The 45,167-nt window shown below is 69.7% G+C and carries 43 protein-coding genes; 27 read left to right on the forward strand and 16 right to left on the reverse strand.

Going from position 1 to position 45,167, the window contains the following annotated elements:
- Nucleotides 1-27: 27 nt before the first annotated feature.
- The 11 genes from BT98_RS24850 to BT98_RS0117190 all read left to right on the forward strand — a co-directional run bounded on the left by BT98_RS24850 (nucleotide 28) and on the right by BT98_RS0117190 (nucleotide 13,994).
- Complete coding sequence (locus BT98_RS24850; RefSeq protein WP_115359415.1) at nucleotides 28-324, forward strand: zincin-like metallopeptidase domain-containing protein; 297 nt, start codon at nucleotides 28-30, stop codon at nucleotides 322-324.
- A complete protein-coding gene (locus BT98_RS0117145) occupies nucleotides 321-1,334 on the forward strand; it encodes a phosphoadenosine phosphosulfate reductase domain-containing protein (protein ID WP_027297311.1) in 1,014 nt (337 codons plus the stop codon). Before BT98_RS24850 ends, BT98_RS0117145 begins: the two co-directional genes overlap by 4 nt.
- A 69-nt stretch (nucleotides 1,335-1,403) precedes the next feature.
- Nucleotides 1,404-2,018: a DUF6927 domain-containing protein gene (locus BT98_RS26250; protein WP_051544301.1), complete on the forward strand. Its 615-nt coding sequence runs from the start codon at nucleotides 1,404-1,406 to the stop codon at nucleotides 2,016-2,018.
- Between the two features lie 139 nt (nucleotides 2,019-2,157).
- Nucleotides 2,158-2,481: a hypothetical protein gene (locus BT98_RS0117155; protein ID WP_115359416.1), complete on the forward strand. Its 324-nt coding sequence runs from the start codon at nucleotides 2,158-2,160 to the stop codon at nucleotides 2,479-2,481.
- Nucleotides 2,482-2,711: 230 nt separating this feature from the next.
- Complete coding sequence (locus BT98_RS0117160; RefSeq protein WP_027297313.1) at nucleotides 2,712-2,978, forward strand: hypothetical protein; 267 nt, start codon at nucleotides 2,712-2,714, stop codon at nucleotides 2,976-2,978.
- A 131-nt stretch (nucleotides 2,979-3,109) separates the two neighbouring features.
- Nucleotides 3,110-8,191, forward strand: a complete 5,082-nt coding sequence (locus BT98_RS0117165; RefSeq protein ID WP_027297314.1) for a DEAD/DEAH box helicase family protein — start codon at nucleotides 3,110-3,112, stop codon at nucleotides 8,189-8,191.
- Nucleotides 8,192-8,479: 288 nt separating this feature from the next.
- A complete protein-coding gene (locus tag BT98_RS24860) occupies nucleotides 8,480-10,246 on the forward strand; it encodes a ParB N-terminal domain-containing protein (RefSeq protein WP_051544303.1) in 1,767 nt (588 codons plus the stop codon).
- Nucleotides 10,247-10,310: 64 nt separating this feature from the next.
- Nucleotides 10,311-10,601: a hypothetical protein gene (locus BT98_RS0117175; protein WP_027297315.1), complete on the forward strand. Its 291-nt coding sequence runs from the start codon at nucleotides 10,311-10,313 to the stop codon at nucleotides 10,599-10,601.
- Between the two features lie 181 nt (nucleotides 10,602-10,782).
- Nucleotides 10,783-10,977 carry a hypothetical protein gene (locus tag BT98_RS0117180; protein WP_027297316.1) on the forward strand — a complete coding sequence of 65 codons (195 nt, stop codon included), beginning with the start codon at nucleotides 10,783-10,785 and terminating at the stop codon, nucleotides 10,975-10,977.
- Between the two features lie 396 nt (nucleotides 10,978-11,373).
- On the forward strand, nucleotides 11,374-12,063 hold the full coding sequence (locus tag BT98_RS0117185; protein WP_027297317.1) for a hypothetical protein: 690 nt from the start codon (nucleotides 11,374-11,376) through the stop codon (nucleotides 12,061-12,063).
- Nucleotides 12,064-12,185: 122 nt separating this feature from the next.
- Nucleotides 12,186-13,994: a DNA cytosine methyltransferase gene (locus tag BT98_RS0117190; RefSeq protein WP_027297318.1), complete on the forward strand. Its 1,809-nt coding sequence runs from the start codon at nucleotides 12,186-12,188 to the stop codon at nucleotides 13,992-13,994.
- A gap of 22 nt (nucleotides 13,995-14,016) precedes the next feature.
- Here BT98_RS0117190 and BT98_RS0117195 read toward each other — a convergent pair whose 3' ends face one another.
- A complete protein-coding gene (locus BT98_RS0117195; RefSeq protein ID WP_027297319.1) occupies nucleotides 14,017-14,568 on the reverse strand; it encodes a hypothetical protein in 552 nt (183 codons plus the stop codon).
- A gap of 125 nt (nucleotides 14,569-14,693) precedes the next feature.
- Between BT98_RS0117195 and BT98_RS0117200 the strand changes: the two genes are divergently transcribed.
- Entirely contained in the window at nucleotides 14,694-15,188 is a 495-nt protein-coding gene (locus BT98_RS0117200) for a hypothetical protein (protein ID WP_139323431.1), read from the forward strand.
- On the opposite strand, the gene BT98_RS24865 is transcribed toward BT98_RS0117200, so the two are convergent.
- The 3 genes from BT98_RS24865 to BT98_RS28560 all read right to left on the reverse strand — a co-directional run bounded on the left by BT98_RS24865 (nucleotide 15,170) and on the right by BT98_RS28560 (nucleotide 19,326).
- On the reverse strand, nucleotides 15,170-15,907 hold the full coding sequence (locus BT98_RS24865) for an ImuA family protein (RefSeq protein WP_051544305.1): 738 nt from the start codon (nucleotides 15,905-15,907) through the stop codon (nucleotides 15,170-15,172). The genes BT98_RS0117200 and BT98_RS24865 overlap by 19 nt on opposite strands.
- Before the next feature lie 167 nt (nucleotides 15,908-16,074).
- Nucleotides 16,075-18,726 (reverse strand): UvrD-helicase domain-containing protein, encoded by a 2,652-nt coding sequence (locus tag BT98_RS0117210; RefSeq protein WP_027297322.1) that lies wholly within the window; start codon nucleotides 18,724-18,726, stop codon nucleotides 16,075-16,077.
- Between the two features lie 87 nt (nucleotides 18,727-18,813).
- Nucleotides 18,814-19,326 (reverse strand): DUF6471 domain-containing protein, encoded by a 513-nt coding sequence (locus tag BT98_RS28560; RefSeq protein ID WP_323874294.1) that lies wholly within the window; start codon nucleotides 19,324-19,326, stop codon nucleotides 18,814-18,816.
- Between BT98_RS28560 and BT98_RS24875 the strand changes: the two genes are divergently transcribed.
- The 6 genes from BT98_RS24875 (at nucleotide 19,216) to BT98_RS0117245 (ending at nucleotide 21,966) form a co-directional block, all read left to right on the forward strand.
- Nucleotides 19,216-19,731, forward strand: coding sequence for a hypothetical protein (locus BT98_RS24875; protein WP_051544307.1), 516 nt, complete (start codon nucleotides 19,216-19,218; stop codon nucleotides 19,729-19,731). The two genes, BT98_RS28560 and BT98_RS24875, sit on opposite strands and share 111 nt — an antisense overlap.
- A 399-nt stretch (nucleotides 19,732-20,130) precedes the next feature.
- A complete protein-coding gene (gene ssb / locus BT98_RS0117225; protein WP_027297323.1) occupies nucleotides 20,131-20,625 on the forward strand; it encodes a single-stranded DNA-binding protein in 495 nt (164 codons plus the stop codon).
- A 108-nt stretch (nucleotides 20,626-20,733) separates the two neighbouring features.
- A complete protein-coding gene (locus tag BT98_RS27320; RefSeq protein ID WP_027297324.1) occupies nucleotides 20,734-21,012 on the forward strand; it encodes a hypothetical protein in 279 nt (92 codons plus the stop codon).
- Nucleotides 21,013-21,023: 11 nt separating this feature from the next.
- On the forward strand, nucleotides 21,024-21,284 hold the full coding sequence (locus BT98_RS0117235) for a hypothetical protein (protein WP_027297325.1): 261 nt from the start codon (nucleotides 21,024-21,026) through the stop codon (nucleotides 21,282-21,284).
- Nucleotides 21,284-21,670 (forward strand): hypothetical protein, encoded by a 387-nt coding sequence (locus BT98_RS0117240; protein ID WP_027297326.1) that lies wholly within the window; start codon nucleotides 21,284-21,286, stop codon nucleotides 21,668-21,670. Before BT98_RS0117235 ends, BT98_RS0117240 begins: the two co-directional genes overlap by 1 nt.
- A 47-nt stretch (nucleotides 21,671-21,717) precedes the next feature.
- Complete coding sequence (locus BT98_RS0117245; RefSeq protein ID WP_027297327.1) at nucleotides 21,718-21,966, forward strand: hypothetical protein; 249 nt, start codon at nucleotides 21,718-21,720, stop codon at nucleotides 21,964-21,966.
- Here the strand turns inward: BT98_RS0117245 and BT98_RS0117250 are convergent.
- Nucleotides 21,963-22,544 carry a hypothetical protein gene (locus tag BT98_RS0117250; RefSeq protein WP_027297328.1) on the reverse strand — a complete coding sequence of 194 codons (582 nt, stop codon included), beginning with the start codon at nucleotides 22,542-22,544 and terminating at the stop codon, nucleotides 21,963-21,965. The genes BT98_RS0117245 and BT98_RS0117250 overlap by 4 nt on opposite strands.
- Nucleotides 22,545-22,759: 215 nt before the next feature.
- Between BT98_RS0117250 and BT98_RS0117255 the strand changes: the two genes are divergently transcribed.
- The 3 genes from BT98_RS0117255 (at nucleotide 22,760) to BT98_RS24885 (ending at nucleotide 25,061) form a co-directional block, all read left to right on the forward strand.
- Entirely contained in the window at nucleotides 22,760-23,368 is a 609-nt protein-coding gene (locus tag BT98_RS0117255; protein WP_027297329.1) for a Uma2 family endonuclease, read from the forward strand.
- 10 nt (nucleotides 23,369-23,378) lie between these two features.
- Nucleotides 23,379-23,621, forward strand: a complete 243-nt coding sequence (locus BT98_RS24880; protein ID WP_037251361.1) for a hypothetical protein — start codon at nucleotides 23,379-23,381, stop codon at nucleotides 23,619-23,621.
- A gap of 756 nt (nucleotides 23,622-24,377) precedes the next feature.
- Nucleotides 24,378-25,061, forward strand: a complete 684-nt coding sequence (locus BT98_RS24885) for a hypothetical protein (RefSeq protein ID WP_051544308.1) — start codon at nucleotides 24,378-24,380, stop codon at nucleotides 25,059-25,061.
- Nucleotides 25,062-25,393: 332 nt separating this feature from the next.
- Here BT98_RS24885 and BT98_RS0117270 read toward each other — a convergent pair whose 3' ends face one another.
- Entirely contained in the window at nucleotides 25,394-25,780 is a 387-nt protein-coding gene (locus BT98_RS0117270) for a hypothetical protein (RefSeq protein WP_147292507.1), read from the reverse strand.
- A 247-nt stretch (nucleotides 25,781-26,027) separates the two neighbouring features.
- Between BT98_RS0117270 and BT98_RS24890 the strand changes: the two genes are divergently transcribed.
- Nucleotides 26,028-26,249 carry a hypothetical protein gene (locus BT98_RS24890; protein WP_051544310.1) on the forward strand — a complete coding sequence of 74 codons (222 nt, stop codon included), beginning with the start codon at nucleotides 26,028-26,030 and terminating at the stop codon, nucleotides 26,247-26,249.
- Here BT98_RS24890 and BT98_RS0117280 read toward each other — a convergent pair.
- The 5 genes from BT98_RS0117280 to BT98_RS0117300 form a co-directional block, all read right to left on the reverse strand.
- Entirely contained in the window at nucleotides 26,227-26,415 is a 189-nt protein-coding gene (locus BT98_RS0117280; RefSeq protein WP_027297331.1) for a hypothetical protein, read from the reverse strand. The two genes, BT98_RS24890 and BT98_RS0117280, sit on opposite strands and share 23 nt — an antisense overlap.
- A 130-nt stretch (nucleotides 26,416-26,545) precedes the next feature.
- A complete protein-coding gene (locus BT98_RS0117285; protein ID WP_027297332.1) occupies nucleotides 26,546-26,965 on the reverse strand; it encodes a hypothetical protein in 420 nt (139 codons plus the stop codon).
- 12 nt (nucleotides 26,966-26,977) lie between these two features.
- A complete protein-coding gene (locus tag BT98_RS27325; RefSeq protein WP_051544315.1) occupies nucleotides 26,978-27,847 on the reverse strand; it encodes a hypothetical protein in 870 nt (289 codons plus the stop codon).
- A 54-nt stretch (nucleotides 27,848-27,901) separates the two neighbouring features.
- The gene (locus BT98_RS0117295) at nucleotides 27,902-28,567 is read right to left on the reverse strand and encodes a hypothetical protein (RefSeq protein ID WP_027297333.1); all 666 of its coding nucleotides are present in this window, start codon (nucleotides 28,565-28,567) and stop codon (nucleotides 27,902-27,904) included.
- Complete coding sequence (locus BT98_RS0117300) at nucleotides 28,567-29,385, reverse strand: hypothetical protein (protein ID WP_027297334.1); 819 nt, start codon at nucleotides 29,383-29,385, stop codon at nucleotides 28,567-28,569. The genes BT98_RS0117295 and BT98_RS0117300 overlap by 1 nt, the downstream gene beginning before the upstream one ends.
- An 842-nt stretch (nucleotides 29,386-30,227) precedes the next feature.
- Between BT98_RS0117300 and BT98_RS24900 the strand changes: the two genes are divergently transcribed.
- Nucleotides 30,228-30,542: a hypothetical protein gene (locus tag BT98_RS24900; RefSeq protein WP_037251365.1), complete on the forward strand. Its 315-nt coding sequence runs from the start codon at nucleotides 30,228-30,230 to the stop codon at nucleotides 30,540-30,542.
- Complete coding sequence (gene mobF / locus BT98_RS0117315) at nucleotides 30,539-33,661, forward strand: MobF family relaxase (RefSeq protein WP_027297336.1); 3,123 nt, start codon at nucleotides 30,539-30,541, stop codon at nucleotides 33,659-33,661. The genes BT98_RS24900 and mobF overlap by 4 nt, the downstream gene beginning before the upstream one ends.
- Before the next feature lie 52 nt (nucleotides 33,662-33,713).
- Here mobF and BT98_RS0117320 read toward each other — a convergent pair whose 3' ends face one another.
- Genes BT98_RS0117320 through BT98_RS0117335 form a run of 4 tightly spaced genes read right to left on the reverse strand, consistent with a single transcriptional unit; the run spans nucleotide 33,714 to nucleotide 41,072 of the window.
- Nucleotides 33,714-36,833, reverse strand: a complete 3,120-nt coding sequence (locus tag BT98_RS0117320) for a type I restriction endonuclease subunit R (protein ID WP_027297337.1) — start codon at nucleotides 36,831-36,833, stop codon at nucleotides 33,714-33,716.
- Entirely contained in the window at nucleotides 36,830-38,182 is a 1,353-nt protein-coding gene (locus BT98_RS24905; protein ID WP_027297338.1) for a restriction endonuclease subunit S, read from the reverse strand. The genes BT98_RS0117320 and BT98_RS24905 overlap by 4 nt, the downstream gene beginning before the upstream one ends.
- Nucleotides 38,179-39,237: a virulence RhuM family protein gene (locus BT98_RS0117330; RefSeq protein WP_027297339.1), complete on the reverse strand. Its 1,059-nt coding sequence runs from the start codon at nucleotides 39,235-39,237 to the stop codon at nucleotides 38,179-38,181. Before BT98_RS0117330 ends, BT98_RS24905 begins: the two co-directional genes overlap by 4 nt.
- The gene (locus tag BT98_RS0117335; protein WP_027297340.1) at nucleotides 39,234-41,072 is read right to left on the reverse strand and encodes a type I restriction-modification system subunit M; all 1,839 of its coding nucleotides are present in this window, start codon (nucleotides 41,070-41,072) and stop codon (nucleotides 39,234-39,236) included. Before BT98_RS0117335 ends, BT98_RS0117330 begins: the two co-directional genes overlap by 4 nt.
- A 390-nt stretch (nucleotides 41,073-41,462) precedes the next feature.
- Here BT98_RS0117335 and BT98_RS0117340 point away from each other — a divergent pair, with 390 nt between their 5' ends.
- The 3 genes from BT98_RS0117340 (at nucleotide 41,463) to BT98_RS0117350 (ending at nucleotide 44,917) form a co-directional block, all read left to right on the forward strand.
- Nucleotides 41,463-41,861, forward strand: a complete 399-nt coding sequence (locus BT98_RS0117340) for a hypothetical protein (protein ID WP_027297341.1) — start codon at nucleotides 41,463-41,465, stop codon at nucleotides 41,859-41,861.
- 231 nt (nucleotides 41,862-42,092) lie between these two features.
- Nucleotides 42,093-43,319, forward strand: a complete 1,227-nt coding sequence (gene nhaA, locus BT98_RS24910; protein WP_051544318.1) for a Na+/H+ antiporter NhaA — start codon at nucleotides 42,093-42,095, stop codon at nucleotides 43,317-43,319.
- Nucleotides 43,320-43,639: 320 nt separating this feature from the next.
- On the forward strand, nucleotides 43,640-44,917 hold the full coding sequence (locus BT98_RS0117350) for a DUF2254 domain-containing protein (RefSeq protein ID WP_027297342.1): 1,278 nt from the start codon (nucleotides 43,640-43,642) through the stop codon (nucleotides 44,915-44,917).
- Nucleotides 44,918-44,952: 35 nt separating this feature from the next.
- Here the strand turns inward: BT98_RS0117350 and BT98_RS27865 are convergent.
- Nucleotides 44,953-45,167: hypothetical protein (locus tag BT98_RS27865; RefSeq protein WP_211254400.1), on the reverse strand; the 215-nt coding region annotated here is incomplete at its 5' end.

Genomic DNA, 45,167 nt, shown 5'->3' on the forward strand with positions numbered 1-45,167 from the left:
GCAACCCCAGCCCGAGGAGTTGGCGGCATGATGCGCGTCCTAAAAATTGGCGTCGGAAGTCAGATTGGGGCTGGACTGTCAGGATATGTCGCCGAGCTGACATCCTGCTTCGTCGGCGCCGAGCTGGGCCTGCCCTGCGACATCCCGAACCACGCCAGCTACGTCTCATCGTGGCTCAGGACGCTTCGGCAGGACAAGCGCGAGATCTTCCGCGCCGCGGCCGAGGCCCAGCGCATGGCCGACTACCTGCTCGGCTTCCATCCCGGGCACGCCCGACGGGCGGCCGAGGAGGCGCGGCGCGACGAGGCCGCGGAGGCGGCGTGAGCGCCGCCCTGCTGCCCGGCGCGGCGGCGCTGGCCCCGGAGCTGCGCTCCTACGACCACGTCATCCTGTTCACCTCGGGGGGCAAGGACGCCACGGCCTGCCTGGTCGAGCTGCTGGAGCGCGGCGTGCCGCCCGCGCGCATCGAGCTGCACCACCACGAGGTGGATGGCCGCGGCGAGGCCTCCATGGACTGGCCCGTGACCGGCGCCTACGTCGCGGCACAGGCGGCGGCGTTCGGGCTGCCGCTCTACCGCTCCTGGCGCGAGGGCGGCTTCGAGCGGGAGATGCTGCGCCAGGATGCACCGACGGCGCCGATCCTGTTCGAGACCCCTCATGGCCTCATGAGGACAGGAGGGGCCGGACCGCGCAACACCCGGCTGCTGTTCCCGCAGGTCTCGGCCGACCTGTCGGTGCGCTGGTGGTGCTCGGCGGCCCTCAAGATCGGCGTCGGCGCGGCCGCCATCGCCGGCCAGGCCCGCTTCCTCGGGCGCCGGACCCTGGTCGTGACCGGCGAGCGGGCGCAGGAGAGCCCGGCCCGGGCGCGCTACGCCATCTTCGAGCCGCACCGTACCGACACGCGCGGCGGCTCGCGCCGGTCCCGCCACGTCGATCACTGGCGACCGGTCCATGGCTGGGACGAGGTGCGGGTCTGGGACGCGCTGCGGCGTCACGGCGTGCGGCCGCACCCGGCCTACGAGCTGGGCTGGTCGCGGCTGTCCTGCATGTCCTGCATCTTCGGGTCGGCCTCGCAGTGGGCGACGATCCGCCTGATCGCGCCGGTCCTGTTCGAGCGCATCGCGGCCTACGAGGAGCGCTTCGGCCGCACCATCCAGCGCGCCCGCTCCGTTCGCGCGCTGGCCGATCTCGGCCGCCCCTATCCCGCCGCCCTCGCGCGACCCGATCTCGTCTCCCTCGCCCTGAGCACGCTCTGGGACCTGCCGATCCTCGGCCCGCCCGCAGGCTGGACGCATCCGGCCGGCGCCTTCGGCGAGGCCGCCGGCCCGACCTGAACCCTGCACGGGCGGCCGCACCCGGCTCCGCGCGATGCCACCACCCCGACCGAACACAAAGGAGGCCCCATGGGCTGGCTCGTTTCCGATCGCCCGCTCGTCCGCGAGACGCCGGCAGAGCACCTGACACGCGACTACACGACCGACGACGAGCACGGCCGCACCGAGGTCCTGGCCGCATCGCAGGTCGGCCGCGCGGTCTACATGGCGGTACGCCGGACGGAGAAGGCCGGTCCGCGTGCCGGCCGTCCCTATGTCTTCGCCGCCGTGATCCTGGTGTTCAACAACGCCCGGGACGGCTTCGGCCGCAAGGACATGGACGAGACCGCTGGCCCCTGCGAGGTGGCCTGCCCACCCCGCATCATGGCGCTCCTTTCCCCGGTCGAGGAGCTGCCATCGCCCGGCTACGCGGCCGACTGGCGCGCGCGGGTGGACTCAGCCCGGCTGGAGCGGCGCGGGGTCGCCGCCAGCAGGAAGCATCTGCTCCCGGGTCAGCGGGTGCGGCTGACCGAGCCCCTGAGTTTCTGCAAGGGCGCCGTGGTCGCCACCGAGTTCGAGGTGGTGCCGACGCCCGCCGGACGGCGAGGCCCGATCTTCCGGCCGGTCGGGCATGCTTTCCTGTGCCGCCTGCCCTCGCGCCTCCTGACCGTGGCCATGACGGTCCCGGCCCCGGCGGTGACGTGATCCCCAGGGAGGATGCACCGGACCCGGTGCCGGGACCGGGGCCGCATCCCCTCGACAGCTGCGAGGACCGCTGTCGCCTGCGGCTGACGCTGCGCGACGGCCGCGTGATCGAAGGCCTGCACAATGCCGTCCCCCCGAGGTGCGGACCGACCCGTTCTCGGTCCCGAACATGCTCGCCGCGCTGCTCGGGCGGGGCCTCAAGGCACAAATCACCCGATTGGGTGACCCGTCGCATCAGCGCGGCCACATCCAGGTGGAGATGCCCGTGAAGGGCCGGGCGCGCTTCGTGCTGATCGGGGAGCCACGCCACGGCACGATCGGCTGGCGGGCGGTCTGGGACGGCAACGACAGCAAGCCCGGCCTTCGGCGGCGGCGACTGTCCGAGGCGACCGAGGCCTACCGCCGGATGCTCGCGGCCATGCGGGAGGGGTGCCGCTCCGTCCAACCGGACCTGTTCGGCTGAACCATACCCTCCTGTGCTCATGGGCGCCTGTCCTCATGAACACATGAGGGAATGAGGAAAGGAGGGGAGACGGGGCAGGACGAGGAGATGGGCGCTGCCACCGCGCTCCGGGGCGCGGCAAGGGTGCGTCGGCTACCGCCTCCCGCCGCTGCGCGGCGCCCTTGCCCCGCCCCGGACCGGGCGGCCGGCTCGGAAGTGTCTTGAGAGACAGGATACGAGGAGAGCAGGGCATGAGGCAGCGATACAGGGTCTGGCTGGAGGGGCTGGACGAGCGCAGCCGGGCGCTGGTGCGCCTCGGCGGTGCCTGGTCCCAGCGCCACTGGGCCAACACCGGCTTCTTCGACGTTCCCGGCCAGGTGATGCGGGATCTGGTCGCGGCAGGCTACGCCGAGAGCCGCAAGCCATCCCCGAATTGCCCCACCGAGTACCGTGGGCTGCCGCCGGCGGTGTTCGCCGCGCAGCCGATCAAGCGGACCAGCCCCGCCTTCGGCACCTGAGCCGCTGACGGGCGCCTGAGCGCCCGGACCGCGGACCCTACGAACCCCCACCACGCAGAACGCCGCCGCGCCAACCCGGTCGCCCCTTCGGGCCACCGGGCGCTCGCGCGTGCGCGCACGGAGCCGATCCCATGGCCAAGGCCGCCCCGTCCTCCCAGCTCAGCCTGTTCGATACCACCGCGCTCTCCTCGCCCTTCTCGCTGTTCGGCGACGGCGGCGGCGGCCTCCTGCCTGCCGCGGGAGGCGAGGACGACGAGGAGGAGAGCGCGTCGGCGCCGCTCGCGCCCGCCATCCCGCGCGTGGTGGCCCGGGACTTCCGACTCACCACCGAACGCGGCCTCGCCGCCGGCTGGAAGGCCCGCGCGGCCGACAACCTGGCCGCCATCCGGCTGATGCAGCGGATCGAGGGCGAGACCCGGCCGGCCACGGCCGAGGAGCAGGCGATCCTGGCGCGCTTCGTCGGCTACGGGGCAGGCGATCTCGCCAACACCCTGTTCCGCCGCCCTGGCGAGGACTGGCGCGACGGCTGGGCCGAGCAGGGGGATGGGCTGGAGCAGGCAGTGTCGGCCAGCGAGCACGCCTCTCTCAGCCGCTGCACGCAATATGCCCACTTCACCCCGGAATACATCGTGCGGGCAGTCTGGGCCGGCCTGGGCCGCATGGGCTTCCGGCGCGGTGCCATCCTGGAGCCGGGCTGCGGCACCGGCCAGTTCCTGGCCCTGCGCCCGGATGGGATCGAGGACTGCTCGGCCGTCACCGGCATCGAGATGGACCCGGTGACCGCCCGCATCGCGGCGTTGCTGTATCCGAAGGCCTGGATCCGCAACGAGGATTTCTGCCGCGCGAAGCTGGTCGAGAATTACGACCTCGCCATCGGCAACCCGCCCTTCTCGGACCGCACCGTGCGCGCCGAGGACCCGGCTGGCCGGCTCGGCCTCAAGCTGCACGACTACTTCATCGCCCGCGCCGTGGAGCGCCTGCGGCCGGGTGGGCTGGCCGCCTTCGTCACCAGCCACGGCACCCTGGACAAGGTGGACCCGAAGGCACGCGAGCACATCGCCGGCATGGCCGACCTGGTGGGCGCCATCCGTCTGCCGGCGGGTTCTTTCGCGGCGGCGGCCGGCACGGACGTGGTGGTGGACATCCTGTTCCTGCAGCGTCGCGAGCGCGGCGCCGCCCCGAACGGGGTGGAGTGGGTGCATCTCGCCGAGGTGGTCCCGGCCACCGACGGCGAGGCCGCCATCCACGCCAACGCCTGGTTCGCGACGCACCCGGAGATGGTGCTGGGCCGCCACGGGTGGACCAGCGGGCCGTTCGGCCTTGCCTACGACTGCGCCCGCGACGGCCGCGACCTCGACGCCGCCCTGGCCGAGGCCATCGCCCGACTGCCCGAAGGCATCCACCAGCCCCCGGCCACCGCCGCGGCGCCCGTGCGGGCCGCGAAGCCCACCGTGCAGGTCGGCACCGCCGCCGAGGGCGCCACGATCAAGGAGGGGTCCTATCTGCTCGGCCAGGGCGGCACGCTCCTGCAGGTGGTGGACGGTCGCGCCGAGGAGGTGGCGGTGAAGTCCGGCAAGGGCACCGTCGGCCTCTTCGCCAAGCACGCCCGCATCATCCGCGGCCTGATCCCGGTCCGTGACGCCGTGCGCGAGGTGATCCGCGCCCAGGAGGCGGACGAGCCGTTCGGCGCCGCCCAGGTGCGGCTGCGCGCCGCCTACGGCAGCTTCGTGCGCGCCTTCGGCCCGATCAACCTGACCACCGTCTCCACCTCCACCGACGAGGCGACGGGGGAGGTGCGCGAGAGCGTGCGGCGGCCCAACCTGCAGCCCTTCCTCGACGATCCGGACAGCTGGCTTGTCTCCTCCATCGAGGAATACGACCTGGAGACGGGCACGGCGAGCCGGGGCCCGATCTTCACCGACCGGGTGATCCACGCCCCGGCCGAGCCGGTCATCGTCTCGGCGGCCGATGCCTTGGCGGTGACGCTGGCCGAGCGCGGGACCGTGGACCTCGACCACATCGCCGAGCTGCTCGGCCGCGACCGGGCGACGGTGCTGGCCGAGCTCGGCGAGACCGTGTTCCTCGATCCCGGCCTGACCACGGGGGGCTTCGAGGCCTGGCAGACCGCCGACGAGTACCTGTCGGGCCATGTCCGCCGCAAGCTCGCGGCCGCGCGGGCCGCCGCCGTGCTGGACGAACGGTATGCCCGCAACGTCGTGGCGCTGGAGCGGGTGCAGCCGGAGGACCTGCGCCCCTCCGACATCACCGCCCGCCTCGGTGCTCCGTGGATTCCGGCCAGCGACGTCGCCAGCTTCATCGAGGAAGTGATGGGGGTCCGGACCGTGGTGCGGCACACCGTGGAGGTGGCGCACTGGAGCATCGAGGTCCACCGCTTCGCGGGCGAGGCGTCCGCCACCTCGGAATGGGGCACGCACCGCCGCCATGCCGGCGAGCTGCTGGACGATGCCCTGAACGCCGCCATCCCGCAGATCTGGGACGTCTGGCGCGACGAGAACGGCGAGCACCGCCAGCTGAACGCCAAGGAGACCGAGGCCGCCAAGGACAAGCTGGCCAGGATCAAGGGCGCCTTCGAGCGTTGGGTCTGGACCGACGGCGATCGCGCCGAGCGGCTGGTGCGCGTCTACAACGATGCCTTCAACAGCCTGATGCCGCGGCACTTCTCGGGCGAGCACCTGCAACTGCCCGGCGCCTCCACGGCGATCCAGCTGCGCGCCCACCAGAAGCGCGTGGTTTGGCGCATCATCGCCTCCGGCCAGACCTACATCGCCCACGCCGTGGGGGCCGGCAAGACCTTCACCATCGCCGCCGCGATCATGGAACAGAAGCGCCTCGGCCTGATCTCCAAGGCGATGCTGACGGTGCCCGGCCACTGCCTGGCGCAGGCCTCGCGGGAGTTCCTGCAGCTCTATCCGGGCGCCCGCATCCTGGTGGCCGACGAGACCAACTTCAGCAAGGACAAGCGCGGCCGCTTCCTGGCCCGGGCGGCGACCGCCAACTGGGACTGCATCATCATCACCCATTCGGCGTTCAAGTTCATCGCCTCGCCGGCGGAGTTCGAGCGCGGCCTGGTGCAGGCACAGCTCGACGCCTACTCGGCCCTGTTGAGCCGGCTCGACGGTGAGGACCGCATCGCCCGCAAGCGCATCGAGCGCATGAAGGAGGGCATGCAGGAGAAGCTGGAAGGCCTGTCCAGCACCAAGGACGACATGCTGACCATCGCCGAGATGGGCGTGGACCAGCTGATCGCCGACGAGGCGCAGGAGTTCCGCAAGCTGTCCTTCGCCACCAACATGGGCGGCCTCAAGGGCATCGCCCCGGACGGCTCGCAGCGGGCCTGGGACCTGTTCGTGAAGTCGCGCTTCGTGGCGACCGTCAATCCTGGCCGGGCGCTGGTGCTGGCCTCGGGCACGCCCATCACCAACACCCTGGGCGAGATGTTCACCCTGCAGCGCTTCATGCAGCCGGAGATGCTGGAGGAGCGTGGCATCCAGGAGTTCGACGCCTGGGCGTCCAATTTCGGCGATACCCGCACCGAGCTGGAACTGCAGCCCTCCGGCCTCTACAAGCCGGTGACGCGCTTCTCCGAGTTCGTCAACGTGGCCGACCTGATCGCCATGTTCCGCTCCGTCGCGGACGTGGTGCTGAAGGACGACCTGCGGCAGTACCTGCGGCTGCCCGCGATCACGGGCGGCAAGCGCCAGATCGTCACCGCCCCCGCCAGCCCGGCCTTCAAGGCCTACCAACGCCACCTGGCCGAGCGCATCAAGGCGATCGAGGCGCGAAAGGGTAAGCCCGAGAAGGGCCAGGACATCCTGCTCTCCGTCATTACCGACGGCCGGCACGCCGCGATCGACCTGCGCTTCGTGGTGCCCGAGCAGGACAACGAGCCGCAGAACAAGCTCAACCTGCTGATCGGGAACGCCTTCCGCATCTGGCAGGAGACCCGGGACCGGCGCTACCGCAGGCCGGACGGCACGCCGCACCCGGTGCCGGGCGCCGCGCAGATGATCTTCTCGGACCTGGGCACCGAGGGGGCGCTCGCCACGCGGGGCTTCTCGGCCTATCGCTGGATCCGCGAGCGCCTGATCGCCCTCGGCGTGCCGGCCGAGCGCATTGCCTTCATGCAGGACTACAAGAAGGCGGAAGCCAAGCAGTCGCTGTTCAACGCCCTGAACAACGGCCAGATGGACTTCGTGCTGGGCTCCTCGGCCACCATGGGGACCGGCGTGAACGCCCAGCGCCGGCTCGCCGCTCTGCACCACCTCGACGTGCCCTGGCTACCGTCCGAGATCGAGCAGCGCGAGGGCCGCATCGAGCGGCAGGGCAACCAGAACGAGGAGATCGGTCTCTACGCCTACGCCACCCTGGGCTCCATGGATGCCCAGATGTGGCAGAACAACGAGCGCAAGGCGCGCTTCATCGCGGCGGCGCTGGGCGGGGACCGCTCGATCCGCCGGCTGGAGGACCTCGGCAGCCAGGCCAACCAGTTCGCCATGGCCAAGGCCATCGCGTCGGGCGACCCGCGGCTGATGCAGAAGGCCGGGCTGGAGGCCGAGCTTGCCCGGCTGGAACGACAGCACGCCGCGCATTTCGACGACCAGCACGCCGTCCGGCGGCGCATCGCGGAGGCCCGCTCGGCGGTCGGCCGGGCGACCCAGGCGATCACCGACACCGAGGCCGACCTGGCGCGGCGGGTGTCCACCCGGGGCGAGGCGTTCCACATGGAGGTGGAGGACAGGACCTTCACCGAGCGCAAGCCGGCTGGCGCCGCGCTGCTGAAGTTCATCCGGACCGTGCAGTTCGAGGGCCGCAAGGGCGATTGGGACCTCGGGACCATCGGCGGCTTCCCGCTGAAGCTGGAGGCACGTCGCTACCAGCAAGGCGCCAAGCTGGAAGTCCACCTCCTGCTCGCGCGCACCGGCGGGGAGCAGGAAATCCAGATCGAGGACGACCTCACCGCCATGGGGCTGGTCTCGCGCCTGGAATACGACCTCGGGCGCTTCGAGGCGGAACTGGCCGAGCACCGGCGCCGTCTGGCTGAAGCCAAGCGGCAACTGCCGGCCTACGAGGCACGGCTCGCAGCAGGCTTCGAGTTCGCGGACGAGCTGGAGGCCAAGCGGGCCGAGATGAAGCGGCTGGAAGAGGACCTGGCTCAGACAGGGAAGGAGGAAGAACTGCCCGCCGCAGCTTGACGTCCAACCAGGACAGAGCGGAGGGCATACGAGGATGGCGGCGATCGGTAAGCCGAGAAGGGGCGGGAGAGAGAGCGGTCGCACCCGGCCGCGCCCCGTCACCGCTGCGCTCCACGGCCGCCTGCGCAGCCCTGCCCCGCTTGGCCGCACCCCGCTGCGCGGGCCGCGTCCCGCGCCGGGGCAGGGCCGCTCGCCCGCCGTGGTGCCGGCGCCCGCCCGGGCGCCGTCGGGGAGGGGTCAGCCCAGGGATAGGGCGGACAGGAACCCCTCGGAGCGAGCCCGACCCCCATGAAGCTGATCGAGACCGACCCCAAGAAGCTGCGCAACAACCCGGCCAATCCCCGCCTGACCCCGGCTGGACCTGACGCCGACGCTGTGCTGCTGGCCAACATCAAATCCGTCGGCATCCTGCAGCCGCCGACCGCTCGCGAGGTCGAAGGCGAGCTCGTGCTGATCGCCGGCCATCGCCGCCGCGACGCCGCCATCAAGGCCGGCCTCCGGAGCATCCACGTCCTGGTGCGCGAGGACGGTGACGAGGCCGGCGCCGACCAGGTGCGGGCCCTGGCCGAGAACACGGTGCGGGCGGGCATGAACCCGGTCGACCAGTGGCGCAAGATTGAGGCCCTGGTCAGCGAGGACTGGACCGAGGAGGCCATCGCCAGCGCCCTGAACCTCACCGTCCGGCGGGTCCGGATGCTCCGGCACATGAGCCACATCCTGCCCGCCATGCTGACCCAGATGGCCCGCGGCGACATGCCGAACGAGCAGCAGCTGCGCACCATCGGCCTCGCCACGGCGGAGGAGCAGGCGGCGGTCTGGAAGTCGAACAGGCCCAAGCGGAACGAGCGGGCCAGCTGGCACATGATCGCCCACGGCCTCGACCGGCGCCGGATCCCGTTCACCCGGGCGAAGTTCGGGCCGGCCGAGGCCGAGGCCTTCGGCATCGTCTGGCACGATGACCTGTTCGCACCCGGCGACACCGATCCCCGCTACACCACGCAGACCGACGCATTCATCCAGGCGCAACAGGCCTGGCTGGAGAACAACCTCCCCGAGGGCGGTGTCCTGCTGGGGCTCGACGAGTACGAGCGGCCGGTGCTGCCGAAGGGCGCGCAGTCGCTCTACTACCGCCAGCCCGGGCCGGACGACACGGTGGGCTACTATGTCGACCGGCGTTCCTGCGAGGTCGAGACCTCGATCTTCCGGATGCCCGTGCGGACCGAGCCCCGCTCCTCAGGCGCCCGCAACGATACGACCGGCGCCACGATGCCCAAGGCGGCCCGCCCCGATCTGACGCAGAAGGGCGAGACCATGGTGGGCGACCTGCGGACCGAGGCGCTGCACACTGCCTTCGCCGAGGCTGAGATCCCCGACGACACGCTGATCGGCCTGCTCGTCCTGGCCCTGGCGGGGCGGAACGTCAGCGTACGTTCCGGCGCGAGGGGCGACGACCTCTACGCCGGGCACCGCGCGGAACTGGCCGCCTCCATCACCGAGGGCGGCGTCATCACCAGCGATCCGGCCGCGCTGCGCGCCGCCGCCCGTGGGATGCTCCGTCAGGCGCTGTCCTGCCGGGTCGGCTTTTCGTCCTCGGGGATGGTCGGGCGCATCGCGGGCTTGGCCGTGGAGGCCGACAGCTACCTGCCGACCACGGCGACGGAGGAATTCCTTGCCAACCTGAGCAAGGCGGCCATCGAACGCACCGCCAGCGCCAACAATGTCCTGCCCCGGCAAACCGGCAAGGCCACACGCGCGGCGATCGTGGAACAGATGAAGAACCGGATCTTCCTGCACCCGCTGGTACGCTTCGGGTTCACCGACGAGGAGCGCCGCAAGGCCGCCGCGGACCGGACGCGCGCCGCGGAGCTGGCCGCCTTCCGCAAAGGGGGCTGCGGCACCGAGGACGCGAGCATCGAGGGCGAGGAGATCCCGGAGGAGGACGAGGAGGCGGAGCCGTCGCAGCCGGACGAGGGTGAGGACGAGACGGAGGGGGACGGGAACGGCGCCCCGCCACCCCCAGGCCAGGGCAGCGCCCCCGTCGCGCACGCGCCCTGAGCCTCCTGGACCCGGCCATCCGGCCGGGTCCCTCCCCGCCAACGTCACCCACGAGGCAAGCCCCATGGCCTTCATCGACGTCGCCGCGCGCGGCTCGGCCAGCGAACCGTTCCAGCTCGCCGGTAAGAATCCGATCCTGCACACGCCCGGCCTGCGGGACGATCACGACCGCCTGTTCGAGTATGCGGACGGCCATCTGGGCTTCTACGGCTTCCTGCGCGTGGCCCATGCCCGCATCGCCAGGAGGATCATGGTCGGGCTGATGGATCTGCCCGACCGCCTGTGGCGCGACGCCTATGACGATGGCGCCCACCCGGCCGAGGAGGCCGATGCCGCCCTGGAGGATGACGAGTAAACCGCATTATCGCTCTATCCGGAGGGGTAGGCCGGTCCACGAAGCGAGAGGGCCAGGAGAGCGCGGTGGCGTGCGCGTTTCCCTGGGCACAAGGGTCCGTCGCTCCGCTCCCTCACTCCGTTCGCCCTTGTCACCCGGGAAACGGCACGCCCTGTCCGGAGGTGGTTGAGGAGAACCGGACATGGAAATGGATCAACGCACCGAGAAGCTCTGGAAGGCCTGCGAGGAACAAGTGGCCTTGCTGGAGGAGGCACTCTATTCGGCCAACCCGCGCGACTACGACGACGCATGCGAGAAACTCGACGAAATGCTGTTTGATCTCGAGGAGATGTCCACGGCCGTGAGAGCGCATTTCGCCACCCTGCACCAACAGTAAGCAGGAACGGCGTGCCGGCGCGAATGCATTTCCCGTTCGCGCCACATCTTTCGACAATGACGGCGTCGGCCAGTCCCCCGGCTGGCCCCGTCGGATCGAAGGAACTCTCCATGCCCTCCATCAGAGACATCTTGCGCCCCAGCCGCTCCACCTGGATCGCCTGACACCGCCGCCGGCCCGGGTGAACAGGGGTGAGGGGAGAAGGCGGGTGGAGGCGGGCGAAGAAGCCCTGCCGCGCCCGCCCCCCGGCGGCAAGGGGCTGTCGCTGCGCTCCCTCGCTCCGCTCGCCCTTGCCCCCGGCGGCCTGGACCGCGCCCACGGGGGAGGGGTCGGGGGCGAAAGACCAGAAGGCGAAAGCCCGTCCGCGACGAACCGCGACAATCCGGAGTTGATCCCATGACGACCCTCCTCGAGCGCGTGCTGCGCTCGGCGGCCGAGGATCTCGGCCTCTCGCCCCAGGGCTGGACCGCCCTGGACGGCGATCTCCTGAACGGACAGAGCTTCCGGCACCCGGACAGGCCCTCGCTCGTCATCGAGGTCGTCTGCGACGGACAGGCCTGGTCCTGGTCGACCGGGGGCTCCGATCGTGACGAACGGCCGGTGCTGCTGACGGCAAGCGGCCAACCCTGGGCCTGCGTCCATGATCTCGCCATCGGTCTCCACGCCGATGCCCGCGCCGCGCTGCTCGCCGCCCTGGCGGTCGCCGGCGACGACCTCCGCGAAGCGCGCCTGTGCTCGACCGCGATGCTGCACACGCGCCTGGCCGCGGTGACGGGCCGCCGGGGCACCGACGTCTTCGTGGCGCCGGTGAAGGTGGTTCCGGGACGGGAAACGGCGCCGGCGGCACCTCGGGCGCTGGTCTGGGACTACCGGGGCGTGATTCCGGACGGCACCGAGGTGTCCGGCACCGTGGTCGCCACCGACGAGGTGACGGCCGAGGATCTTGCCGTCCACACCTGTCCGGTCCTGCACCTGATCTCCCTGCGCCCGCGTCTCGCCGGCCTTTCGCCGCTGCCGCAGATACAGGCCGGCGCCGCCCTGGAACTGCTCTTTCCGGCCTCCGGCGACATCGCGGCCTCCCGGTAGCGCGGCGACCGCCGCCTGACGACCCGGCGCCGGAACACGCGCCACCTCTTCCATCGACCATCGCCATCACGAACGGCAGGACCTCCCGGTCCTGCCGTTCGCGTTTCCGGAGACCCACGCCCATGCTCACCGAGAGCGGCCACGCCACCATCCTGCACGCCCACCTCTTCGCCGGCCTCGGCGGCGGGGCGCGCGGGTTCAACCGGGCCACCTCCCGGGTCGGCAACCTCACCGCGAGCTTCCGCTGCCTCGGCGGCATCGACGTGGACGCCGCCGCGATCCGCGACTTCGGCCGCCTCGCCGGCGTGCCCGGCACCTGCCTGGACCTGTTCGACCGCGAGCAGTACCGCGACTTCCACGGCCAGGAGCCGCCCGCCGGCTGGCGCGAGGCCACCGTGGACGACGTGCGCGCGGCCTTCGGCCACGAGCGCCCGCATGTCCTGTTCACCTCGCCCCCCTGCAAGGGCTTCTCCGGCCTGCTCAGCGAGACCAAGAGCCGGACCCGGAAGTACCAGGCGCTGAACCGCTTGACGCTGCGCGGCATCTGGCTGGCGCTGGAGGCCTACCGGGACGATCCGGTGGAGCTGATCCTGCTGGAGAACGTGCCCCGCATCGCCTCGCGCGGCCGGCCGCTGCTGGACCAGATCGGCGGCCTGCTGCGGGCCTACGGCTACGCCGTGGCCGAGACGACGCATGACTGCGGGGAGCTGGGCGGGCTGGCGCAGTCGCGCCGCCGCTTCCTGCTGGTCGCCCGCCACACCGCCAAGGTGAAGCCATTCCTCTACGAGCCACCGAAGCGCTCGCTGCACGGCGTCGGTGACGTCCTCTCCCGCATGCCCCTGCCCGGCGATCCGGCGGCGGGGCCGATGCACCGGGTGCCGATGCTCCACTGGGCGACCTGGGTCCGGCTCGCCTTCGTCGAGGCCGGGTCCGACTGGCGCTCGCTGGGCCGGCTCGCGGTCGAGGACGGGCTGCTGCGCGACTATGCCCTCGCCCCTTGCGGCGAGTGGCGCGGCGGTGTGCTGGGCGTCAACCACTGGGAGGAGCCGGCCGGCACCGTGGCGGGCCGGTCCGGCCCCTCGAATGGCGCCTACAGCGTCGCCGACCCCCGGCGTGCCGACGGGGTGGCCGCCTTCGGCCAGTACGGCGTCAAGCGGTTCGACCAGCCCTCCCAGGTCGTGATCGGCAAGGCCGCGGTCGGCGCCGGCGGCTTCGCCGTGGCGGATCCCCGCCACACCGGCCCGGCGAAGCACTCCAACGAGTTCCGCATCGTGCCCTGGGACGGCGCCGGCCGGGCCGTGACGGGGGCCCACGGCACCGGGCAGTGCGTGGCCGATCCACGGGGTGAGGTCCGCCGCTCGGGCGCGCTGGGCGTCGTGCCCTGGGACGCCGCCGCCGGCACGGTGGCCGGCGAGAGCCTGCCCTCCAACGGCACCTTCGCGGTGGCCGACCCCCGGCCCCGGCTGGAGCGCGAGAAGGGCGACGACTACTACGGCGCCGGCCACTACGGCGTGGTGCCGTGGCAGGCTTCCACCGGCGCGGTGAGCGCAGCGGCCGGCTACGACAACGGCCGCTGGAGCGTCGCCGACCCGCGCCCGGCGCTGCCGCAGGCCTCGGACCGGGTGGTGGCGCGCATCCGCGCCCTGGATGGGACCTGGCACCGGCCCTTCACCACTGCCGAGCTCTGCGCGCTGCAATCACTGATCGAGCCGGAGGAACAGGCCGAGCTGGACGGGCTGAGCGATGCCGACTGGCGCGAGCGCATCGGCAATGCCGTACCGCCCGACGCCGCTCAGGCCATCGCCGAAACCATGGGCCGGACGCTGCTGCTCGCCTGGTCGGGGGAGGGCTTCATGCTCTCGGCTCTCCCGATCTGGGTGCGGCCGATGGCTGTCGCGCTCTCGGTACGCCAACCACAGGACGCAGCGTAAGGCTGTATCCGGTGGACCGGCGCTAGCCCGCCGCGCCGCGGATGCGGCCGAGGTCGAGTACGCCCTTCGCGCCCCAGCCCTTGGCACCGGCCGAGACTTCCGGCCGGAAGCGCTCGTAGAGACGGAATCCCACCCGGTTCAACTCATCCGGCGCCAGCGAGCCGGCCAGCATCTCCATCGCCGCCCTCACGGCGCCGAGGTCCTCGCCGAACGCCCGCTCGACGTAGCCGGCCGCGGCGGCAGGCGACGCCGGCTTATCGTGATCCATCGCGCGCAGCGTGCCGTTCTCCTCCACGACGGGCACGTCGCGGCCCAGCAGATGCACGGCCCGTGGCCGCTGCGTCCGCTCCCCTTCCTGCCGGCGCGCGGCGTCGCGCAGGTCGCCGCCCTCGTGCCCGTCCCCGGCGATGCCGATGGCCTTCGCCTTGGCGCGCGCGCTGGAGCCGGCCACAGCCCGCCCCAGCGTGATCGCGGTCTCACGGTCGTGGCCCAGGCATTCGGCCACCACCGCCGCCCAGAGCGTCAGCACGGGCGCCCGGTTCACCTTGATCGCCTTTCCGCCTGCCGCCGCCATCGCGCTGCCTCCGCCCACCGTGGCCGTCCAACGGTCCAAGTGATGACGGGATGCGTGTGGCGCTCCATGTCACCCGGGTCAGCCGCCGGGCCGGCGCCTCGCGGGATCCGGGGCAGGACACCACCATGAAGATCGAGCTTCGCAACGTCGCCTACAGCACGGCCCTGAGCGAGGAGACCAGCAACTTTCACGCCGATATCTGGATCGACGGAAAAAAGGAAGGGTACGCGCAGAACCACGGGACCGGCGGGGCTACGACCGTGCGGCCCGACGCCCTGCGGCTGCGCCTCGACGAGTACGGAAGAACGCTGCCGCCGGTGGATGTCGGCACGCCGACGGGCGACGCACCGCGCATGATCGTCCAGGATGCCGAGTGGATCGTCGATCAACTGCTGACCGACTGGATCGTGCGCCGCGACCTGAAGCGCATGCTGCGCAACCGCGCTGTCTACACCCGCGTCGATGTGCCCGGCATCTACCAGACCAGGGTGCTGACGCCGGAACGGCTGGCGGAGGTCCTCGGCTCGGCCGCGGTGAAGGAGAGGTGGAAGGTGAAGGCCTGGCTCAACACCATGCCCGAGGATGAGGCCGTCGCCACCTATCATGAGGCCGCCGGCTGACGCCGGTCGGCAGCGGATGAAACAGGGGAATCGCTCACGACCTCCAGGCTCGCCCTATCCGGGCGCCATCGCACCGACCAGGCGCCCCCAGGGCCACCGGCGGAGCGGAGCAACGTGAGCCGCCAGCACGGCCCCATACCTTGGACCGGTGTCGCCGCTTCCACATGCCACCGGCTGCGAGCGGGCGACGACGTCCTCCGCGCCGTACCCGGCAGCAGCAGCAGGCCGATGCCACCGCCGGCCTCGGCCGCGAGCTGCAAGCGCCGTGACGCCACCATGTCCGGCGCTGCGCCCTGCACCACGAGCAGGGCACCGGCGACGGCGGGACACCGCAACGCTTCCTCGAAGGCCCAGAGCCCTTCTCTCGGCCGTTCGGCGCGCACGAGGACGAGGCTGGCGGGATCCAGCCCGAACGCCGCGAGGCCTGGTGGCCAGGCCTCGGGGGAAGGGCTGATCCACAGCACTGTGCCCGCGGCGCGCGCCAGGACCAGCGCGCAGAAGCCGGCCGCCGCGCCGGGATCGGCGGCGATCACCTCGTGCAGCGCGGCACGGGCAAGTCCTCCACCAGGGAGGTGAGCGTCGATCGTGCCGCACAGCGCGATCCCGGCCGCCTCCGGCGCGCCGTTCCGCTCCATGCGCGCGACGCGGGCGCGCAGGGCGGCGAGGACGGCAGCGCAGTCGATGGGCTGTTCGCTGGTCGCCGCCGGATCATCGGTCATCGGCGACGCTATGAATGATGAACCGAACAAATCAAGAACGATTCTCTGGCGCTACCCACATGGACGCGGCATCCTGTCGCAGTTGAACCAAGTACTGTGACGGCATGCCGGGAGAGCGTGCGACAGCAAGCATGACCAGTATGCCGCAACCGATAGGTGTCCTGATACTACCGCCGTAGCGGGGCGGTAGTCTTGCATTCCGGAAAGCCTGAACAGCCAACTATCGGGCGGTAGCGCGCTTTCGGACGCTCCTTCATGTGACCAGTTTTGCAAGTCGGGCAGCTCTCGCCAGCGGCCATGGGCGTGGTCAGACGGATGCGGTTACCAGTCCGGCGCAGCTCACCTTGGGCGAGGTTGCGCTTGAAGTCGCACGCGCCGCATCCTTCGAAAGCTCCATAGGCACCCGAGCGCTGCGTCAGTATCCCCTTTCGGCATTTGGGGCACGGCTGAAGGTGCCCGCCGTCCTCCATCCACAATTTGATCAGCCCTTGGTCGGCCATCTCAATCAGAAAACGAGAGGGCGTAGACGCCTTGGTGTATATACGCACTTGCCGCCGAGCACGCGTCATGGCGACGTAGAAGACGCGGCGCTCCTCCGCCATGGGGAAGTCCTCGCCGTCCGGCATCGCGAGAACGAGCACCGGGTCGTCGGCGACTTGGCTGGGGAAGCCGAGATTGTCCTCGACCATGTTGAGGATCATCACATAGTCGGCTTCGAGCCCCTTGGCCGAGTGGATCGTGCGGAATTCGATATCGAGTTCCTCGCCAAACTTTTGCCGCCAGGATCCGATTTGGGCCTTAGGCTCATCGTGGTTGTAGCGGCCGAGCAGCATGACGCTAATCCGTCGGTCCTCCACACGATCGACCGCATCTTTCTGGATCTGCTCGTACAGCCGATTTAAGTGCGTCTCCACGCCCTGCAACGCCTGCTCCGACGAGTCGAAGGCGAAGGCCACGATCGACTGTCCTGCCCGCGTATTGGTCGTCTGAACCGTCTTTTCCAACTGGCGGGGATTCACTGAGATGAAGGCGCCCGAGGCGTCGCACAGCGACTGCGGGCAGCGGAAGGTGGTTACCATCCTTAGCTGTGAGGAGTGGGGGAACGTGCCGGCGAAGTCGGTCATTACCGTCAGATCGGCGCCCGCAAAGCGGTTGATGCTCTGCCAGTCGTCGCCGACGACGCAGAGATGCCCGCGCTGATCCGTCCGGTCGAGCAGCGCTTTCAAAAGTCTGACCCGCGCGCGTGAACTGTCCTGGAACTCGTCGGCGAAGATCATGGTATAGGGGCTGTTGTAGGCGCCGGCCTCGATCAGCGCCGCAGCCTCGACAAGCATATCGTCGAAGTCGATGCACGACGTATCTCGTAGCCGTCGCTCCCACTCATCCGCGATGCGCTCGTAAAGGGAGAGGAATCTCAGCGAGCGTGCCGAGTGCGCGTCGTCGTCGGACGCTTCGATCCGGCGACGGATGTCCGTCACCGTCGTGCCACCACCCTTCACGTGCTGCTGGAAACCGCGCACTAGGTTGGCTAGAGCCAGCGTGTCCATTGGCGGCTCGCCCTTAGCCGGACGGTTGGCGTCGTAGACCAGTTGCACCCCACGCGCTTCGAGGGCTTCGGTGAGTTCACGAAAGCCTGCGCCACCCCGGACGCTGTGCGAAGTCGTCTCGAACAGGTCCGTCTCATGCTCCGCATGGCATTCGCGCTTCCATGCGACACCCACTAGATAGTCACCGGTGAAGTGCGGAGGCGGCATACCATCGCGCCCGAGCGCGAAGTGCTCGTGGTAGAGCTTGGCGTCGGGATAGTAGAAGTCGGGGCGATATTGCTGGTACGTAGCCGTCCGGGTGTCGTGCTGGTAATCCCGCTCGTACTGGTATTTCACGCCGTGGTAGAATAGCCAGTCCGCGATCAGCCGCTCCTCCTGGCTCTTCACCCAATCACCATTGGCGGTGCGAATGTCGCCGCGCCCGGATTCCTTTGGCTCGGTGAGATCTGCGGCGCGGCCAATGGGGCGCCCAAAGACCGTCCGGAACAGATCCCATTCGATCCCGAATCCCGGATCTCGGGCGCGCAGGTCCTCGACGATCTTGACGATCATCTCGTTTTCCTGCCGTCGTTTGCCTATCCATCGGGCGACCGCCGGCTTTGGACCCTGCCTCGCCGTGATGACGTCCCTGCCGAAGGCATGGAATGTCTTGACGGTGACGCGCTCCACGCCGTCGATCCCCTTCAGACGTTCACGCACCCGCTGACGAAGCTCGTCCGCAGCGTCGGTGTTGAAGGCGAGCAGCAGGATCTGTTCGGGTTCGGCCAGTCCTTGGTGGAGCACGTAGCCCGTCTTGGCGACCATCGTGGACGTCTTGCCCGAGCCGGCGGCCGCCACGATCTGCACCGCATCGTCCATGCAAATGCAGGCATCCTTTTGTTCATCAGTCAACGGCGAGGCTTCGACCGTGTCGAAGAACACCTTCAACTTGGCCTTCTGGTCGGTCAGATGCTGCTGGTTGTGTGTTGCGAACTCGGCGAGGAGCTCCCTGGTCGCGACCCGGGTGACGGCACCGAAGCTGTCGTGCTCGGACCCTGGCGGGGGATAGGTTGCGATGATGCGATGCGCGGCGCTCTGCGGTATCCAGCGCGTCCGATCAACATCAGGCTCCCATTTGCTTCGCCAATCGCGTTCCTTTGTGGTTTGCTCCCGACGCCACCGGTCCGGGTCGAAGGGCTTTGTCGAACCGCCGCCGAAGGACGGTCGCTTGTCGTCTGAACCGAAAAGGCCGCCGACGAGCGCGACCGCGCCAAGGGCCAGCCATTCGATCATGCTGTGTTCTCGTCCTTTATCTTGCCCATTCTACGCGAGCGTGTTCTAGGGTGGGCGATGTCGCCGACCAATTGGTGCAGTTTATCATTAGGCAGCTGGATCCTTCCGGGCCTTCGCTAGCGCCTGTGTGCCACCGTTTCCGAGGCCCTCGCCTTGGAGAAGGCAAGCAGCGCCCGGGACCTGCATCCATTCTGCACCGATCGCCACCATTGCCTGCAAAGAGAACATGAACGAGAACCGCCCGCGCGAGACCTTGTTCTTGATGGCGCCCTCGGTGTCCTCGACCCCGATCGCCGCGAGCGCCTCGACGAGGCGCGCGTAGCTGATCCCTCGACGCATGATCTCCGCGCGCAGCATGTTCCGGGCGAGCGATTCCCAATCAGCTTCGGCTATTGCACCTTCCATATCATCCCCATCCGCCCACGAGGTATCGCATAGGGCGCAAAAGGCTACGTATAAGACACTTTGCCGGATGCCTCGCAGGCTCCCTTGCTCGGCGTCGGCAGCGTCTGCCGCCGCCAGGTCGGCGGCGCCGACGGCGTGCTGCGCGTGGTCGACACGCTGGACCGGGCGCTCGGGGATGCCCCGGTGAGGCTGCATCTGTACGGGGTCAAGTCCGAGGCAATGCACGCCCTGCGCGACCACCCCCGCGTCGCCTCGGTGGACAGCCAAGCCTACGGCCAGACCGCCCGGCGTGCCGCCTTCCTGGGCGGTCGGAGCAAGACCGATGCCTTCCTCGCCCGGCACATGGTGGCGTTCCAGCGCCGCCAGGTTGCCCTGCTGGCGGCGCCGGGGCAGGGGGCTCGTGCCCCCTTCTTCCCGGCCGCCCTGCCAACGCCTCCGACTGATCCCATCGAGGCGCGGGTGGCTGTCGCGGCCGAGGAACTCCGGGCGCTCCACGAGGACGGTGAGGTGGCGCGGACCGATCTGCACCCTCTCGCCGCCTTGCAATGGGCCTTCCTCGACGAGAACCCGGATCCGGAGGCGGCGGCCGAGGCCGCCTGATGGGGGAAAGGAGAGACGAGAAAGGGGGAAGGAGAACGGGAGGGATGGGGGAGGGGAGGAGCGTCCGAGAGACGGGAATGGCCAGAACTGTATCGTCAATCCGCCCGTGCCGGTCGTCTCTCCTCGGGTTGCTGAGGTCTGAGCCACGTCGCCGGCCGGGCCTACCCCCGCTTTCCCCGTAGCCGGGGAAAGCGCCTGCGGTTTGGCCTTCTCGGTCAGGCGCCGGGGCCGCGCCGCGCGCGGGGCCTTGCCCCGCTTCGTCGCAACCCCCGCCCCCTCCCTCGCACGCCTCAGGGGTAGGCCCGCCCGCCGCCGCGTCTCTGGTCGACCGCACCCGAGGAGAGACGACCGGCACGGGCCGGAAGCCTCCTGGGGGAGAGAGATGAAGAGGGTACGACGATGGCTGGTTCGCTCAACAAGGTCACGCTGATCGGTCGCCTGGGCGCTGACCCCGAGACGCGCCACTTCACCAACGGCGGCCAGGTGGTCAGCCTGAGCATCGCCACCAGCGAAACCTGGAAGGACCGCTCCGGCGTGCGCCAGGAGCGCACCGAGTGGCACCGGGTCTCGATCTTCACCGAGGGCCTCGGCGACGTCGTGGCCCAGCACGCCCGCAAGGGGGCGCTGGTCTACATCGAGGGCAAGCTCGAAACCCGGAAGTGGCAGGACCGCGAGGGCAACGACCGCTACAGCACCGAGATCGCGCTGCGCCCCTTCCACGGTGTCTTCACCTTCCTGGCCGATGCCCCCGCCTCGGGCGGCCGGGAGGAACCTGCCTCCGGCGATGCTCCCGCCGCCGATGCTCCCGCCGGCGGTGCCGCGCGCCGGGCCCGTGGCCGTGCCGCCCCGGCCAAGGTGCGCGCTGCCGACCTGGACGACGACGTGCCGTTCTGAGCGGCCCGGCTGGGCGCCCTTCGGGGCGCCCGGCGGCCTTCACCCGATCCCATCCCTTCCTTCGCCGGTCGGCCAGGCGGCCGCCCCGGCACACGAGGATTCCGTCCGATGTCCACCACCCCGCTCGCCTCCGGGGCGCTGCCGCGCCCGCGCGCGCTCACCACCCTGGTCTTCCACGACGTCCACGAGGAGGGATTCCAGGGCGCCGTCGGCCGCTGCCACGACCTGTCCACGGTCCACCCCTACGCCTTCGTGTGCCGCGAGGCCGCGAACCTGCTGGGGAACCACCGGGCGCTCCGCAGCCTCTGCGACGGCTACAGCCTCCGCACCCCCGGCTACCGGCCGCCCCCGCTGCCCGATTTCGACGACAGCGAGATCCCCTTCTGAGGAGCGACGCCATGACCTTCGTGCTGATCTTCGATCCGGACCCGATCCTCGGCAACGCGCCGCGCTTCTTCGGGCCCTTCGCCACCGAGGCGGCGGCCAGGCGCCACGCCGAGGACACGGGCATGACCGGCGGCGTCGACTTCGATACCGCCGCGGCACAGGCCGATGCCGAGGAGGGACACTCCGGGTATTCCGGCTCCTTCGCCTGCGCCATCGCCCGCATCGAGCCGGTGGACGGCGCGGACTTCCCCGTCGAGGGGGAGCCATCCTGATGCTGCGCCAGTACCACGCCCCGCGCCGCCTCGGCGGCGACAACCCCCTCGGCGTCGGCACCGTCGCCATCGGGGCGGTCTTCTACCTCCAGGACGACGGCCACTGGCGCGACCGCTATCGCGGCGTCGCTGTCTGCCGCGCCCCGTGGATCGTCGAGGCCTTCCTCAACGGCCATTACCATGCCGCCCGCCGCGATCCCGCAACCGGCCACTGGCTCAGCCTCGCTGTCGCCAACCGCACCGACCTGGCCCTGGTCCGCTCGCTGCGCGACGGCCGCCGCGCCACCGTCGCCATCCGCACCCTGCAGCTGCACGAGGACGAGGGCCTCGGCTGGCCCGACAACCCGCGGTCCCGGCCGCCCGCGATCCCGGCCCGCCCGGCCTGACGGCCGGTGCGCGGCTCCCCGCTTCACTCCACACCCGGAAGAACCCCATGCCGACCACGCCCCACCACGGGCGGCCCGATCCGCCCGCCGTCACCGGCGGCCTCGCCTCCGCGCGGCGCTGGCAGGCCGAGGCCGCCGCCCTGCGCGAGCACGCCCAGGCGACGCGCCTCTCCCCCACCCAGCGTGCCTCCCTCCTGCGCGGCGCCGTGGCCGCCGACCGCCAGGCGGAGTTCTGGCTCGAGGGCTGCCGGCAGGATGCCGGCAGGGCGGCCGGCACCGCCGGGCTTCGCCGCTAGTCCCCCTGCGACGGGACCGCCCGGCGCCGCCGCACCGGCAGCGCCCAGGACAGGTCATCCTCCTCCTGCTCTGACCGGGGCCGCCACGTCTCGCCACGCCGCGCCAGTCCCACCACCGTCGCCGCCGCCGCCGCCTGCACCGACAGCACATAGGCCTCCAGCAGCAGCCGCGCCGCCTCGCAGGTCTGCGCGTCCGCACGGTCCCGCAGCACCTCCAGTCCGCTGTCACGCCGCTGCTGCGACAGCTCCACCAGCCGATCCTGCGCAGCCGTCGCCGCCGCCCAGGCCTCGTCCGACACCTGCCGCGCCGCCTCGGCACGGTCCATGTAATCCGTCAGCAGATCCCGCAGCGCCGCGTCCCGCCGTGCCCCGCGCTCCGGCGGCACGTTCGCCTCCACATGCGCCGCCACCGCCGCCTCGGCCTCCTCCCGCAGCCGGGGCCGCGGCCCCTCCAGCTGGAACGCCTCGGCCACCTGCAGCACCACGCGCACGTCCGGTACCGCCTCGTGCGCCTCTGTTTCCTTCTCCGGCAGCACCCGCAGTAGCGGGAACCGCACCACATTCGCGCCGTGGGTCATCCTTCCCACTCCTCTGCTCGTGCGCTGGATTCTAGGCCGGAACGCCTTCGTAACGCAACATAGCGTGTTGCTTTTATTGAATATTTATCCTGGATTGGCATCCGGGTGAATGGGTGGAGCCGCCCTCGGCAATGCCCCCGCCGGCATCCGCCAGCAGACCCTCCTCCCCATATCCTCCGGAGATCACCATGCCGTCCCGTGCTAGAAAGAAGCCCATGAGCCAGGCCCGCCACCGCACGCCCAGCATGACCCTCGCCGAGTTCCTCGCCTGGGAGCGGCAGCAGCCCGTCCGCTACGAGTTCGACGGCTTCCAGCCCGTCGCCATGACCGGCGGAACCGCCGCTCATGCCCGCATCCAGCGCAACCTTGCCTTCGCCCTCCATGGCCGCCTGCGCGGCTCCCCTTGCGAGTTCCTGGGCAGCGACATGAAGGTGCTGACGGCGCGCACCAGCCGCTATCCTGACGGCATCGTCACCTGCTCCAGGGCCGGTGACGCCGACACCACCGCGCGGGAGCCGGTCATCCTCTTCGAGGTCCTCAGCCAGAGCACCGCCGACGACGACTTCGGTGTGAAGAGCATCGAGTACATGAACCTGCCCTCGGTCCAGCGCTACGTGCTGATCGACCAGAAGCTCGTCCATGCCACCGTCTTCTCGCGCCAGGATGGGCAATGGCTCGGTCGCGTCCTCACGGACGGCGATGCGCTCGATCTGCCGGAGATCGGCATCCGGTTTCCCCTTAGCGAGATCTACGAGGGGCTGGACCTGAGTGCCGAGGGGGCGGACGACACCGGCCCCTCCCGCGTGCCCGGACGACAGGACTAGAACACCGCGCATGGATCCTGTTCAGCGACCTCCCTACCGCCCCTTCTGCGATACGCCGGCCGACCAGCCCGACGAGCGCCGCAAGGGACACATCTCCCAGGATCCGTTCGAACATTTCTGCGAGGAGTGCGGCGCCTGGGGCAGCTTCGGCTTCAGGATCGACAGCGATCCCGCGCATCCCGGTGTCTGGTACTGTGGCCAGCATCGCCGCGTCGGAGAGGAGCGCCTGGCTCGGGTGCGGCGGGGCGGATAGCACATCCCCGGGGAACGCCGCCTCCGCCTTCGCTGCGGCGGCCGGGCACTACTCGCTCGCCTCTGGCTCACTCCCGGAGCCCCGCGTCGTCGTGGGTGGCACGCCTCCCAGCGGCAGCGCGACTGGAAACGACGCACCGGGCGTGACCCACTCCTCACCCGGGTCTCCGCCTGACGGTGACGATCCCGGTTCTGGCCACCGGCAGCGGCACGGCGTCAGCTGAACGGGAGCACCCGGGACTGCCGTCGCACGTCGGCCACTCGACCCACCCCCTGAAGGGGGTGGGCACGGGAAAGCAGCCTGGCCTCGCCGTCATGGCGACAAGTCTGAGGCCCGGCAACGGCTGCCGTCAAAGGGTGGGTCCTCGCCGTGCTCGCAGTCCTCGGCTTCGCCTCCGGGCTGCTCCGCGCGGCTCCGGTCCCGGCCTTCGGCCGCCTTTGACGCCATCCGCCGCCGAACCTCGAAGGCATTCGCAGGACGGGACGAAGAAAAGCCAGCCTCCTTCCCCTCTCCCGGCCGACACCGGGCCTCGCCGGCCCAGACCCGCAGGACGAACAAAGAAAAGATGCGGGGTGGGTCGTGTAATCAAGCGGTTTATCTCAAGTAAAACAGAATGATTTCCGAGTTTTATTGTTGAATATCAGCGTGGATCAGGTATTATCCAAATGCGGCCAACGAGGGCCGCAACAACAAGTCGCCCCCGCCGGTGGTACCAACACCAGACGGGGGCTGACCCGAAACAGGATAAGGCTCATCATGTCCCAGGCTTCCGGCAACATCGCTCCCGCCACCACCGAGAACAAGGGCGCCGACGCCGCCCGCCCCACCAGGGCGCGCACCACTGCCAAGACTGGCAGGCCCGCCGCGGCGCAGCCGACGCAGGCTCCCGCTCGCCGCACCCAGGCCAACCGCCAGGGCATCACCCTCGCCGATGCGGGCCGTCTGGCCCCCACCCACGACATGATGAGCAAGGTCTATCGCGTCTTCGGCCTGGAGCCGGTGGACGTGGACGGCATCGCCACCGCGACCGAAACCAGCCTCATCCAGCAGTCCGAGGACCTGCGTTCCGCCCTCAGCGACAAGGCCATGGAGATGCATTTCCAGCGCGTCGTCGGCGCCTATGTCGGCAGCGCCTTCGGGGCCGCGCAGTTCTTCGACAGCAAGCGCGCCACCGCCCGCGACATGGCCAGCAAGATGAACGACAACCGGGACGAGGACCGCGACGGGCCGAGCGGTTTCGAGAGCAAGGTTGAGCGCGCCCAGAGCTTCGCCGCCGATATGGCCCGCCAGAGCTACGCCCTCCTTGCCGCAGCCGAGGGCGCCGTTCGCGCCTTCGAGGAAATCACCGGCAACGCCTGGAAGCCCTACGTCGCCAGCACCCCCGAGAGCCAGGGTCTCGGACGCCAGGCCGCCCAGGCCCGCGCCTCCGCCTTCGACTGACACCACCGGGCGGGGGCTTCGGCCTCCGCCCTTCCCTCCGGCGGCGGCCAGGGGGGCGCCGCCCTCCGGGCTCTGCCCCCCTGGACCCCCCGCAGCCTCATCCCTTGCCGCTCACCCTTGCCGCGCCGCCGGTTTGCGGTCGGCGCTTCGCGCCGGAGCTTTCTCGCCGCGGCGCCTTCGGCGCCACTCCTTGGCCCTGGCTGAAACCGTGTCCGGGCCATGCCCCCTCCGGCATGTCAGGGCCGCCGCGTTCGCAACGCCGCTTCGCGACGCCGCGCCCGCCGCAGCCCGGACACGCCAGGGCGCATGGCATCCCACCGTTCCCGCGCGCCTCACTCCCCCGGCAGCAGCTGCCACGCCAACGGTACGTTGCCGTCCTCGTCCACCGTCCCCCCGCGCCGCGCCGCGCACACCTGCCGCGCCCGCCCCTGCTCCCCGACCACCGCGCCTTCCGAGTAGCTCTGCCCGGCGAACACGCACCCCGCCGCCGTCCGCCGCGTCGTCGCCCGCTCCGACCCGAACACGCTCCCCCCACCCCAGGCCCCCGTCTGGCTCTGGGCCGCACCGAACGGTCCCGCCACCGGCCCGTTGCCGAACAGCCCTCCCCCATTGCCCGGCGTGGTCACCACCGCCCCCGGCGCATAGCCCGGCGGCAGCAGCGTCTGCGCCATCCCCGCACCCGGCACCAGCAGCACCGCCAGCATCAGCATTCGCGTCACGTCGAGGCCTCCTCCGATCCGCGGCGCCTTCCCCGCGCCGCCGCCGACACCCTCGCGCCGCCTCTTGCGAACGGCATCCCTCGCGTCGCTCGACACCGCGCGCGCCGTTCGCATCGCTCCCTGTCAGGCTTCACAGATGCCCGACACCCTGCCAGACTTCCTTGTCCCCACCGCAAGACTTGCCGAGCGCGTTGCGGAATCCGGAACCTGTGTTCAACGCGAACACACCGCCGCCGCACCCACCACCATGTCCGGCACTCGCCTCGGCCGCTGCCTCATCGTCATCGGCTGGGCCGAGCGTGAGCTCGCCCGCCGCACCGGCCGACACCAGACCCAGATCCGCCGCTGGCTCGGGGGTGCCTCTCCCGTCCCACCGGACGTCGCTGCCTGGATCGAGGACCTGGCTGCCTTCGTCGCGGCCCATCCCGGGCCGCGCCTGGCCGGCCTCAGCCGCCTCGCCGACCGCTGAACGCCAGGATCAGCACCACGAACCCGATCGCGCCACACCAGCCGATCTGTGCCACCTCGCGCGCCTGCGGCCCGCTCGCCAGTAGCGCGCCCAGCACGCAGAACCCCGCTCCGGCGGCGAACCACGCTACCCCCGGCGGCAGCGTCCGCCGCATCCTGTCCAGCATCCCGGTTCTCCCGATCCGCGCGCCCCGAGCGTCGCACCGGCCAGTATGCTATCGGACCCCGAGGGAAGTCCCGTGCCTCGCCGCCTCGGGGCCGCCCCCCGCCAGACGGCGGGAGGCGGCCCGCCTGTGATCACCCGGCAGGGCGCGTGTAGTCGAAGCCTGGCCGCCCGTTGCTCATCATCGCTGGCGTGCAGTGCGCGTTCGGATTGTTCGCGCTCCGCCAGGGCTTCACCTTATCAGCTTCCAACCATCCGGGCTGCCCGTTCATGTGCAGGACCTGGATGAAGTTGCCTTCCTGCCTTCTCGGTGTCGCCACAATCACCGTCTCGGACGCGACGCCGATCTGTTTCGCGGTCGGCGATGGCTGATCCCGGATTGGCGGCAGATTCTCGAACACCAGCATCTGCTCGTTGGTCAGGTTGAGCATCATGCAGGAATAGCCCTGGATATGGCCGGTCACATGCAGGGAGCGTGGCCCCTGTTGTGCCGACGCCACGGCGCATAATCCAAGAAGGGCTGCTCCGATCAGCGGAGCGAGTGCAAACTTCATGTCTCAAACTCCTCAGATGCCGATCAGGACTGACTGATAGGCGGCATCGCCCATCTTGGCCGCCACCGAAGCGCGCCATTGCCCGACGGTCGTCGTGGAGGTGATGCCGTTGCTCGAAAGTTGTGAAGCGCTGTAGCTGCTTAGCACGTTGCTCATGAGATCGGAGCTGTCGGCCTGTGCAAGCTTCACCGTATACGCCGTTCCGAAATTGTACCCGCCCCGCACGTCCAGCACCGTGGGATTGCTGATCCCGGCCGCCTGCAGCTTTTCGGCATAGGAACGGAGAAGGGCCGCCGCCGAGATCGCTTGGTTCGCCGGGTCCATCGAACCGTCCACTCCGCGCTCGACCGTACCGGCCAGGCTCGCGTTGTAGCTCACCGCCTGTGTCAGGCCGCTCTCGAACGTGCTGTCCAGCATCTGGAACGCTCCCCGGATGCTGCTCCCCGAACTGGCCGACACGTTCTGGCAACCGCTCTCCACGAGGCATGTCGCCGCCAATGCCGAGGGGTTCACCCCCAGCGACGTCGCCGCCTCGCTCGCCGCCGTCCCCCAGGAGCGCGACGTCATCACGTCCAGCGCCGTGCTGCTGCCCGCCGCCGTCGCATCGCCACTCCCCGATCCCCCGTCGCTCGATCCGCTCCCCGTCGTCGACGCTGTCCCCTGGCTTGGCGTGATGCTGAACGAACCCAGCCCGATCTCCAGCACCCGTGGAATCACCTGCTCCGGCACCCCGTTCATCGTCACGGTGCCCGATTGCGCCAGCGCCACCCCCGCCGGCCCGGTGATCACCAAGGCCACCCCCAGCATCATCCCGGGGCTGTCCAGGCCCCCTCCGCCTCGATATCGCTTCATCGCCGTCGCCTCCTTCGCGACGGCGACCATCCTTCCAGACCCCCGTGCGAATGACGGTCCGTCCGGTCGCGACGATGGTTTCCCTCAGCGCGTCGGCGCCGCCGGCCGGGCTGGCGTGGGCGGCAGCCCACGCGTCAGGTGCCCCTCCATCCTGCACCACATCTCCCCGTTCTGCGCCGTCACCATCCGCTCCTGGCACCGCTGCACCGTGACCCCAAGCGCCGCAGAGTCCTGCCAGAACGAGATCAGGTAGCCCGCCAGGAACACCCCCACGAACGCCAGCGCCCCGCGCGTGTAGAACCCCGCCCGACGCCGCCGGTCGTAGGCCACCTCCTTGATGACCAGGCTCCCCCGCAGGGAATCCACGATCCCCGGCGCGACCTCCTGGACCATCCGCTCGATGACCCGCTTCCGCTCCACGTCGTTGGCCACCGCCGCGGCCTGTGCCTGCGCCGTCGTCGCGTTGGCCAGCCGGGTCGCCTCCCGCAGGCGTTCGAGTTCCTCCCGGCTCTGCACCTGCGCGGCCGCCACCACGCCACGCAGATCCTCTCCCATCCCCACGGCCATGCTGGCGAACGCCCGCTGCGTCCCCGCCATGGCAGCCACGAAGGCCGCCTCCGGGTGCCCGGGAATCACGTCGAGCGCATCGAGCGCTCGCATGAGCTCGCGTTGCGCGTCCTCCAGGTCCTCCCGCGCCCGTTGGCCGCGCTCGACCAGCCCCGAGACCGTCGATGTCTGCATCCCGTCCATCACTCGGCCGCCTCCGCGGGCGCCGGCGTCGCCACGGGAAGCCTCGGCAGCCAATCCGGATTGATCTCGCCGAAGAACGCCGGCATCGCCTTCTGCCACCAGGTCGCCACCCGCGAGCGGTCGAAGATCGAGGTCGGCGGGAACCCGGCCACCTGCTTCCCGTTCGCCGCGTCCGAGAAGCTCAGCCCCCGATCCGTCACCTGCGCCATGCAGCTGAGCGCCGGCATCATCACGACCTCGGCACCCTTCTTCATGGCGGCCTTGAAGGTCTCGTGCTCGTAGATCTTGCCGAAAGCGAACTCGGCGTTCCGGCCGGACTTCAGCAGCCCCCGGTTCAGCACCAGCAGCGTCGCCTCGGGGCTGAACATTCCCTCGCCGGCACAGTTGTTCAGGTAGTCCAGGTCCGCGAACTCGGACCCGAGCAGGTGGACCGCCACCGGCCGGATGCCTGCCGCCTCCAGCTGCTCGACCAGTTGCGTCTCCTCCGCCAGCTGCGTCAGCGCCGTCTCACCGCCGCCGACGTCCAGGATCGCGTCGTAACGCTGCTCGATCTGCTCCATCATCCGGCCCTCGATCCAGGCCATCGTGTCCTCGGCACCGCCCTGCGGGGCCGACACGGCCTCCCCGTCGAACCGGTTGAGCGTGTGCGTGCTGTTCGCCTGGTCGGCGTTCCACAACCGCAGGTCCGCCCCTCGTTCCTTGAAATACTGGCCGACCGCATTGAGAAAGGTGGTCTTGCCCACCCGCTGCCGGCCGATCGCGATCAGCAGCACGGGCTTGCGCCCGTCCTGCGGGGTCTGGTTCCGGGTTTTGCTCATCCTACTGGCTCCTGCCGATCCTGAGCGCCCGGTCCGAATGCCGGAGCCGTGCCCTCAACTTGTCCATCTTCGCCTGCACCTCGGGCGGAAGGTCCGCGTCCGCCGGCGCCGGCGTGGATGAGGTGCCACCGTCCGACGCGAACGGCGGATGCGATTTTGGCGGGATGGGGGGATCGGGTCGCCGCTCGACCCCCGGGGGCGGTTGGGTGGTCTTCGGCGAGCGGTTTGCCTTCCGACCTTTTGCTTTGAGCGGCCTGTCTGCGGCACGGCGGTCAGCCTCTAGGCATACACGGCCCCACAATTGGATCAGGGATGGCACGCTGAGCTTCTGGCCATGCTTGCCGACGACGCCGGCCGCATGAAGCTTCTCCTGGATGGTCTCCCATCCAGGCCGGTCCTGGCGGAGCACCTGGGCGAACTCGACATGCCGATCCAGCAGCCATTTGAAGGCTTCCGAGTGCCCTGGGGGCGGCTTCTCTCGGGATGCTCGTCGGATGGCTTTAAGCGTTGGGTCCTTCATTAGACAGACCGCCCCAAGAGACTGAGGCGTGACCGCACCGCGGCCGAAGCCTGCATGCCTCGCTCACGTCCGGTGCGTGTGGCCCTCACGTCAGCTTCACGTCCAGCTTCGATGGAACTCATTTCGGCGTTACGCCGGGACCATGTGGCGCTCACGCGGCGTGAAGGTGCCGCCAATGTCCGGTTAACGTGGAAAGTCAGAGTCCATACACCAATGCACCGATGGTGCGCGGGCCTGCGGCCCAATCCTCGCTCCGACACGTCGATACCTCCATTCGCAAGCCTCCCTGGCAGTCTCCCTCCCCACCAGAAGGAGGTCCGCCATGGACGAGCCACCCAACACCAATCCCTTGCGAACGGCCGGATCGGCGGAAGTCCTCCGCCGCCTCGATCACCAGGACACCGTCCTGCGCCTCCTCGGCGAGCAGCTGGCGGCCATCATCAAGCTGCTCACGCCGGCTCCCCAGGAGGGGCCCACCACCACCGAGATGCTCCAAGCCATCGTCGCCCTGCTCGGCGAGCACACGCCCCTGCTGCGCGATCTCGAGGGCCACGCCCTCAACCTCACGCGGGAGCTGCCCCGCCTGGTCGCCCACGAGGTCGTCCTGGCCCAGCGCTTCGGGGAGCGCCAGCCATGATGACCTTCCGCAAGCTCGCCGCCGCCAGCTCCGGCAAGCTGCTCCGCGCCTACTTCACCGAGAGCGCCCCCGAGCCGGCCTTCGATCCGGCGGTCACACCAGGGAAGCATCTCGATCCCGGCGGGCGGCTGACCGCCTACTACACCCGCCGCGACAGCCGGGCCTCCTGGCGGCCGGACATGCCCATGGCCATCGCCGAGGCCCTCGGCATCGACGTCTCCCGCATGCCGAAGGACGAGGCGCTCGACCGCCTGTTCGAGGCCAGGCGGGCCGATACCGGCGAGGCCTGGTCGGGCCAGAAACGCGAGATCAGCGCCCTCGACCTGACCCTCGCCCCGCACAAGTCGGTTTCCCTGGCCGCCGAGTTCGCCGCCACGCCGGCCGAGCGCGCCGCGATCTGGCACGCCATCGACCGTGCCAACGACGCCACCATGCGCTACGTCGCCGCCGAGCTGGGCTGGGCCCGCAAGGGACAGGGCGGCGCGCTGGGCGCCGACCCCGGGGCGGTCGGCTGGGTCAGCTTCCGCCACCACACCGCCCGGCCGACCGTCTCGGTCCGCGACGGCAAGGAGGGGGCCACCTACCTCGCCACGGTTGCCACCATGGACGGCGACCCCCACGCCCATATCCACAACGCCCTGTTCAACGCCGTCGTCACCGAGGACGGGCGGGTCGGCTCCCTCGACACCAAGGCGCTGACCGGGACCCGCCTGCACGAGTTCGGCGCCTACTTCCAGGCCCGGCTGGCGGACCACCTGCGGGAGCTGGGGGCGCGGGTGTCCTACGACCGCCAGCAGCAGGCGGTGGTGCTCGACGCCATCCCGCAGGCGGCCTCCGACCTGTTCTCCAAGGGCCGCCGGCAGGTCGAGCGGTCCGCCAAGGCCTACGCCACGAGCCAGGGCCTCGACTGGGACACCCTCTCCGCCGAGGGCAAGTTCAAGATTCTCGCCGTCACCGGCCTCGCCACCCGCCTGGAAAAGAACGGCCCCAAGGGCGACCGGGAGATCTGGCTGGCCCAGGCCGAGGCCATCGGCTGGAAGCACACCACCGTCATGGACGAGGTGGCCCACCCGAAGCTGTCGGACGCCGAGCGGTTCGACGCCGCCTACCGCTTCGCGGCCCGGCACCTCGCCACCGAGTTCCGCACCGCGGCGGTGATCGACCACGACAAGCTGCGCCTCTACGCCGCCCGGGGCCTGATCGGCACCGGCATCGCCGGCGGCACCGGGGACATCGACCGGGTGGTGGCGCTGATCGAGCGGCGCGGCATCACCCTGCGCGGCGAACAGGTCGCCCTCGTCGTCGGCCTCTCGGGCGACAAGGTGCGGGTGACCAACACCGCCCAGCTGCGGCTGGAGGAGGCGCTGCAGGCCGAGGCCCACCGGGCGGCGCGCGACCGCTCCGGCGCCCTGCCGGCCCGCGCCATCACCGCGGCGATCGACGCCGTCATCGGCGCCGGGCAGCTCGACCTCACCCGCGAGCCCGCCCATGCCGCCGCCCAGCGCGCGGCGATCTACGCCCTGGGCCAGGGCGGGGCGCTGTCGATGCTCACCGGCGTCGCCGGCGCGGGCAAGACCACGCTGCTGCGGCCGCTGGTCGCCGCCTGGCAGGCCGACACGCGCTTCGCCGCGGGCGGCCGGGAGGTGATCGGCACGGCGACGGCCTGGCGGCAGGCCAGCGCCCTGGGGGAGGCCGGCATCGGCCAGACCCTGGCCATGGACCCGCTGCTGAAGGCCATCGAGGCCGGGCGGATCGTGCCGACCCGCAACACGGTGCTGGTGATCGACGAGGTGAGCCAGGTCGCCCCCCGCGCCCTGCTGACGCTGCTGCAGGTGCAGGCGCGCACCGGCATGACCCTCAAGGTGCTGGGCGACCGCGAGCAGGCGCAGTCGATCGAGGCGGGCGACGCGGTGGAGCTGATGCGCCGGGCGCTGCCGCGCGCGGAGCAGACGGAGATCCTCGACACCGTGCGGCAGCGCAGCCTGGAGGACCGCCAGATCGCGGGGCTGTTCCGCGAGGGGCAGGCGGGCGAGGCGCTGGCCCGCAAGCGGGCGCGGGGCGACGGCTCGGCCCGGCTGCTGGGCGGCGACCAGGACCAGGTGGTGGAGCAGATCGCCGACCACTACCTGGCCCGGCGCGACGCCCTGCTGGCCGCTGGCTCGAAGCTGGAGGTGACCGTCTCGGCGCCGACCAACGAGGACGTGGCCGACATCAGCCGGGCGGTGCGCGCGCGGATGCGGGCGCGCGGCGAGATCGGCGCCGACGAGGTGGTCTACCGGGCCATCGACCAGCGCGGCGAGACCTACGACCTGCCGATCGCCACGGGCGACAGGGTGCGCCTGTTCCGGCGGACCATGGGTCGGATCGACGGCAAGGTGGCGAACTTCGGCAGCAACGGCGACACCGTCACGGTGCTCGGCCGCACCGAGGCCGGCCTGCTGTTGCGCGACAAGACGGGGCGGGTGGGCGAGGTGGAGTGGCGCCGGCTGACGGACGGGGCGACGGGGCGGCTGCTGCTGGGCTTCGGGCACGCCCTGACGGTGGACGCGGCGCAGGGCATCACCTCGGGCGAGCACATCAACGCCCTGCCGCGCGGCACCGCCGGCGTCACCGCCTTCAAGGGCTACGTCGCCGAGAGCCGGGCGAAGGGCACGACCTGGACCATGATCTCGGAGGCGGCCACCTTCGAGGCGGTCAAGCGCGGCCGCGCCCTGGGCGACGCCACGCCCATCACCAGCGAGGATCTCTGGGCCAAGGCGGCAGAGGGGCTGGCGCAGAAGCCCTACAAGCCGCTCGGCAGCGACCTGCTCTCCGACATCCGGGAGGGCAGGGAGAAGGCCACCCTGTCCTTCATCCGCTTCCAGCACCTGGTGGAGACGGCCGAGCACCAGGGGCGCGACCTCGGCCGCGAGATCCGGGAGCACCGGCAGGCGGTGGCCCTGCAGGCGGCGATGCCGCGCAGCATCGCCGCCCTGGACGCGGCGCTGTCGCTGATGCGCGGAGGATCGGCGACTGCGGCCGAGGAGCATCTGCGGCGGCTGCGCGTCGAGACGGAGGTGGCGCGCCGGGAGATCGAGGGGGTGGCGAAGCCGTCGACCCCCTCGGCGGGGATGGGATGAGGATCGGGGAGCCCGGCGTCATCTCGTCCTGAACATCAGGCCCTGGTCGGCCTCAAGCCGCGGGAGGCGCCGCTGCCTTCCCGCGCAACGCCTCCCACAAGGCCCCCGGGCCGAGCAGGGCCGAGAGGATGCCGGCCCGGACGGTTTCCGAACCCAGCGCCTGGGTGCTCATGCTCTGATGCGCGGCCATCGCGTCGATGATGGCCGTCATCAACTCGTCCTGGAGGCTGGGCGAATTGGAGAACTGTTCCTTGGTGTTGGCCGTCGCCTGGGCTTTGAGGGTCTCCGATTCCAGCAGCTTTCCCTTGATGACGGTATCGACGTAGGCCACCGCATCGCCCTCGGTGACGTCGCCTTCGAACAGGTCGTTGATGGCCTGGATGATGGCGGCCAGACGCAGTTTCTGCTTGTCCTGGACCGCCCCCGAGCCGGTCTCGGTCATGGGCTGAAGTGGGTCCGGCGTCTTGTCGCCACCCAGGTTCAGTTTCTGTTGCCCGAGATCGCGCATGCGATGGTGGGTCAGCTTCAGGGCCGAGAGGTCGATCCCCTCCCGCTCGCGCCCGTAATCCAGCAATGGCAGCAGCAGCTTGGCGAAGAGGTAGAGCTTCTCGTAGTCCGTGTTGCCGTAGTCGAACATCTGCCCGAGAAACTCGTAGGCGCGGACATAGGTGCCGAGGTCGCGCTTGAAGAGCAGCAACGCCTCGACCTCGTCCTTGCCGGCCTTCTGCGCCCTGCTGCCCGCCGGCTCGGCCTTGGCGCTTCCCTGTGCCTGCCGGAACCGCACCAGCAACCGGTTGCTGACCGGTCCGATGGCGGCGTCTAGGTCTGCCTGCGTGGCCTGCGGACGGAGGACCGCCCGGACCACGCGCTCGACCTCATGCCAGTCGTAGCAGCCCTGGCCGTCCAGCTTGTTCCGTAGGTCCAGCACGATGTTCGGGTCGCTGGTGCCGCCCAGTTCCGCCGTGGTGTGATACTGCCGGAATGCGGCCAGGATCTCCTCCGGCTCGTTGACGAAGTCGACCACGTAGGTGGTGTCCTTGCCGGGATAGGCGCGGTTGAGCCGTGATAGGGTCTGCACGGCCTGGATGCCGCCCAGCTTGCGGTCCACGTACATGGCGCAGAGCAGCGGCTGGTCGAAGCCGGTCTGGAACTTGTTGGCCACCAGCAGCACGCTAAATTGCGGCGTGGCGAAGGCCTCGCGGATGTCGCGGCCGAGCAGGGCGGGGTTCATGTTGGTTTCGGTGAAGGGCTCCGGCCCGCTGTCCGGATCGTTCACCTCGCCCGAGAAGGCGACCAGCAAGCCGATGCCATAGTTCTGCTGCCGGACGTAGCTCTCCATGGCCCGCATCCAGCGCACCGCCTCCTTTCGGCTGGCCGTGACCACCATGGCCTTGGCCTGCCCGCCCAGGAGGTGGGCCACGTTCTGCCGGAAGTGCTCCACCACGATCCGGACGCGGGCGGCGATGTTGACGGGGTGCAGCCGCACCCACCCCATGATGCCCTTGCGCGCCTCGCCGGCATCGACCTCGGCCTCGGAGACCTCCCTGCCCCCATGGGTCAGCCGGAAGGCCAGCTTGTAGCTGGTGTAGTTCCGCAGCACGTCGAGGATGAAACCCTCCTCGATCGCCTGGCGCATGGCGTAGGTGTGGAAGGCGACCGGCAGGTTGCCGGGCCCGGCGGGCTGTTCGGGGTGCGGGCGCCGGCCGAACAGCTCCAGCGTCTTGGCCTTCGGCGTCGCCGTGAAGGCCACGTAGGTGATGTGCCGGTCCTGCAGGACGCGGGTCGCCATCTCGGCCGCGAGCAGGTCCTCCATGTCGACCTCGCCACCGTCGGCCAGGGCCGCCTGCTCCTCGGGCGACAGGGCGGCCTTGAGCTTCCCGGCCGTGGCGCCGGTCTGGGACGAGTGGGCCTCGTCGGCGATCACCGCGAAGCGCTTGCCGCTGGTGGCGGCGAGCCGCCTGATCTCGGCGATGGCAAAGGGGAAGGTCTGGATGGTGCAGACCACGATCTTCTTGCCGCCGTTGAGCGCCGCGGCCAGCTCCTGGCTCTTGCTGGCCCCCTCGCCGGTGATCGTCGCGACCACGCCCAACGTGCGCTCGAAGCCCTCGATGGCCTCGCGCAACTGCTTGTCGAGCACCGTGCGGTCCGAGACGACGAGGACCGTGTCGAACAGCTTGCGGTGCCCGGCGTCGTGCAGGTCGGCCAGGAAGTGGGCCGTCCAGGCGATGGAGTTGGTCTTGCCCGAGCCGGCCGAGTGCTGGATCAGGTATTTCTGCCCCGGCCCGTCCGCCAGCACCTGCGACACCAGCCGGCGGGTGGCGTCGAGCTGATGGAAGCGGGGGAAGATCCAGCCCTTGAGGCGCTTCTTGTCGTCCTTCACCGGCACCAGGTAGCGGCCGAGGATCTCCAGCCAGCTGTCGCGCTGCCACACCTCCTCCCACAGGTATGCGGTGGGGGCACCGTGCGGATTGGGCGGGTTGCCGGCCCCCATGTCCTGTCCCCGGTCGAAGGGCAGGAAGGTGCTGTCCAGACCGGCGAGGTGGGTACACATGGCGACCCGACTGTTGCTGACGGCGAAGTGGACCAGGGCGCCGCCGGGGAAGCTCAGCAGCGGCTCCGGCAGGTTCCGGCCCGGCACCCTGGGCGGCCGGTCGTAGCGGTACTGGTCGATCGCGTCCCCGACGGACTGGGTGTAGTCCGACTTCAGCTCGGCGGTGGCCACCGGGATACCGTTGAGGAACAGTACGAGGTCCAGGCAGTCCTCCCCCTGCAGGGAGTAGCGGACCTGCCGCACCACCCGCAGCCGGTTGGCGGCGTAACGGCTCTGAAGCGCCTCGTTCATGCCGAGCGCCGGGCGGAACTGGCACAGGGACAGGCGCTGCTTGAGGCCCACCACATCCAGCCCGTCCCGCAACAGTGCCAGAATTCCCTGCTTGTCGAGCGCGGTGCGCAGGCGGTCGGCCAGGGTGGTGGAAGCGGCGGGGCCGTGGGTCTTGCTCAGGCTCTCCCAGGCCTCGGGCTGGGTGGCTTGTACCCAGGCGATCAGATCCTCGGGGAAGAGGGCATGGGCACGGTCGTAGTGCGTGGCGGCACCCGGCTCGTAGAACCAGCCATGGGCTGCCAGGTAGGCGCAGATGCCCTCCTCGAAGGCGATCTCTTTGTGAAGGCTCACGCGGCCTCCGCCGGATGCTCGGCGGCTAGGTCGCGAACGTCTATCTTACCGGTAACGGCGGCGGAGATCAGAGCGGCGCGACGCTCGCGGAAAAGGGTGACGGCGCGTTCAGCTTCGGCGGTAAGGGCATCGACGATGGAGCTTGCTTCGGTCAGGAAGGCAATGATCGCCGTCTGCTCGCCAACAGGAGGCATTGGGATAGTGATTTCCTTCACCGTCTCGATGGAAACCTCGTTGAATGTCGAGCCCTGCCGCATCAATGCCCAGTACTCAGTGGCGCTCTTGCTGCGCAGAAAGGCAACGAGAAACTCGGAAGTAACTGTTCCATTGCTTACGATGCGGGCGACGCCACGAGATAGATTTACGCCGTGGAGCTCCTTATGGACAACATGGCAAGAACCGATCGATGCTCGGATTCCAAGAATGACCTCGCCGCCTTCCAGGCAGGTGCGTGGATAAGCCGCTGCAATTTCTGCGGTCGTTTTCTGTAACGAATCAAGATCGAACGAAGCGCTTGTCATGTTGGTCGTCTGTATGAATGGAACGCCTTCGTCCTGCGCGTCACCGGGCTGAACAATGCCATAGGAAATGCTGGTTCCGGGCAGGATCAGATGCTTGAGTCGCTTCACCTCCCAATGCGCCGGCACCTCCCCCAGCCACTCCACGCCGGAGTCCTTCATCGGCACGTTGGGGTCGAGGCCCTTGGTGACGGCCTGGGAGATGACGGCCTGCCGCTTCTCCTTCAGCAGCGCGATTAGCCGCTCCTGCTCAGCCACCAGCGCGTCAATCTTGCCGGTCTCGCGGTCGAGGAAGGCGGCGATCGCGGATTGCTCGGCGGGCGGGGGCAACACGAACAAAAGATTGCCCAGTTCCTCCGCATTCAGGTGCGGTTGCGCCGCTCGGAGCCGCAACAGGTTGATCTGTGCCTCAAGCATATACTTCGACAACAGCGCCGCCGCCGCGAAGGCGGGGGCTATTCCGGGCTTCATGCGAACGGCCATGTCAAAGCCAGCGATTGCACCAACCCAGTCTGCGGTCACGATCGCAGAGTCGCCCGTATAGGCGCCGCTCCGGACCACCACGATATCCCCAAGCGCCAGTCGCGTGACTCGAGATTCCGGCAACGCCGCTTCGTCCACGTAGACCAGTCCCTCGGTGCTCAGTTCACCACGCTTCACATTGGTTGCGCGGAGGAAGCGGGTTCCGTCGAGGTGATATTCTGGTGGCTGTCCGAGACCGTAGGAAATTGTCGCAGCGCGCTTGAACGAGATGACAGCCCAGTGGCGCGGAATGTTGCCCATGGCAGAAATTCCACTCTCCCGATATTCCGGATACGCGGGAAACGTCATACTTCGCCTTCTCCGCCAGCCTTCGGCTTGTGCCGCTTCAACAGGGCCTTCGCCGCACCTTCCAATTGCCGCAACGTTTCCATCTCGCCTTCCGCTTCCAGCGCAGCACGGCGGCGGGCAGCAAACGCCTCGTATTCCACGGCGGCCTTGCGGTCCGCTTCCTCCCGCGTCACCCGCCCGGCATGGGGCAGCACGGCGCGATCGTTGAAGCGCAGAAAGTCATCCAGCCGGGTCCTCCAGTCGGCCAGGAAAACCTGCTTACGGCGCCGCGCCTGGTCCTCCGCGAAGTCGAGGAACATCACCACGATGCGGTTCAACTCGGTGATTTCCGGCGCGGTCAGGTAGTTTTTCGCCACCGTCACATCGGCCTTGCGCACCCGCTCGCCAGCCCGCGCCGTCAGGCCCATGTTCGGCTTGGTGGCATCGGCGCGGCTGGCGATCAGTTCCGGCGCCGTCTGGCCGGTGGCGGCGAAGTGCAGCTTGTTCTGTACCACCTGGAACACCGCCTGGGTCTCCGCCGCCCCCGGCGCATAGTCGGCGGCCAGTGCGATGATCTCGCGCACCCGCAGATAGACCCGCCGTTCACTGGCGCGGATGTCGCGGATGCGTTCCAGCAGTTCATCGAAGTAATCCGGCATATCCGGCCCGGGCGGGTTCCGCAGCCGCTCATCATCCAGCACGAAGCCCTTGCGGAGGTATTCCTCCAGCCGTGCCGTCGCCCATTGGCGGAACTCGGTGCCGCGCGCGCTGCGCACCCGGAAGCCGACGGCAAGGATGGCCGGCAGGCTGTAATGCTGGATGGCGCGGGAAACCTGCCGCTTCCCCTCGGTTCGAACTATCAAGTAGGACTTGATAGTTGCCTCCGGCGTCAGTTCGGCCTCCGCGTAGATGTTCCGCAGATGCAGGTCGATGTTCTGCACGGTGGTCTGGAACAGCTCCGCCATTTGCGCCTGGGTCAGCCACAGCATGTCCTCGGCGAAGCGACATTCCAGTCGGGTACGGCCGTCCTCGGTCTGGTAGAGCAGCAGGGAGGAAGGCGGGGGTGCCTTGCTCATCCCGCCAGCCCTTCGATCATCGCCCGGATACGGTCCGTCACCTGCTTCAGATCAGCATCGATTTCCTCCAGCGGGCGCGGCGGCTCGAACACATAGAAGTGCCGGTTGAAGGGGATCTCGTAGCCCACCTTCGTCTTCTCCTCGTCGATCCAGGCATCCGGCGCGTGCGGCTTCACCTCGCGATCGAAGTAGGCTTGGATATCCTCGGTCAGCGGTACGTTCTCCGTGTCCCGCAGCGCGCTGTCCGGCTGCGGCTTGCCCTTTCCCTTGCCCTTCTGGCCCAGCACCACCGCGCCCTTCTCATCGCGCAGCGGCCGCTCCACCGTGATGGTGCGGTAGCCGAAGGCCTCGTTGCGGAACAGGCGCGACATCGGCGCCAGCTTCACCGCGCCGCCCTCCGGGGCCGGGGGCGGCGCCTCACCCGCGCGCACCACCACGCGGCTCACCCGCCCCTCGGCATCCGTCACGCTGGCCACCTGCGCCTCCGCCGCCTCGCCGAACAGGCGGGTGACCTCGTCGGTCAGATCGTCGCCCATCTGCTTGCGCTTGGAGCCAAGGCTCTTGCGCATCTTGCTCCACATCGCCGAGGCGTCGATCAGCTGCACCAGCCCGCGCCGCGCCGCCGGCTTGCGGTTGGACAGGATCCAGACATAGGTCGCGATGCCGGTATTGAAGAACATGTCGGTGGGCAGGGCGATGATCGCCTCCACCAGATCGTTCTCCAGCACATGGCGGCGGATCTCGCTCTCGCCCGATCCGGCGCCGCCGGTGAAGAGCGGCGAGCCGTTGAGCACGATGCCGATCCGACTGCCGCCCTCGGCCGCCGGCCGCATCTTGCTCAGCAGGTGCAGCAGGAACAGCAGCGAGCCGTCCGAGATGCGTGGCAGCCCCGGCCCGAAGCGGCCGGCATGGCCCTTCTGCTCGGCCTCCTTGCGGACCTCCTTCTCCACCTTCTTCCACTCCACTCCGAAGGGCGGGTTGGAGAGCATGTAGTCGAATTTGCGGGCCGCGTGCCCATCCTCGGAGAGGGTGTTGCCGGGGACGATGTTGCGCACGTCCTGGCCCTTGATGAGCATGTCCGCCTTGCAGATGGCGTAGCTCTCGTCGTTCAGCTCCTGGCCGAACATGGTCAGCGAGGCCTGGGGGTTGTGCTCCAGCAGGTGCTCGGCCGCGACCGAGAGCATGCCGCCGGTGCCGGCCGTGGGGTCGTAGATGGTGCGGACGGCGCTGGTGTTGGGGGTGAGGATGTCGCTGTCCTCGATGAACAGCAGGTTCACCATCAGGCGGATGACGTCGCGCGGCGTGAAATGCTCGCCGGCCGTCTCGTTCGACACCTCGGCGAACTTGCGGATCAGCTCCTCGAAGGCCAGCCCCATGTCGTGGTTGCTGACCTGATCCGGGTGCAGGGGGAAGCCGGCGAAGCGCTCGGTGACCTGGTAGAGCAACCCGGCCTTGGCCAGCCGGTCGACCTGCTCGGCGAAGCGGAACCGCTCGAAGATGTCGCGCACGGCGGTGGAGAAGCCGCGGATGTAGGCCGCCAGGTTGGTGGCCAGGTTGTCCGGGTCGCCCATCAGCGTCTTCAGGTCGAGGGGCGAGGTGTTGACGAAGCTCGTCCTCGCCACGCGCAGCAGGAAGGGCTCCGGGTCGATCCCCAGCGGCTCCCGCGCCTTCTTCTCGGCCAGGACGGCGATTTTCGTGGGGGCTAGCACGCAGTCGAGGCGGCGCAGGACGGTGAAGGGCAGGATCACCCGACCGTACTCGGAGGGCTTGTAGTCGCCACGCAACAGGTCAGCGACCGACCAGATCAGGGCAGAAAGGGAGACGGACTGGCTCAAGAGCGGGATCCTGGCGGCTAAGCGAATGATTCGAAGGTGTTATTCACTATAGCCGCATTTGTTCCGCCCTGAACACGGCCCCCGGGGTGCATGGGACCTGGAGCGGCCGATGTCGCTGGCCCGCCGCGGGGTCGAGAGGCAGGCCGGAATAGCGGTGACCCACGCCGCGCTCCCATCGTCGCCGGTTGCCACCCCAAGGTGCGGCAGTCCGCGAGGAGGCGCGACCTGACAGCGGAACCGCCATCGTCGCAGACGCCCGGCCTGCCGCCGCAGGGCATTCGCATCGACACGCGGTCTTCTTCGAGCATGTGCTCATTCCTTGCCGTTCTGCTCGCGCTCATTGCTCAGCCCGCCGTTGGGCAGGAGGGAGGCAGCGGCCGGCGCTGCGGGGTGCTGGGCGACAGCCTGGCTGTCGGCGCCGCCCGCCACGCCCCCGGCTGCGAGATGCGCGCCAGGATCGGCATCGGCAGCGCCGAGTTCGCCCGGACCTATGCCGCCACGCCCGTCCGGGCCGACGCGGTACTGATCTCACTTGGCGCCAACGACGGAGGTCGCTCCGATACGCTGGACAATCTGGCGGCGGTCCACGCCGCCGTGGTCGCCCGCTCCGTCACCTGGATCCTGCCGGCCCGTGGCGATGGGGCGCGGCGGGCGATCCTGGCGATCGCGCACGCACTCGGCGACCGCCTCATCGAGACGCGCGCCGTCACCGGCGGCGACGGCCTCCACCTGACGGCGCAGGCCTATTGGGCCGTGGCGCAGATCCCCGTCGGCGCGGCCGCGCGCTGAGGCAGGGCGCTCAGTTCCGGCCAGGGACCGACCCCGTTCCAGGCCTGCCGCAGCGCGCCCCTGACCACGGCCGCCACCCCCGGGGCCCGGTAGGGTAGCCAGTCAGGCCGTTGCAGCTTGTTGTGTCCGATGCGATAGAACGCCCGGGTGTTCGCTCCAGATACTGAGTGGGCAGGGTTTCAGCGTTGGTCGGGCCGCCAGCGGCGCAGACCAATGCCTGGAGGCCCACTCATGGCTCAGCACTACCACGCCCAACCAAGTGCCTTGCGCCGTTTTCTCGATGGCCAGTCTTCCGCGGGACTGGTGCTGATGGCCGCCGCTGCCCTGGCGCTGCTGATCGCCAATTCGCCGCTGGGGCCGGGCTACGAGGCCCTGCTGCACGCCTATGTCGGGCCACTGTCCCTAGGCCACTGGATCAACGACGGCTTGATGGCCGTGTTCTTCCTGCTCGTCGGCCTCGAGATCAAGCGAGAGGTGCTGGATGGCCAACTCTCCACATGGTCACGCCGCGCCTTGCCAGGCATTGCCGCCGCCGGAGGCATGGCGGTGCCTGCGCTGGTGTACCTGGCCTTCAACTCCGGGCCTACGGCTCAGGGCTGGGCTATCCCGGCTGCCACCGACATCGCCTTCGCCCTCGGCGTCATCTCCTTACTCGGCAAGCGGGTTCCGGCCTCGCTGCGGATCTTCCTGACGGCCTTGGCCATCATCGACGACCTCGGCGCAGTGGTCATCATCGCGCTGTTCTACACGGCGGGCATCTCGCTGCCCGACTTGGCAGGTGCCGCCGCCGTAGTGGTCGTGCTGGTCGCGATGAACCGGCTCGGCGTGCGCCGCCTCACGCCATACCTCCTCCTGGGGCTGCTGCTCTGGGTGCTCGTGCTGCGCTCCGGCATCCACGCCACGCTCGCGGGCGTGGTTCTCGCCTTCACCATCCCTTTGCAGGGCACTCCAGGACGCCCGGATGCCGAGCGTGGCAGCCCGCTTCATCGGCTGGAGCACGCCCTGCACCTACCCGTCGGCTTCATAATTGTCCCCATCTTCGGACTGGCCAATGCAGGCGTCTCCTTCCTCGGCTTACCCGCGGAGGCTCTGGCGGCGCCGGTCACAATTGGCGTCGGGCTTGGATTGCTGGTTGGCAAGGTAGTGGGTGTTCTGGGCTTCACCCTGTTGGCCATCCGCCTCGGGCTCGCCGACATGCCAGCTTACGCTGGACGGCTACAGATGGTGGGGACGGCGCTGCTCTGCGGCATTGGCTTCACCATGAGCCTGTTCATCACCCTTCTCGCCTTCCCCGGTGACCCGCTCCTCCAGGCGGAGGCCAAAGTCGGCATTCTCGCGGGCTCCTTCCTGTCTGGCTTGCTTGGCTATGCACTGCTCCGCGTAGCGCCACAGGACTGGCCAGGAACACCATCACGGCGGGTCCAAAGAGCACCTACCGAGAGGGGTACGGTCGCCTGAAAATCAGCGTCCGCTGACTTCGCCTTGAACATCGCGGGTGATGCTGATCGAAACGTCGCCTCTGCTTGGTCCCGAGAGCTTCGCTTCCAGAGGGATCGCCGAGAAAGGACAGCACGGTGAACACATCGCTACGGGTAGTTGGGGCGACGGCAGTGGTGGCCCTCGCCCGACGAGTCCGCCAAAATACAGCGCGACCCTCGGTGGCGCCGGGAGCGTCAGCAAATGTTCGCTGACGAGACGAACAGCGCGCTCGCCCGCACCGCAGCGCAGAGAGAGGCGCGGCAGGTTACGTCAAGGCCGGAAGCCCGTTTGGACGCTGCGTGAGCACTGCCTTGCGCGAGCGGCTGGAGGCACTCGGCGACGCCTTCTGGCTGCGTCCGGCGATCCTTGTCCTGCTCGGCCTTATCCTGGGCGAGGGGGCGGTCTGGACCGAGCAGTGGGACTGGACCCGATCCCTTCTTCCCGCAGGCTGGCTTTACGCTGGCGGCGAGGCGGGCGCCCGGGCCCTCCTGGGCGCCATCGCCACCTCCACCATCGGCGTCGCAGGCACCACCTTTTCCATCACCGTGGCCGCGCTCTCCCTCGCCTCCGGTCAGATGGGGCCGCGGCTCCTGCGGAACTTCGTCCGCGACGCGGGGAACCAGGTTGCCCTGGGCGTGTTCCTCGGCACCTTCGTCTACGCCTTGGTCGTGCTGCGGACCGTGCGCTCTGTGGAGGAAGGGGCCTTCGTGCCTCATCTCGGGGTCACCGGCGCCCTTGTCCTTGCCCTGCTCTGCGTCGGCACGCTCACCTGGTTCGTCCATCACATCGCCTCCGGCATCAACGTCGAGACCGTGATCGGCACGGTCCACGCGGAACTGCGGGATGCAGTTGCCCGGCTGACCCTCGACCAGCCGGATCCGGGGCCGATCGGCCCTGCCCCGGAGGGGCGAGCCATCACAGCAAAGGAAGGTGGATACCTCCGGGCTCTCGACGAGGAAGGGCTCGCGGGCTGGGCGGCAGAGCATAATGCGACCCTGAACCTGCTCGTGCGACCGGGCGATTACGTCTTCACAGGCGTAGCCGTGGCCACGGTGTCGCCACCGGCCCTGGCCAAGGAGGCGGTGGGGAGGGTGCGCGAAGCCATGAGCCTCGGCGACCGGCGGGCGGCGGCGCAGGACCTGGAGTTCGCCGTGCGCCAGCTCGCCGAGGTCGCGGTCCGCGCCCTCTCGCCTGGCATCAACGACCCGTTCACAGCCATGGCGGTGCTGGACCGATTTGGCGACGTGCTCTGCGGCATGACCGACAGGCACCTGCCGGGCGCGGCCGTGCTCCGCGACGGGCGCGCCGTTCTGTTCCGGCGCGCGGTGGACTACGACGGGCTGCTCGACGCCATGTTCCACATGATCCGGCAGAACGGCGCTGGCTCGGCCGCCGTGCTCCTCCGCCTCATGGAGGTCCTCGGCGCCGTGCTGGCGGTGGAGCAAGCGCTGGAGCGCGGCGCCGCGTTGCGCCGTCACGCAGACCTTGTTTTCGCCGCGGGGCGGCAGAACCTGGGCGAGCAGGCTGCGGTGGAGGACCTCGAGGCGCGCTTCGCCGCCCTGCCGCGGAGCTCCTGATTGACCCAGGGGCGGTAAGGCGACGACCATCCGGCTCACCCAGGATCTTCGCCCTTGCGACCGAGCAGGGTGTTTCGCGCGACCAAGCCAAGCGTGGAGCCTTGCACGATGATCGAGAACAGCACCACCGCGTAAGTCGCGGTGAGGATCGTCGCTGTTGATTTGCACTGAGAGCTGACCCGGGAAGGGTCAGAGTTTCCGCCGAGAAATGACCCGTGTCTGTTCACCATCCCGACCGGCTGGTCGGGAT

This window comes from Roseomonas mucosa ATCC BAA-692, assembly GCF_000622225.1.
In the GTDB taxonomy this organism is placed as follows: Bacteria; Pseudomonadota; Alphaproteobacteria; order Acetobacterales; family Acetobacteraceae; genus Roseomonas; species Roseomonas mucosa.

Excerpts from the sequence above, each read along its gene's own strand:
- BT98_RS24850 (WP_115359415.1), top strand. The coding sequence starts at position 28 with ATGATGCGCGTCCTAAAAATTGGCGTCGGAAGTCAGATTGGGGCTGGA.
- BT98_RS0117330 (WP_027297339.1), bottom strand. The coding sequence starts at position 39,237 with ATGAGCAAGGCACCCCCGCCTTCCTCCCTGCTGCTCTACCAGACCGAG.
- BT98_RS27320 (WP_027297324.1), top strand. The coding sequence starts at position 20,734 with ATGTCCACCACCCCGCTCGCCTCCGGGGCGCTGCCGCGCCCGCGCGCG.
- BT98_RS27325 (WP_051544315.1), bottom strand. The coding sequence starts at position 27,847 with ATGGTCGCCGTCGCGAAGGAGGCGACGGCGATGAAGCGATATCGAGGC.
- BT98_RS0117185 (WP_027297317.1), top strand. The coding sequence starts at position 11,374 with ATGACGACCCTCCTCGAGCGCGTGCTGCGCTCGGCGGCCGAGGATCTC.
- BT98_RS28560 (WP_323874294.1), bottom strand. The coding sequence starts at position 19,326 with ATGCAGCCTCACCGGGGCATCCCCGAGCGCCCGGTCCAGCGTGTCGAC.
- BT98_RS0117180 (WP_027297316.1), top strand. The coding sequence starts at position 10,783 with ATGGAAATGGATCAACGCACCGAGAAGCTCTGGAAGGCCTGCGAGGAA.
- BT98_RS26250 (WP_051544301.1), top strand. The coding sequence starts at position 1,404 with ATGGGCTGGCTCGTTTCCGATCGCCCGCTCGTCCGCGAGACGCCGGCA.
- BT98_RS0117300 (WP_027297334.1), bottom strand. The coding sequence starts at position 29,385 with ATGAGCAAAACCCGGAACCAGACCCCGCAGGACGGGCGCAAGCCCGTG.
- BT98_RS24890 (WP_051544310.1), top strand. The coding sequence starts at position 26,028 with ATGTCCGGCACTCGCCTCGGCCGCTGCCTCATCGTCATCGGCTGGGCC.
- BT98_RS24885 (WP_051544308.1), top strand. The coding sequence starts at position 24,378 with ATGTCCCAGGCTTCCGGCAACATCGCTCCCGCCACCACCGAGAACAAG.
- BT98_RS24880 (WP_037251361.1), top strand. The coding sequence starts at position 23,379 with ATGGATCCTGTTCAGCGACCTCCCTACCGCCCCTTCTGCGATACGCCG.
- BT98_RS0117250 (WP_027297328.1), bottom strand. The coding sequence starts at position 22,544 with ATGACCCACGGCGCGAATGTGGTGCGGTTCCCGCTACTGCGGGTGCTG.
- BT98_RS0117160 (WP_027297313.1), top strand. The coding sequence starts at position 2,712 with ATGAGGCAGCGATACAGGGTCTGGCTGGAGGGGCTGGACGAGCGCAGC.
- BT98_RS24860 (WP_051544303.1), top strand. The coding sequence starts at position 8,480 with ATGAAGCTGATCGAGACCGACCCCAAGAAGCTGCGCAACAACCCGGCC.
- BT98_RS24900 (WP_037251365.1), top strand. The coding sequence starts at position 30,228 with ATGGACGAGCCACCCAACACCAATCCCTTGCGAACGGCCGGATCGGCG.
- BT98_RS0117255 (WP_027297329.1), top strand. The coding sequence starts at position 22,760 with ATGAGCCAGGCCCGCCACCGCACGCCCAGCATGACCCTCGCCGAGTTC.
- BT98_RS0117280 (WP_027297331.1), bottom strand. The coding sequence starts at position 26,415 with ATGCTGGACAGGATGCGGCGGACGCTGCCGCCGGGGGTAGCGTGGTTC.
- BT98_RS0117295 (WP_027297333.1), bottom strand. The coding sequence starts at position 28,567 with ATGGACGGGATGCAGACATCGACGGTCTCGGGGCTGGTCGAGCGCGGC.
- ssb (WP_027297323.1), top strand. The coding sequence starts at position 20,131 with ATGGCTGGTTCGCTCAACAAGGTCACGCTGATCGGTCGCCTGGGCGCT.
- BT98_RS0117285 (WP_027297332.1), bottom strand. The coding sequence starts at position 26,965 with ATGAAGTTTGCACTCGCTCCGCTGATCGGAGCAGCCCTTCTTGGATTA.
- BT98_RS0117175 (WP_027297315.1), top strand. The coding sequence starts at position 10,311 with ATGGCCTTCATCGACGTCGCCGCGCGCGGCTCGGCCAGCGAACCGTTC.
- BT98_RS24865 (WP_051544305.1), bottom strand. The coding sequence starts at position 15,907 with ATGACCGATGATCCGGCGGCGACCAGCGAACAGCCCATCGACTGCGCT.
- BT98_RS0117165 (WP_027297314.1), top strand. The coding sequence starts at position 3,110 with ATGGCCAAGGCCGCCCCGTCCTCCCAGCTCAGCCTGTTCGATACCACC.
- mobF (WP_027297336.1), top strand. The coding sequence starts at position 30,539 with ATGATGACCTTCCGCAAGCTCGCCGCCGCCAGCTCCGGCAAGCTGCTC.
- BT98_RS0117240 (WP_027297326.1), top strand. The coding sequence starts at position 21,284 with ATGCTGCGCCAGTACCACGCCCCGCGCCGCCTCGGCGGCGACAACCCC.
- BT98_RS0117235 (WP_027297325.1), top strand. The coding sequence starts at position 21,024 with ATGACCTTCGTGCTGATCTTCGATCCGGACCCGATCCTCGGCAACGCG.
- BT98_RS0117195 (WP_027297319.1), bottom strand. The coding sequence starts at position 14,568 with ATGGCGGCGGCAGGCGGAAAGGCGATCAAGGTGAACCGGGCGCCCGTG.
- BT98_RS0117210 (WP_027297322.1), bottom strand. The coding sequence starts at position 18,726 with ATGATCGAATGGCTGGCCCTTGGCGCGGTCGCGCTCGTCGGCGGCCTT.
- BT98_RS0117200 (WP_139323431.1), top strand. The coding sequence starts at position 14,694 with ATGAAGATCGAGCTTCGCAACGTCGCCTACAGCACGGCCCTGAGCGAG.
- BT98_RS0117190 (WP_027297318.1), top strand. The coding sequence starts at position 12,186 with ATGCTCACCGAGAGCGGCCACGCCACCATCCTGCACGCCCACCTCTTC.
- nhaA (WP_051544318.1), top strand. The coding sequence starts at position 42,093 with ATGGCTCAGCACTACCACGCCCAACCAAGTGCCTTGCGCCGTTTTCTC.
- BT98_RS0117245 (WP_027297327.1), top strand. The coding sequence starts at position 21,718 with ATGCCGACCACGCCCCACCACGGGCGGCCCGATCCGCCCGCCGTCACC.
- BT98_RS24905 (WP_027297338.1), bottom strand. The coding sequence starts at position 38,182 with ATGACGTTTCCCGCGTATCCGGAATATCGGGAGAGTGGAATTTCTGCC.